Source organism: Kitasatospora sp. NPDC004669 (assembly GCF_040609455.1).
Lineage (GTDB): Bacteria > Actinomycetota > Actinomycetes > Streptomycetales > Streptomycetaceae > Kitasatospora.
This window is the reverse complement of record NZ_JBEXKB010000003.1, coordinates 59132-114996: the sequence shown is the minus strand read 5'-3', so window position 1 is coordinate 114996 and position 55865 is coordinate 59132. Positions and strand designations below refer to the sequence as shown.

At 72.4% G+C, this 55865-nt stretch carries 55 protein-coding genes (1 of these 55 cut by a window edge); 37 read left to right on the top strand and 18 right to left on the bottom strand.

The window, feature by feature from the left end; all coding sequences use genetic code 11:
* The 12 genes from ABZW30_RS04125 to era all read left to right on the top strand — a co-directional run.
* A protein-coding gene (locus ABZW30_RS04125; RefSeq protein WP_355669479.1) for a S41 family peptidase crosses the window boundary here: on the top strand, positions 1-2041 show its 3' portion. The gene continues 1226 nt to the left of window position 1, outside the view; 2041 of the gene's 3267 nt are visible here — the last part of the coding sequence; the start codon falls outside the window, past its left edge; the stop codon is at positions 2039-2041.
* A gap of 133 nt (positions 2042-2174) precedes the next feature.
* Complete coding sequence (locus ABZW30_RS04120; protein WP_355669478.1) at positions 2175-2843, top strand: RDD family protein; 669 nt, start codon at positions 2175-2177, stop codon at positions 2841-2843.
* A gap of 46 nt (positions 2844-2889) precedes the next feature.
* Entirely contained in the window at positions 2890-3243 is a 354-nt protein-coding gene (locus tag ABZW30_RS04115; protein ID WP_355669477.1) for a histidine triad nucleotide-binding protein, read from the top strand.
* Between the two features lie 5 nt (positions 3244-3248).
* Positions 3249-4172: a ribonuclease Z gene (locus ABZW30_RS04110; protein WP_355669476.1), complete on the top strand. Its 924-nt coding sequence runs from the start codon at positions 3249-3251 to the stop codon at positions 4170-4172.
* Positions 4173-4471: 299 nt separating this feature from the next.
* Complete coding sequence (locus ABZW30_RS04105) at positions 4472-5503, top strand: PhoH family protein (protein WP_355669589.1); 1032 nt, start codon at positions 4472-4474, stop codon at positions 5501-5503.
* A gap of 14 nt (positions 5504-5517) precedes the next feature.
* Positions 5518-6012 carry an rRNA maturation RNase YbeY gene (gene ybeY / locus ABZW30_RS04100; RefSeq protein WP_030061268.1) on the top strand — a complete coding sequence of 165 codons (495 nt, stop codon included), beginning with the start codon at positions 5518-5520 and terminating at the stop codon, positions 6010-6012.
* 19 nt (positions 6013-6031) lie between these two features.
* A complete protein-coding gene (locus ABZW30_RS04095) occupies positions 6032-7357 on the top strand; it encodes a hemolysin family protein (protein ID WP_355669475.1) in 1326 nt (441 codons plus the stop codon).
* Positions 7358-7390: 33 nt separating this feature from the next.
* Positions 7391-7627, top strand: coding sequence for a hypothetical protein (locus ABZW30_RS04090; protein ID WP_355669474.1), 237 nt, complete (start codon positions 7391-7393; stop codon positions 7625-7627).
* Positions 7628-7653: 26 nt separating this feature from the next.
* Entirely contained in the window at positions 7654-8199 is a 546-nt protein-coding gene (locus ABZW30_RS04085; protein ID WP_355669473.1) for a DUF4383 domain-containing protein, read from the top strand.
* Between the two features lie 28 nt (positions 8200-8227).
* Positions 8228-8581 (top strand): cytidine deaminase, encoded by a 354-nt coding sequence (locus tag ABZW30_RS04080; RefSeq protein ID WP_355669472.1) that lies wholly within the window; start codon positions 8228-8230, stop codon positions 8579-8581.
* Between the two features lie 117 nt (positions 8582-8698).
* A complete protein-coding gene (locus ABZW30_RS04075) occupies positions 8699-8857 on the top strand; it encodes a hypothetical protein (protein WP_355669471.1) in 159 nt (52 codons plus the stop codon).
* Positions 8858-8917: 60 nt separating this feature from the next.
* Positions 8918-9847 (top strand): GTPase Era, encoded by a 930-nt coding sequence (gene era / locus ABZW30_RS04070; RefSeq protein WP_355669470.1) that lies wholly within the window; start codon positions 8918-8920, stop codon positions 9845-9847.
* 51 nt (positions 9848-9898) lie between these two features.
* Here the strand turns inward: era and ABZW30_RS04065 are convergent, their stop codons facing one another.
* Both ABZW30_RS04065 and ABZW30_RS04060 read right to left on the bottom strand, forming a co-directional pair.
* Positions 9899-10165: a protealysin inhibitor emfourin gene (locus tag ABZW30_RS04065; RefSeq protein WP_355669469.1), complete on the bottom strand. Its 267-nt coding sequence runs from the start codon at positions 10163-10165 to the stop codon at positions 9899-9901.
* 139 nt (positions 10166-10304) lie between these two features.
* Entirely contained in the window at positions 10305-11327 is a 1023-nt protein-coding gene (locus tag ABZW30_RS04060) for a M4 family metallopeptidase (protein WP_355669588.1), read from the bottom strand.
* Between the two features lie 340 nt (positions 11328-11667).
* On the opposite strand from ABZW30_RS04060, the gene leuA reads away from it, so the two are divergent.
* The 4 genes from leuA to ABZW30_RS04040 all read left to right on the top strand — a co-directional run bounded on the left by leuA (position 11668) and on the right by ABZW30_RS04040 (position 16137).
* Positions 11668-13464, top strand: coding sequence for a 2-isopropylmalate synthase (gene leuA, locus ABZW30_RS04055; RefSeq protein WP_355669468.1), 1797 nt, complete (start codon positions 11668-11670; stop codon positions 13462-13464).
* A gap of 239 nt (positions 13465-13703) precedes the next feature.
* Positions 13704-14375 carry a TerB family tellurite resistance protein gene (locus tag ABZW30_RS04050; protein WP_355669467.1) on the top strand — a complete coding sequence of 224 codons (672 nt, stop codon included), beginning with the start codon at positions 13704-13706 and terminating at the stop codon, positions 14373-14375.
* A 171-nt stretch (positions 14376-14546) separates the two neighbouring features.
* On the top strand, positions 14547-15293 hold the full coding sequence (recO, locus tag ABZW30_RS04045; protein WP_355669466.1) for a DNA repair protein RecO: 747 nt from the start codon (positions 14547-14549) through the stop codon (positions 15291-15293).
* 4 nt (positions 15294-15297) lie between these two features.
* Positions 15298-16137: an isoprenyl transferase gene (locus ABZW30_RS04040; protein WP_355669465.1), complete on the top strand. Its 840-nt coding sequence runs from the start codon at positions 15298-15300 to the stop codon at positions 16135-16137.
* A gap of 110 nt (positions 16138-16247) precedes the next feature.
* Here the strand turns inward: ABZW30_RS04040 and ABZW30_RS04035 are convergent, their stop codons facing one another.
* Genes ABZW30_RS04035 through ABZW30_RS04020 form a run of 4 tightly spaced genes read right to left on the bottom strand, consistent with a single transcriptional unit; the run spans position 16248 to position 19364 of the window.
* Positions 16248-16658 carry a Fur family transcriptional regulator gene (locus ABZW30_RS04035; RefSeq protein WP_355669464.1) on the bottom strand — a complete coding sequence of 137 codons (411 nt, stop codon included), beginning with the start codon at positions 16656-16658 and terminating at the stop codon, positions 16248-16250.
* 35 nt (positions 16659-16693) lie between these two features.
* Entirely contained in the window at positions 16694-17632 is a 939-nt protein-coding gene (locus tag ABZW30_RS04030; protein ID WP_355669463.1) for a metal ABC transporter permease, read from the bottom strand.
* Positions 17629-18393, bottom strand: a complete 765-nt coding sequence (locus tag ABZW30_RS04025) for a metal ABC transporter ATP-binding protein (RefSeq protein ID WP_355669462.1) — start codon at positions 18391-18393, stop codon at positions 17629-17631. Before ABZW30_RS04025 ends, ABZW30_RS04030 begins: the two co-directional genes overlap by 4 nt.
* A gap of 14 nt (positions 18394-18407) precedes the next feature.
* Positions 18408-19364: a metal ABC transporter substrate-binding protein gene (locus ABZW30_RS04020; protein WP_355669461.1), complete on the bottom strand. Its 957-nt coding sequence runs from the start codon at positions 19362-19364 to the stop codon at positions 18408-18410.
* Between the two features lie 191 nt (positions 19365-19555).
* Between ABZW30_RS04020 and ABZW30_RS04015 the strand changes: the two genes are divergently transcribed.
* On the top strand, positions 19556-20938 hold the full coding sequence (locus ABZW30_RS04015) for a glycine--tRNA ligase (protein ID WP_355669460.1): 1383 nt from the start codon (positions 19556-19558) through the stop codon (positions 20936-20938).
* Between the two features lie 97 nt (positions 20939-21035).
* Here ABZW30_RS04015 and ABZW30_RS04010 read toward each other — a convergent pair whose 3' ends face one another.
* From ABZW30_RS04010 to ABZW30_RS03995, 4 genes are all read right to left on the bottom strand, one after another.
* Entirely contained in the window at positions 21036-22124 is a 1089-nt protein-coding gene (locus tag ABZW30_RS04010; RefSeq protein WP_355669459.1) for a hypothetical protein, read from the bottom strand.
* 68 nt (positions 22125-22192) lie between these two features.
* Positions 22193-23302 (bottom strand): hypothetical protein, encoded by a 1110-nt coding sequence (locus ABZW30_RS04005; RefSeq protein ID WP_355669458.1) that lies wholly within the window; start codon positions 23300-23302, stop codon positions 22193-22195.
* Entirely contained in the window at positions 23299-23877 is a 579-nt protein-coding gene (locus ABZW30_RS04000) for an NADAR family protein (RefSeq protein ID WP_355669457.1), read from the bottom strand. The genes ABZW30_RS04005 and ABZW30_RS04000 overlap by 4 nt, the downstream gene beginning before the upstream one ends.
* A gap of 4 nt (positions 23878-23881) precedes the next feature.
* Entirely contained in the window at positions 23882-24097 is a 216-nt protein-coding gene (locus ABZW30_RS03995; RefSeq protein WP_355669456.1) for a hypothetical protein, read from the bottom strand.
* Positions 24098-24366: 269 nt separating this feature from the next.
* On the opposite strand from ABZW30_RS03995, the gene ABZW30_RS03990 reads away from it, so the two are divergent.
* Entirely contained in the window at positions 24367-25542 is a 1176-nt protein-coding gene (locus ABZW30_RS03990; RefSeq protein WP_355669455.1) for an alpha/beta hydrolase-fold protein, read from the top strand.
* A gap of 62 nt (positions 25543-25604) precedes the next feature.
* Here ABZW30_RS03990 and ABZW30_RS03985 read toward each other — a convergent pair whose 3' ends face one another.
* A complete protein-coding gene (locus ABZW30_RS03985; protein WP_355669454.1) occupies positions 25605-26087 on the bottom strand; it encodes a hypothetical protein in 483 nt (160 codons plus the stop codon).
* Here ABZW30_RS03985 and ABZW30_RS03980 point away from each other — a divergent pair.
* Positions 26086-27018, top strand: coding sequence for an alpha/beta hydrolase (locus tag ABZW30_RS03980; RefSeq protein WP_355669453.1), 933 nt, complete (start codon positions 26086-26088; stop codon positions 27016-27018). The genes ABZW30_RS03985 and ABZW30_RS03980 overlap by 2 nt on opposite strands.
* 16 nt (positions 27019-27034) lie before the next feature.
* Entirely contained in the window at positions 27035-27748 is a 714-nt protein-coding gene (locus ABZW30_RS03975; RefSeq protein ID WP_355669452.1) for a YafY family protein, read from the top strand.
* Between the two features lie 34 nt (positions 27749-27782).
* Here ABZW30_RS03975 and ABZW30_RS03970 read toward each other — a convergent pair whose 3' ends face one another.
* On the bottom strand, positions 27783-28016 hold the full coding sequence (locus ABZW30_RS03970; protein ID WP_355669451.1) for a hypothetical protein: 234 nt from the start codon (positions 28014-28016) through the stop codon (positions 27783-27785).
* Between the two features lie 229 nt (positions 28017-28245).
* Between ABZW30_RS03970 and ABZW30_RS03965 the strand changes: the two genes are divergently transcribed.
* The 3 genes from ABZW30_RS03965 (at position 28246) to ABZW30_RS03955 (ending at position 30840) form a co-directional block, all read left to right on the top strand.
* The gene (locus ABZW30_RS03965; protein WP_355669450.1) at positions 28246-29454 is read left to right on the top strand and encodes an MFS transporter; all 1209 of its coding nucleotides are present in this window, start codon (positions 28246-28248) and stop codon (positions 29452-29454) included.
* Between the two features lie 113 nt (positions 29455-29567).
* Positions 29568-30515: a phosphatidylinositol-specific phospholipase C gene (locus tag ABZW30_RS03960; protein ID WP_355669449.1), complete on the top strand. Its 948-nt coding sequence runs from the start codon at positions 29568-29570 to the stop codon at positions 30513-30515.
* A 97-nt stretch (positions 30516-30612) separates the two neighbouring features.
* Positions 30613-30840, top strand: a complete 228-nt coding sequence (locus ABZW30_RS03955; protein WP_355669448.1) for a hypothetical protein — start codon at positions 30613-30615, stop codon at positions 30838-30840.
* Between the two features lie 501 nt (positions 30841-31341).
* Here the strand turns inward: ABZW30_RS03955 and ABZW30_RS03950 are convergent.
* A complete protein-coding gene (locus ABZW30_RS03950; RefSeq protein WP_355669587.1) occupies positions 31342-32700 on the bottom strand; it encodes an MFS transporter in 1359 nt (452 codons plus the stop codon).
* Positions 32701-32918: 218 nt separating this feature from the next.
* Between ABZW30_RS03950 and ABZW30_RS03945 the strand changes: the two genes are divergently transcribed.
* Entirely contained in the window at positions 32919-33797 is an 879-nt protein-coding gene (locus tag ABZW30_RS03945; RefSeq protein ID WP_355669586.1) for a helix-turn-helix transcriptional regulator, read from the top strand.
* 27 nt (positions 33798-33824) lie between these two features.
* Here the strand turns inward: ABZW30_RS03945 and ABZW30_RS03940 are convergent, their stop codons facing one another.
* Positions 33825-34205, bottom strand: coding sequence for a hypothetical protein (locus ABZW30_RS03940; protein ID WP_355669447.1), 381 nt, complete (start codon positions 34203-34205; stop codon positions 33825-33827).
* Complete coding sequence (locus ABZW30_RS03935) at positions 34202-34747, bottom strand: hypothetical protein (protein ID WP_355669446.1); 546 nt, start codon at positions 34745-34747, stop codon at positions 34202-34204. The genes ABZW30_RS03940 and ABZW30_RS03935 overlap by 4 nt, the downstream gene beginning before the upstream one ends.
* 135 nt (positions 34748-34882) lie before the next feature.
* Between ABZW30_RS03935 and ABZW30_RS03930 the strand changes: the two genes are divergently transcribed.
* From ABZW30_RS03930 to ABZW30_RS03900, 7 genes are all read left to right on the top strand, one after another.
* Positions 34883-36109 carry a sensor histidine kinase gene (locus tag ABZW30_RS03930; protein ID WP_355669445.1) on the top strand — a complete coding sequence of 409 codons (1227 nt, stop codon included), beginning with the start codon at positions 34883-34885 and terminating at the stop codon, positions 36107-36109.
* On the top strand, positions 36097-36741 hold the full coding sequence (locus tag ABZW30_RS03925) for a response regulator transcription factor (RefSeq protein WP_355669444.1): 645 nt from the start codon (positions 36097-36099) through the stop codon (positions 36739-36741). Before ABZW30_RS03930 ends, ABZW30_RS03925 begins: the two co-directional genes overlap by 13 nt.
* Positions 36742-36743: 2 nt before the next feature.
* Complete coding sequence (locus tag ABZW30_RS03920) at positions 36744-37517, top strand: DUF4097 family beta strand repeat-containing protein (protein ID WP_355669443.1); 774 nt, start codon at positions 36744-36746, stop codon at positions 37515-37517.
* 102 nt (positions 37518-37619) lie between these two features.
* Complete coding sequence (gene dusB, locus ABZW30_RS03915; protein WP_355669442.1) at positions 37620-38789, top strand: tRNA dihydrouridine synthase DusB; 1170 nt, start codon at positions 37620-37622, stop codon at positions 38787-38789.
* 564 nt (positions 38790-39353) lie between these two features.
* Positions 39354-42062, top strand: a complete 2709-nt coding sequence (gene ppdK, locus ABZW30_RS03910; RefSeq protein ID WP_355669441.1) for a pyruvate, phosphate dikinase — start codon at positions 39354-39356, stop codon at positions 42060-42062.
* A gap of 256 nt (positions 42063-42318) precedes the next feature.
* Positions 42319-42801 carry a ribonuclease gene (locus tag ABZW30_RS03905; RefSeq protein ID WP_355669440.1) on the top strand — a complete coding sequence of 161 codons (483 nt, stop codon included), beginning with the start codon at positions 42319-42321 and terminating at the stop codon, positions 42799-42801.
* 520 nt (positions 42802-43321) lie between these two features.
* Positions 43322-43585 (top strand): transcriptional regulator, encoded by a 264-nt coding sequence (locus ABZW30_RS03900; protein ID WP_355669439.1) that lies wholly within the window; start codon positions 43322-43324, stop codon positions 43583-43585.
* 104 nt (positions 43586-43689) lie between these two features.
* Here ABZW30_RS03900 and ABZW30_RS03895 read toward each other — a convergent pair whose 3' ends face one another.
* Positions 43690-44685 carry a hypothetical protein gene (locus ABZW30_RS03895; RefSeq protein WP_355669438.1) on the bottom strand — a complete coding sequence of 332 codons (996 nt, stop codon included), beginning with the start codon at positions 44683-44685 and terminating at the stop codon, positions 43690-43692.
* Between the two features lie 110 nt (positions 44686-44795).
* Here ABZW30_RS03895 and ABZW30_RS03890 point away from each other — a divergent pair, with 110 nt between their 5' ends.
* A complete protein-coding gene (locus ABZW30_RS03890; RefSeq protein ID WP_355669437.1) occupies positions 44796-46061 on the top strand; it encodes an ADP-ribosylglycohydrolase family protein in 1266 nt (421 codons plus the stop codon).
* On the opposite strand, the gene ABZW30_RS03885 is transcribed toward ABZW30_RS03890, so the two are convergent.
* Positions 46051-46785: a GNAT family protein gene (locus tag ABZW30_RS03885; protein ID WP_355669436.1), complete on the bottom strand. Its 735-nt coding sequence runs from the start codon at positions 46783-46785 to the stop codon at positions 46051-46053. The genes ABZW30_RS03890 and ABZW30_RS03885 overlap by 11 nt on opposite strands.
* A 688-nt stretch (positions 46786-47473) precedes the next feature.
* Here ABZW30_RS03885 and ABZW30_RS03880 point away from each other — a divergent pair.
* The 5 genes from ABZW30_RS03880 to ABZW30_RS03860 all read left to right on the top strand — a co-directional run bounded on the left by ABZW30_RS03880 (position 47474) and on the right by ABZW30_RS03860 (position 54323).
* A complete protein-coding gene (locus ABZW30_RS03880) occupies positions 47474-48418 on the top strand; it encodes a PAC2 family protein (RefSeq protein ID WP_355669435.1) in 945 nt (314 codons plus the stop codon).
* A 153-nt stretch (positions 48419-48571) separates the two neighbouring features.
* A complete protein-coding gene (locus ABZW30_RS03875) occupies positions 48572-49561 on the top strand; it encodes an SGNH/GDSL hydrolase family protein (RefSeq protein WP_355669434.1) in 990 nt (329 codons plus the stop codon).
* Between the two features lie 157 nt (positions 49562-49718).
* Positions 49719-51029, top strand: a complete 1311-nt coding sequence (locus tag ABZW30_RS03870; RefSeq protein ID WP_355669433.1) for a deoxyguanosinetriphosphate triphosphohydrolase — start codon at positions 49719-49721, stop codon at positions 51027-51029.
* A 65-nt stretch (positions 51030-51094) separates the two neighbouring features.
* A complete protein-coding gene (dnaG, locus tag ABZW30_RS03865) occupies positions 51095-52993 on the top strand; it encodes a DNA primase (RefSeq protein ID WP_355669432.1) in 1899 nt (632 codons plus the stop codon).
* A gap of 271 nt (positions 52994-53264) precedes the next feature.
* Positions 53265-54323 carry an RNA polymerase sigma factor gene (locus ABZW30_RS03860; RefSeq protein WP_355669585.1) on the top strand — a complete coding sequence of 353 codons (1059 nt, stop codon included), beginning with the start codon at positions 53265-53267 and terminating at the stop codon, positions 54321-54323.
* Here ABZW30_RS03860 and ABZW30_RS03855 read toward each other — a convergent pair.
* Positions 54320-55420 (bottom strand): DUF2690 domain-containing protein, encoded by a 1101-nt coding sequence (locus tag ABZW30_RS03855; protein WP_355669431.1) that lies wholly within the window; start codon positions 55418-55420, stop codon positions 54320-54322. The genes ABZW30_RS03860 and ABZW30_RS03855 overlap by 4 nt on opposite strands.
* Between the last annotated feature and the right edge of the window lie 445 nt (positions 55421-55865).

The following is a 55865-nucleotide window of genomic DNA, read 5'->3' as shown; positions in this document are numbered from 1 at the left end:
GCACGACGGCCGGGTGCTGCTGGTGGCGCTGGCCGACGGCGCGGTGCACGAGCTGGAGCGCAGCACCGACGGCGAGGTGAGCGGGCTGGCGTTCAGCCCGGACTCGGCCTGGCTGGCCTGGTCCCGCCCGGTGCACGGGGTGGGCCCGTACTCGTTGCGCCAGATCGTGCTGGCCAACCTGGCCACCCGCACCGTCAGCGAGGTCACCCAGCAGCGCTTCATCGACACCTCGCCCGCCTTCACCGCGGACGGCCGCTACCTGGCCTTCCTGTCGGTGCGCAACTTCGACCCGGTCTACGACGCGCACGTCTTCGACCTGTCCTTCCCGAACGGCTGCCGCCCGTACCTGATCACGCTGGCCGCCGACACGCCGTCCCCGTTCGGCCCGCAGCGGGCCGGGCGGCCGCTCGGCGGGGAGGAGGACGAGCCCAAGGCGCGGAAGGCGGACGGCGAGGAGGGCGCGGCCGAGGCCGCCCCGGCGACCAGGGTGGACCTGGACGGCATCGCCGACCGGATCGTCCCGTTCCCGGTCGAGGGCGGCCGGTTCCACACGCTGCGCGCCGCCAAGGACGGCGTGCTGTGGACCAGGGCGCCGCTGCTCGGCGAACTCGGCGACGAGGCGGCCTCGCTGGACGACGAGCGGCCGCGCCCGGTGCTGGAGCGCTTCGACCTCAGGAAGCGCCGCGCCGAGCAACTGGTGCACGGCGTCGACGGGTTCGCGGTCAGCGGGGACGGCACCCGGGTGGCCGTGCTGGACGAGGGCGAGCTGCGGATCGTCCCGGCCGACCACAAGGCGGGCGGCGAGGACGACGAGACCGCCGTCGACCTCGCCCGGCTGCGGGTGACCGTCGACCCGGCCGCCGAGTGGCGCCAGATGTACGCCGAGAACGGCCGGCTGATGCGGGACAACTTCTGGCGCCCGGACCTGGGCGGCGTGGACTGGGCCGGGGTGCTGGAGCGCTACCGGCCGCTGGTCGAGCGGGTCGGCTCGCACGACGAACTGGTCGACCTGCTCTGGGAGGTGCACGGCGAACTCGGCACCTCGCACGCCTACGTGATCCCCCACGGCCGGTACACCGAGCCGGCCCGGCGCCAGGGCCTGCTGGGCGCGGACCTGGTCAAGGACGGCGGGCAGTGGCGGATCGCCCGGATCCTGCCCGGCGAGTCCTCCGACCCCCGGGCCCGGTCGCCGCTGGCCGCGCCGGGCGCCGCGATCCGCCCGGGCGACGCGGTGCTGGCCGTCAACGGCCGCCTGGTGGACCCGGTCACCGGCCCGGCGCCGCTGCTGGCCGGCACCGCCGGGCAGCCGGTCGAACTGACGGTGACCGGCAAGGACGGCACCGACCAGCGCAACCCGGTGGTCGTCCCGCTCGCCGACGAGGAGGCGCTGCGCTACCACGACTGGGTGGCCGGGCGGCGGGCCGCGGTGCGCGAGCTGTCCGGCGGCCGGCTCGGCTACCTGCACATCCCGGACATGCAGACGGCCGGCTGGGCCCAACTGCACCGCGACCTGAGCACCGAGATGGCCAAGGAGGGCGTGATCGTCGACATCCGGGACAACCGGGGCGGCCACACCTCGCAGCTGGTGATCGAGAAGCTGGCCCGCCGGATCGTCGGCTGGGACGTCATCCGGGACACCGACCACCCCGTGCCCTACCCGATGGACGCCCCGCGCGGGCCGGTGGTCGCGCTCGCCAACGAGCTGTCCGGCTCGGACGGCGACGTCGTCAACGCCGCCATCCAGGCGCTCGGGATCGGCCCGGTGGTCGGCACCCGCACCTGGGGCGGGGTGATCGGCATCGACAGCCGCTACCGGCTGGTCGACGGCACCCTGGTCACCCAGCCCAAGTACTCGTTCTGGCTGGAGAACTACGGCTGGGGCGTGGAGAACCACGGCGTCGACCCGGACGTCGAGGTGCCGTTCGCCCCGCACCACTGGGCGGCCGGCCAGGACCCGCAGCTGGCCGAGGGCGTGCGGATCGCCCTGGCGGCCCTGGCGCAGACCCCGGCGCGGACGGCGCCGCCGCTGCCCTGGGCGTAGCCGTAGGCGAGATGGACGGGGGTCGAGGGTCCGGAGCGGGAAGTCGGTGGGGCCGATTTCCCGCTCCGGGGCCTGGGTAGGATGCGGGGCTGTCCTTGATCGGGATCTTGATCGACAGCTCACGGGGGAGCACATGGCGCAGGGCTATCCGCCACCGCAGTACCCGCAGAACGGCTACGGGCCGAACCCGTACGCGCAGGGGCCGTACGCCCAGCCGCCGCAGCCGTACGGCCGGAACCCGTACCCGCCGCACGGCCAGCCGGCCCCACAGCCCCAGGCGTACGGCCAGAGCCCCTACCCGCAGGCGCAGCCCGCGCTCCCGCCGTGCCCCAAGGAGGCGGGCGGCGGCCGGCGTTCCCTGGCGATCGTGCTCGACTTCGTCCTCGCGGTCGGCCTCGGCTTCGCCGCCGCCAACGCCGCTGACGCGGCGAGCCGCCCCAAGCCGGTCGCGCACGCGGCCGGCCACGCCGTCCACCACAGCAGCGGCCCGGCGGTGCCCTACTTCGTGACCCTGCTGGGGGTCGGCCTGCTCGCCTCGTTCCTCAACCAGGTGGTGCTCGCCCGGCTCACCGGCTTCAGCGTGGGCAAGGGGATCCTGGCCATGCGGGTGGTGCGCCGCAAGCGCGTCATGCGCCCCAACATGTGGCGGCTCACCCGGCGTTGGCTGCTCGGCTTCGTCTACCTGGCGGTCGTCTTCCTCTCCGAGGACTTCGAGGTGTCAGAGGGGGACATCGTCGGCATGCGCTCGGTGCGCTGGAAGCACCTGCAGGAGTATCAGCAAGCGGTCGGACGGCTCGGCTAGGCTGCGCCCGTACGGCCCACGAACCCACTGACGCGAGGAGAAGCCGATGGCCGGCGAGCCGCAGCCCGACTGCCTGTTCTGCAAGATCGTGGCGGGCGAGATCCCGGCGACCGTGGTGCGCAAGACCGAGCGCACCCTCGCCTTCCGCGACATCGCCCCCAAGGCCCCCGTGCACGTCCTGGTCATCCCGCACGTCCACTACCCGAACGCCGCCGCGCTGGCCGCGGCCGAGCCGGAGATCGCCGGCGAACTGCTCGCCGAGGCGGGCGCGGTGGCCAGGGACGAGGGCATCGAGGACTACCGGCTGATCTTCAACACCGGTGCGGGCGCCGGGCAGACCGTCTTCCACGCCCACGTCCACCTGCTCGGCGGCACGCACATGACCGAGAGCATGGTCTGACCTACGTGTCCCAGCGCGAACTCGTCGTCCTCGGCACCGCCAGCCAGGTGCCCACCCGGCACCGCAACCACAACGGCTACCTGCTCCGCTGGGACGGCGAGGGCCTGCTCTTCGACCCCGGCGAGGGCACCCAGCGACAGATGCTGCACGCCGGGGTCTCGGCCACCCAGATCACCCGGATCGCGGTGACCCACTTCCACGGCGACCACTGCCTGGGCCTCGCCGGGGTGATCCAGCGGATCAACCTTGACCGCGTCCCGCACCCGGTCGACGTCTACTTCCCGGCCTCCGGCGAGGTCTACTTCGAGCGGCTGCGGCACGCCACCGCCTACCACGAGACGGCCGTGCTGCGGCCCCGGCCGATCGACGAGCCGGGCCCGCTGCCCGCCCCCGGCGCCCGCTTCGCGCTGGACGCGATCCGGCTGGACCACCCCGTGGAGTCCTTCGGCTACCGGCTGTCCGAGCCGGACGGCCGCCGCCTGATGCCCGAGCGGCTCGCCGAGTTCGGCGTCTTCGGCCCGGCGGTGGGCCGGCTGCAGCACGAGGGCGCGATCGAGGTGGACGGCCGGACGGTCACCCTGGACCAGGTCAGCGAGCCCAGGCCCGGCCAGAAGTTCGCCTTCGTGATGGACACCCGGCTCTGCGAGGGCGTGCACCGGCTCGCCGAGGGCGCCGACCTGCTGGTGGTCGAGGCGACCTTCACCGACGCCGACGCCCACCTCGCCGAGGACCACGGCCACCTCACCGCGGGCCAGGCCGCCAAGGCCGCCGCCGAGGCGGGCGTGCGCACCCTGGTGCTGACCCACTTCTCCCAGCGCTACCCGGACCTCGGCCAGCACCTGGCCGACGCCCGCAAGCACTTCGACGGGGAGCTGGTGCTCGCCGCCGACCTCGCCCGGGTGCCGGTCCCCGCCCGCCGCCATCCGTGAACGGCACCGAAAACCCCGAGGCCGCATCCGTCAAGAACGAAAAGGGCTCGCGTCGTCCTCCGATCTGCCGCAGCATCGTCGGGTGCGGCCCCGCCGCCCGCCGCAGCGATCACGCTCGCGGCGTACCCTGGTGCCCCGGAGAGACCGAGCGGCACACGACACCACGGATGGGATGAGGCAGGCCCCAGCGCCGACCTATGAGTGACACATCGCAGACCCGTACCCACGGACAGTCGCGCCCCGAACCGGCCGACGACGGCCAGGTGAGCGCCCGGATCGTCATTCCCGAGAAGCACCCGATGGTCACCCTGCTCGGCACGGCGGACTCGCTGCTGCGCGTGATCGAGAAGGGCTTCCCCGCCGCCGACATCCACGTCCGCGGCAACGAGGTGACCGCCACCGGGGCCCGCGCCGAGGTCGCCCTCGTGCAGAAGCTCTTCAGCGAGATGATGCTGGTGCTGCGCACCGGCCAGCCCCTGACGGAGGACGCCGTGGAGCGTTCGATCGCCATGCTCCGCAGCCAGGAGGAGGACCCGGACTCCCCGGCCCCGTCGCAGGTGTTCACCGCGAACATCCTGTCCAACCGGGGTCGCACGATCCGCCCCAAGACCCTCAACCAGCAGCGCTACGTCGACGCGATCGACAAGCACACGATCACCTTCGGCCTCGGCCCGGCCGGCACCGGCAAGACCTACCTGGCGATGGCCAAGGCCGTCCAGGCCCTGCAGGCCAAGGAGGTCAACCGGATCATCCTGACCCGCCCGGCGGTCGAGGCGGGCGAGCGGCTGGGCTTCCTGCCCGGCACCCTCTACGAGAAGATCGACCCGTACCTGCGCCCGCTGTACGACGCGCTGCACGACATGATCGACCCGGACTCCATCCCGCGCCTGATGGCCAGCGGCACCATCGAGGTCGCCCCGCTCGCGTACATGCGCGGCCGCACCCTCAACGACGCCTTCATCATCCTCGACGAGGCCCAGAACACCTCGCCCGAGCAGATCAAGATGTTCCTCACCCGCCTCGGGTTCAACTCCCGGGTGGTGGTCACCGGCGACACCACCCAGATCGACCTCCCGAGCGGTACCAGGAGCGGCCTCAAGGTCGTCCAGGAGATCCTGGCCGACGTGCCGGACATCCACTTCTCCGTCCTCACCAGCACCGACGTGGTCCGCCACAAGCTGGTCGGCCGGATCGTGGACGCGTACGAGCGCTGGGACGCCCGGCAGGAGGTCGAGGACAACGCCCCGGCCGCTCGCAAGCCGGCCCAGCGGCGCCCCGGTAAGACGACCGCGGCGCGCGCACCCCGACAGTCCCATCGCACCGAAAGCTGAGCACACAGCCCGTCATGTCGATCGACATCGCCAACGAGTCCGGCTGGGACGCCGATGAGGAAGCCATCCTCGACGTCGCCCGCTTCGCCCTGGACAAGATGCGGATCCACCCGCAGTCCGAACTGTCCGTGATCCTGGTGGACGGTGCGGCGATGGAGGAGCTGCACATCCAGTGGATGGACCTGCCCGGCCCGACCGACGTGATGTCGTTCCCGATGGACGAGCTGCGTCCCGGCAAGGAGGGCGAGGAACTGCCGCAGGGCCTGCTCGGCGACATCGTGCTCTGCCCCGAGGTCGCCGAGCAGCAGGGCAAGGCGGCCCCCTCCAAGCACTCGATGGACGAGGAGCTGCAGCTGCTCACCGTCCACGGCGTGCTGCACGTCCTCGGCTACGACCACGAGGAGCCGGAGGAAGAGGAGGAGATGTTCGCCCTCCAGAAGCGCATCCTGGACGACTGGCGGGCGGGCCGCGGCCTCGGCGGCATCTCCCCGGCCCCCACCACCCACTGAGCGCGGAGCCCGAACCCCTGTGAGTGGTGAGAGTACGAGCTTCATCCTCGGCGCCGTGGCCCTGGTCGTGCTCGGCTGGTTGGCCGCGTGCGCCGAGGCGGGCATCTCCCGGGTCTCCCGGTTCCGGGCGGAGGAGGCCGTACGGAACGGGCGGCGCGGCTCCGCGCGGCTGCTGACCGTCGCCTCCGACCCGATCCGCTACCTCAACCTGGCGACCCTGATCCGGGTGGCCAGCGAGATGGCGGCGGCCGTCCTGGTCACCGCGGTGTGCGTGCGCAACATCCACCCGACCTGGCGGGCCGTACTGCTGGCCTTCGGCGTGATGGTGCTGGTGTCCTTCGTCGCGGTGGGCGTCTCGCCGCGCACGATCGGGCGTCAGCACCCGATCTCCACCACCACCGCGGCCTCCTTCGTGCTGCTGCCGCTGGCCGCGGTGCTCGGCCCGATCCCGCGGCTGCTGATCCTGCTCGGCAACGCGCTCACGCCGGGCAAGGGCTACCGGGAGGGGCCGTTCGCCTCCGAGGCGGAGCTGCGGGCCCTGGTCGACCTCGCCGAGAAGGACGACCTGATCGAGGACGAGGAGCGCCGGATGGTGCACTCGGTCTTCGAGCTGGGCGACACCATCGTGCGCGAGGTGATGGTGCCGCGCACCGACCTGGTGATGATCGAGCGGCACAAGACCGTCCGGCAGGCGCTCACCCTGGCGCTGCGCTCGGGCTTCTCGCGGATCCCGGTGGTCGGCGACAACGAGGACGACGTGGTCGGCATCGTCTACCTCAAGGACCTGGTGCGCCGCACCCACATCAACCGCGAGGCGGAGGCCGAGGAGGTCGGCGCGGTGATGCGCCCGGCCGTCTTCGTACCGGACTCCAAGCCGGCCGGTGACCTGCTGCGCGAGATGCAGCAGCGCCGCTCGCACGTCGCGATCGTGATCGACGAGTACGGCGGCACGGCCGGCCTGGTCACCATCGAGGACATCCTGGAGGAGATCGTCGGCGAGATCACCGACGAGTACGACCGGGAGATCGCGCCGATCGAGGACCTCGGCGACGGCTCGTACCGGGTCACCGCCCGCCTGCTGGTGGAGGACCTGGGCGAGCTGTTCGGCATCGAGCTGGAGGACGAGGACGTCGAGACCGTCGGCGGTCTGCTGGCCAAGCACCTCGGGCGGGTGCCGATCCCCGGTTCCTCCTGCGAGATCCCGCTGCCAGACTCCGACGACACCGGCCTGACCGGCATCCTGCTGACCGCCGAGTCCTCGGCCGGGCGGCGCAACCGGATCGGCTCGGTGGTCGCCTCGCCCGTGCGCTGGACGGCCGGTGCCGCGGAGGCGGCGGGCGAGTAGCGGGCCCGGGGCCGCCGCGCGACTATGGAGGGCATGACGCACAAACTTCGCGCGGAGTACGGCCCGCAGGGGACGGCCGGCGGGGTGAAGTCCTGGCACGTGGTGCGGGACGGCGACCTGTCGACGGCGCTCTGCGGACGGACCATGCCGGACGACGCGGAGACGCGGCCGGAGGAGGACTGGGGCACCGGGCTGCGCTGCTGCCAGCAGTGCGGCTCGCTCTACATGCACGAGGTACCCCACATGCAGGGGAGCCACCCGTACAGCTAGGCCGTGGTCGAGCCCAGGAGGTCGCCATGAAGCTGCAAGACGAACTGCCCGTCGACCACAAGCTCGTCATGGTCTGGCGGATCGGGGCGGGGCTCGGGGGGGTCTTCCTGATCGTGTTCGGGAGTCTGGGGCTTGCCGACCACCCGGGCATCCTGGACACGAGGGGTGACGAGATCGGCGGGCTGTCGACCAACGGCGCGCTGGCCATCCTGTCCGTCGTGGTGGGCGCGATCCTGGTGCTCGGGGCGGTCATCGGCGGGAACTTCGCGTCCAACCTCAACATGGTGGTCGGTGTGCTGTTCGTGCTGTCCGGCTTCTACGGGCTGGCGGTGCTCGGGCGGCCGGACGCGAACATCCTCAACTTCCGGATGTCGAACGTGCTGTTCGCGTTCCTGTTCGGGATCGTCATCACCACCTTCGGGATGTACGGCCGGGTGAGCAGTCACCTGCCGCACGACAACCCGTTCTGGCGCGCGCGGATCAAGCGCGAGGAGCCGTTGCCCTCCGGGCCGAAGACCTTCGTCAAGATCATGAACCCCAACCCCGGGCGGACCCACCCGGTCGGCCACTGATCTGTGACGGATGCCTATGCTCGGCGGCATGAGTGACATCGTCGAGCTCGACCCCGAAGACAAGAAGATCATCACCCTGGCCCGCTCGGCCCGCGCCCGCAACGGCGTGCCCGAGGGGGCCGCGGTGCGTGACGAGACCGGCCGCACCTACGTGGCCGGGACGGTCGCGCTGGAGTCGCTGAAGCTGAGCGCGCTGCAGACGGCGGTGGCGATGGCGGTGGCCAGCGGCGCGAAGTCGCTGGAGGCGGCCGCCGTGGTGAGCGAGGCCGAGCAGCCGGCCGAGGCCGACCTGGCCGCCGTACGGGACCTGGGCGGGGCCGGGACGCCGGTACTGCTGGCCGGTCCGGACGGGACGCTGCGGGTGTCGGCCGAGGCCCGCTGAGGGGTCTCGGCGGGTCGTACCGCGGGCACTGCCCCCATGGCCGTACCGCAGGCACTGCCCCCATGTGCTCAGCCGATAATCTCACCGGGGGAGTGGACTCGGTGAGGGGACTGGGGCATGGGGGCGTTGGCGTTCATCGCCGGGCTGCTGCTGTTCGTGATGGGGATGGGCAAGTGGCAGGAGACCGACTCGCCGGCCTGGCTCTGGGGCTCGATCGGCTTTCTGGTGCTGTTGGTGGTGTTCTCGCTGATCGGGCGGGGCGACGACAAGGGCTGAGCACCGCCTGAACCCGGGGCCCGGACGGCGGGGCTCCGGTGATCAGGGAGAATGGAGCCCATGAATGCCCCTTCCTCCTCGTACCGCTCCGGGTTCGCGTGCTTCGTCGGCCGCCCCAACGCGGGCAAGTCGACCCTGACCAACGCCCTGGTGGGGACGAAGGTCGCGATCACCTCCGACCGCCCGCAGACCACCCGGCACACCGTGCGCGGCATCGTGCACCGCCCGGACGCCCAGCTCGTGCTGGTCGACACCCCCGGTCTGCACAAGCCGCGCACCCTGCTCGGCGAACGCCTCAACGACCTGGTCCGCACCACCTGGGCCGAGGTCGACGTGATCGGCTTCTGCCTCCCCGCCGACCAGAAGATCGGCCCCGGCGACAAGTTCATCGCCAAGGAGATCGCCGGGATCAAGAAGACCCCCAAGGTCGCCATCGTCACCAAGACCGACCTGGTCGACTCCAAGCGCCTGGCCGAGCAGCTCATCGCCATCCACCAGCTCGGGATCGAGCTGGGCTTCGAGTGGGCCGAGATCATCCCGGTCTCCGCGGTCGGCGACAAGCAGGTCGAGCTGGTCGCCGACCTGCTCACCAAGCTCCTGCCGGAGGGCGACCAGCTCTACCCGGACGGCGACCTCACCGACGAGCCCGAGCAGATCATGGTCGCCGAGCTGATCCGCGAGGCCGCGCTGGAGGGCGTGCGCGACGAACTGCCGCACTCACTGGCCGTCGTGGTCGAGGAGATGCTGCCGCGCGAGGGTCGCCCCGCGGACCGCCCGCTGCTGGACATCCACGCCAACGTCTACATCGAGCGGCAGAGCCAGAAGGCCATCGTCATCGGCGCCAAGGGCTCCCGCCTCAAGCACGTCGGCAGCACCGCCCGCAAGCACATCGAGGCGCTGCTCGGCACCCCGGTCTACCTGGACCTGCACGTCAAGGTGGCCAAGGACTGGCAGCGCGACCCCAAGCAGCTGCGCAAGCTCGGCTTCTGACGGGGGATCCGGCAACGCCGCGATCGCACACCCGCGAGTGCCGCGCGGGGGTCACGCGCCCTCGCGCAGCACCAGCGACACCAGCTCGCGCTGCGAGTCGGTGAGCTTGGGGTCGGCGCAGTACACCGTCCGGCCGTCGACGGTGATCTCGTAGTGGAAGCCGTCCGGCACCCCGTACGAGGGCGCGCGCTGCCCGCCGGCGACGGCCTCGCGGGCGAGCGCGTGGACGTGCGGGGCGTCCACGCGCTCGGCGGTGTCGAGCTCCGCGTGGCGGACGATTCCGGCGAGGCCGCCGGTCCGGGTCACCTGGATACGCATGGTGTCCATGGTGCTACGCAGGGAGGGCCGGTGCGGCGCTTTTCCCGGACCGTGACCTTCGGGGCCCGCCCGGCGGGCCCTTGCCCGATCCGACGAGACCCACCGGACGGGCCCGGGGCCCGCCTCGGACAGGCATCGTTCAGCCCGGGCTGACCCCCACCTGCGCCCAGGCGGCCGTCACGGTGTCCGCGATCGAGGACTGGTCGGGGTAACGGGCCTTGGCGGCGGCCACGGTGGCCCGGGCGAAGGCGGTGAAGTCGGCGTCGGCGGGCAGCCGGCGGCCGGTCAGCGCGTCGTACCAGATCCGCCCGGCGTGGTCCCAGGCCTGGCCGCCGAGGGCGGTGGCCAGCAGGTAGAACGCGTGGTTGGGGATGCCGGAGTTGATGTGCACCCCGCCGTTGTCCTCCGAGGTCTGGACGTAGTCCCGCATGTGCGCGGGCTGCGGGTCCTTGCCGAGCTGCGGGTCGTCGTAGGCGGTGCCGGGGGCCTTCATCGAGCGCAGCGCCACGCCCTGGATGCCGGGGGCGAGCAGCCCGGCGCCGATCAACCAGTCGGCGTCGGCGGCGTTCTGGCGCAGTGCGTACTGCTTGACCAGCGAGCCGAAGACGTCGGAGACCGACTCGTTGAGCGCGCCGGGCTGGTCCTGGTACTCCAGTCCGGCGGTGAACTGGGTGACGCCGTGGGTGAGTTCGTGGCCGATGACGTCGACGCAGGCGGTGAAGTCGCCGAAGATCTCGCCGTCGCCGTCACCGAAGACCATCCGCTGGCCGTTCCAGAAGGCGTTGTCGTAGTCCCGGCCGTAGTGCACGCTGGCGTCCAGGCGCAGCCCTTGGCCGTCGATCGAGTCGCGGCCGAAGACGTCGGCGTACAGCGCGAAGGTGGCGCCGAGGCCGTCGTAGGCGTGGTTCACGGAGGCGTCGGCGGCCGGGGCCTGGCCCTCGGTGCGGACGGTGCGGCCGGGCAGCCGCTGGTTGTGACCGGCGTCGGCGATCACCCGGTCGAGGCCCGGGTTCGCGGGGACCGGAGGGGGAGGAGCGAGGCGGGCCGCGCGGTGGGCGGCGTCGAGGGCGAGGGAGCGGACGGCGGGCTCGTGACCGGCCTCGGCGAGGCGGTCCAGGACGTACGGCGGGACGATCGCGCAGAGCGGGACTCGTGCAGTCATGGTCATGTGGCCCAGGGTGAGGCCTTGATGACCGGTTGTCACCATCTTTGACATGACCGGTCGGCGTCTCAAGGAGTGGAACGGAAGCCCGGATCACTTCGGGGGCGCGCGGCCCTGGGTTACGCTGGGGCATCATGCGCAACGGGCTGCTTCTTCTTAGCTGCCGCGTCGAGGGCCTGTAGTCCCCAGGGGCCGGCTCCCTCGCCGCGGGGAACGAGCTGTGCGCGGAAACGGCGATCCGATGGCGAATCGCGAGCGGCAGCAGAGGCCGGCCAGTCGGTGTTGATCCATCCCGACCCGCCCCGCACCACGCATCCACAGGAAGCCGAGAGTCACCTCCATGACCGAGCAGACCTCCGCCGCGTCCGTCCCCGCCGCTCGCGCCTTCGTCGACCGGCCCACCCCGATCACCGCCGCCTCCGTGCGCCAGCAGCCCTCGGGCATGCGGTACGGGCGTTACCTGCCGTTCGGCACCGTCGACCTGCCGGACCGCACCTGGCCGGACAAGGTGATCACCAAGGCGCCGCGCTGGCTCTCCACGGACCTGCGGGACGGCAACCAGGCGCTGATCGACCCGATGTCCCCGGCCCGCAAGCGCAAGATGTTCGACCTGCTGGTGCGGATGGGCTACAAGGAGATCGAGGTCGGCTTCCCGTCGTCCGGGGCCACCGACCACGCCTTCGTGCGGTCGCTGATCGAGGAGGGGGCGATCCCGGAGGACGTCACCATCTCGGTGCTGACCCAGGCCCGCGAGGAGCTGATCGAGAAGACCGTGGAGTCGCTGATCGGCGCCCCGCGGGCGACCGTCCACCTGTACAACGCGACCGCGCCGCTGTTCCGCCGGGTGGTGTTCCGCAACGACAAGGCGGCCACCAAGGCGATCGCCGTCGACGGCACCCGGCTGGTGATGGAGTACGCCGAGAAGCTGCTGGGCGACGACACCGTCTTCGGCTACCAGTACTCGCCGGAGATCTTCGTGGACACCGAGCTGGACTTCGCCCTGGAGGTCTGCGAGGCGGTGATGGACGTCTGGCAGCCGGGCGAGGGCCGCGAGATCATCCTGAACCTGCCGGCCACCATCGAGCGGGCCACCCCGAACGTCCAGGCCGACCAGTTCGAGTGGATGTCGCGCAACCTGTCCCGCCGCGAGTTCGTCTGCCTGTCGGTGCACCCGCACAACGACCGCGGCACGGCCGTCGCCTCCGCCGAGCTGGCCTACACGGCGGGCGCGGACCGGATCGAGGGCTGCCTGTTCGGACAGGGCGAGCGCACCGGCAACGTCGACCTGGTGACGCTGGGGATGAACCTGTTCTCGCAGGGCATCGACCCGCAGATCGACTTCTCCGACATCGACGAGGTGCGCCGCACCGCCGAGTACTGCAGCCAGATGGAGGTGCACCCCCGCCACCCGTACGCCGGCGACCTGGTGTACACCTCCTTCTCCGGCTCGCACCAGGACGCCATCAAGAAGGGCTTCGACGTCCTGGAGGCGGACGCCAGGGCGGCCGGGGTGCCGGTGGACGAGCACACCTGGGGCGTGCCGTACCTGCCGATCGACCCGAAGGACGTCGGCCGCACCTACGAGGCGGTCATCCGGGTCAACAGCCAGTCCGGCAAGGGCGGTGTGGCGTACGTCCTGAAGAACGACCACAAGCTGGACCTGCCGCGCCGGATGCAGATCGAGTTCTCCCGGATCATCCAGGCCAAGACCGATGCCGAGGGCGGCGAGGTCACCCCGGCGGAGATCTGGCGGGTCTTCGAGGACGAGTACCTGCCGACCCCGGCCAACCCGTGGGGCCGACTGTCGCTGACCGGGTCGCGCACCCTGACCACCGAGGACGGCCGGGACGCGCTGAGCGCCGAGGCCGTGGTGGACGGCGCGACGGTGACCCTGAGCGGTGCCGGCAACGGCCCGGTCTCGGCCTTCGCGGACGCGCTGGCCCGGATCGGCGTGGACGTACGCGTGCTGGACTACGCCGAGCACGCGCTGAGCGAGGGCGGCGACGCCCAGGCGGCCGCGTACGTGGAGTGCGCGGTGGACGGCAAGGTGCTGTGGGGCGTGGGCATCGACGGCAACACCGTGCTGGCCTCGCTGAAGGCGATGATCAGCGCCGTCAACCGCTCGCAGCGCGGGTAATTCGTGCAGGTGGTACGCGAAGGGCCGTTCACAGGGGCGGCCCTTCGCCGCGTGCGGCACGCGCTGTGGTCTGCGCCACATTTTTTCGGGCCGGAAGCCGTTCGAGGTACTGACACGTGCCGGTAACCGTGGCAACATCGATCCACCGGAAAGCCGGGTCGGTGGGACGGCCTCGGTGTCCGGTCGCGTGACCTGCCCATAGTTGTGCAGGCCGCCTGCCATGTCTGGGGAGTGGCGCCGTGACCAGGTTGTGGGGTGTTCGCCCGCGGTGGCGGACCGACGTTCTCGGTGACTTCTTCTGCCCGGGCTGCGGCGGGGACCGCAACTATCGTCGGCAGCACGGCCGGCGGTGGCTGCGACTCCTGGGGTCCCCGGTGGTCCCGCTCGGGCCGGTGATCGGCAGCGTGCAGTGCACCAGCTGCCACGGCCGGTACGGCGTCGAGGCCCTGGAACAGCCCACCAGCGTACGCCTCGGCGGGATGCTGCGGGACGGTCAGTACACCGTCGCGCTGGCCCTGCTGGCGGCCGGCGGCACCGCCCACCGGGCGGCCCGTGAGGCGGCCTGTGCGGCGGTGCGCGAGGCCGGGTTCGAGGACTGCGGCGAGGCCCAGGTGCTGGCCGCGCTCGCCGCGCTGTCCGGGCTCGGCGGCGAACTGTACGACGCCCACGGGATGTCCGGCGGCCTCGCCGTGGAACTGCACGCGGTGCTCGAACCGCTCGCCCCGCACCTGGCCCGGCAGGGCCGTGAGCGCCTGCTGCTGCAGGGCGCCGCGATCGCCCTGGCGGACGGGCGCTACCTGCCCGAGGAGCGCGAGGCGCTGGCCGCGGTCGGGCGCTGCCTGGACCTGCCGCAGCCCGCGGTCACGGAGCTGCTGGAGGCGGCGACCCGGGCGCCGTACGAGAACCTCTAGACCCGTCCCGGCCGTAGACCTTTCGAATCCCCCACAAACGGGCCCGAACCCCCCTCCGGGCCCGCCGTGACCCGCATCGCAGTGGTCCTCCCCCACGGCCCCGGTGCGGGCACCACGGCTGCCCGACGGCGGGCGCCCCGGCCGCCCCGCGGCTGGGGGAGAATGGACCGCATGAGTCTTTTCCGGGACGACGGCGTCGTGTTGCGGGCGCAGAAGCTCGGCGAGGCCGATCGGATCATCACCCTGCTGACCCGCCAGCACGGCAAGGTGCGGGCGGTGGCGCGCGGGGTGCGCAAGACCAAGTCCAAGTTCGGCGCCCGCCTGGAGCCGTTCTCGCACGTGGACGTGCAGTTCTTCAGCCGGGGGAGCGAACTGGTCGGGCGCGGGCTGCCGCTGTGCACCCAGGTGGAGACCATCGCCCCGTACGGGGGTTCGATCGTGACCGACTACGGCCGCTACACCGCCGGCACGGCGATGCTGGAGACGGCCGAGCGCTTCGCCGAGAACGAGGGCGAGCCGGCCGTCCAGCAGTACCTGCTGCTGGTGGGCGGGCTGCGCACGCTGGCGGCCGGGCTGCACGAGTCGCACCTGGTGCTGGACGCCTTCCTGCTGCGCTCGCTCGCGGTGAACGGGTACGGCGCGAGCTTCACGGACTGCGCCAAGTGCGGTCTGGACGGGCCGAACCGTTTCTTCTCGCTCCCGGCGGGCGGGGTGCTCTGCGCGGACTGCCGGGTGCCCGGATGTGCCGTACCCTCCCCTGAGACACTGGTACTGCTCGGGGCGCTGCTGTCAGGGGACTGGCAGACGGCCGACGCCTGCGAGCCGCGGTACTGGCGGGAGGGCAGCGGCCTGGTCGCGGCCTATCTGCAGTGGCACCTGGAGCGGGGCATCCGCTCGATGAGATACGTGGAGAAGTGAGCACATGGCAGCGCGACGGCTCTTCGGCGGCGGCAAGCAACGGGCGTACGTTCCCCCGACCCCGCACCCCAGCGGCGCACAGCCGCCGAAGATCCCCGGCGAGCTGGTCCCCGAACACGTCGCCATCGTGATGGACGGCAACGGCCGCTGGGCCAAGGAGCGCGGGCTGCCCCGCACCGAGGGCCACAAGGTCGGCGAGTCCGTCGTGCTGGACGTCCTGGCGGGCGCCATCGAGCTCGGGGTCAAGAACATCTCGCTGTACGCGTTCTCCACCGAGAACTGGAAGCGCTCGCCCGACGAGGTGAAGTTCCTGATGAACTTCAACCGGGACGTCATCCGCCGCCGCCGCGACGAGATGGACGCGCTGGGCGTGCGGATCCGCTGGGCCGGCCGGATGCCCAAGCTGTGGAAGAGCGTCGTGCAGGAGCTGCAGGTCGCCGAGGAGCAGACCAAGGGCAATGACGCCGTGACGCTCTACATGTGCGTCAACTACGGTGGCCGGGCCGAGTTGGCCGACGCGGCGCAGGCGATCGCGCGGGAGGTCGCGGCCGGGCGGCTGGACCCGAAGAAGGTCAACGAGAAGACCCTCGCCAAGTACATGTACCACCCGGACATGCCGGACGTGGACCTCTTCCTGCGCCCCAGCGGCGAGCAGCGCACCTCCAACTTCCTGCTCTGGCAGTCCGCGTACGCCGAGTTCGTGTTCCAGGACGTGCTCTGGCCGGACTTCGACCGCCGTGACCTGTGGCGCGCCTGCGAGCAGTTCGCGATGCGCGACCGCCGCTTCGGCGGGGCGATCCCGAACGACGTCACCGGGCCGGTGGGGCTGCCCGGCCAGCGCTGACGTCCGTGTGCTGACGCCGGTGTGCTGACACCGGGTACGGCGAAGGGCCCGCGGGATCCCGCGGGCCCTTCGCCGTACGTCCGTACGGGCTGCCCCCGTACGGGCCGCCGTTAGGCCTTCTGCGCGCACTCCGCGCAGGTGCCGAAGATCTCCAGCGTGTGCGCGATGTCGCTGAACCCGTGCTCGGCGGCGACCGAGTTGGCCCAGCGCTCCACCGCGGGGCCCTCCACCTCGACGGTCGCGCCGCAGTGCCGGCAGACCAGGTGGTGGTGGTGCCCGCTGCTGCACCGGCGGTAGACGGCCTCGCCGTCGGCGGTGCGCAGCACGTCCACCTCGCCGGCGTCGGCGAGTGACTGGAGCGTTCGGTAGACCGTGGTCAAGCCGACGGAGTCCCCGCGGTGCTTGAGCAGGTCGTGGAGCTCCTGCGCGCTGCGGAAGTCCGCGATCTCGTCCAGGGCCGCCGAGACGGCGGCACGCTGCCGGGTCGATCGGGCGCGCGGCGACGGGCCTGCGGTGGTCACCGTGGGTCCTCCTGGGGTCGTGGGCGTCTCGCACCTCATTGTGCCAGCCCCGCGCGCCCCTCCGAGGTGGTCGTGCCGGAGGAAGTCTTTCCCGCGATTTGGTCGGGGATTTGGACGTCGCAGACCTTCGGTCCCTGATCGGCGTCGCCGCCCCGGCGGTGACGGCGCCGGGCGAGCGGCGCGGCGATCACGCTGAACACCGCGAAGACCGCGATGGCGAGCAGCACGATGGCCGGGCCGGAGGGCACGTCGAGGTGGTAGGAGCCGGTGACGCCGGCCAGCGAGACCACCACGCCGAGCGCGACGGCGGCGGCCTGGGTGGCGGCGAAGGAGCGGGTGAGCTGCTGGGCGGCGACCACCGGGACCACCATCAGGGCGCTGACCAGCAGCAGCCCGACCACCCGCATGGCGACCGTGACGGTGACCGCGGCCATCACCGCGAGCAGCAGGTTGAGGGTGCGCACCGGCACGCCGGTGACCCGGGCGAAGTCCTCGTCCTGGCAGATCGCGAAGAGCTGGCGGCGCAGGCCGACGGTGACCGCGATGACCACCGCGCCGAGCACCGCGATCGCGGCGAGGTCCTCGGGGGCGACGGTGAGGATCGAACCCCACAGGTAGCTCTCCAGCGAGCCGGCCCCGGCCTGGGCGGAGAGCGAGACGAGCAGCTTGCCGCAGGCCATGCCGCCGTAGAAGAGCATCGCGAGGGCGATGTCGCCGCGTTGGTTGCCGCGCGAGCGGACCAGCTCCATGGTGACCGCGCCGAGCACGCAGACCAGCACGGCCATCCAGACCGGGCTGGTCTGGAAGATGAAACCGAGGCCGACGCCGGTCATCGCGACGTGGCCCATGCCGTCGCCCATCAGGGCCTGGCGGCGCTGCACCAGGTAGATGCCGACGGCGGGGGCGGTGATCCCGACCAGCACGGCGGCGAGCAGGGCGCGCTGCATGAAGTCGTAGGAGAGCATCTCGGTCATGCGAGCAGCCTCGGCGGGGTGAGGTCGGCGTGCGGGTGGACGTGGTCGTGGCCGGGCAGCGCGTGCAGGCCGGTGTTGGGCACGGGCGGGCCGTCGTGGGCGACGCAGCCGTCCCGCAGCACCACGGCGCGGTCGATCAGCGGCTCCAGCGGCCCGAGTTCGTGCAGGACCAGGAGGACGGAGGCGCCGCGGCCGACCTCGGCGCGCAGGGTGTCGGCGAGCACCTGCTGGCTGGCGGCGTCCACGCCGGCCATCGGCTCGTCCATGATCAGCAGGTCGGGGGTGGCGACCAGGGCGCGGGCGATCAGCACCCGCTGCTGCTGGCCGCCGGACAGGTCGGCCACGCCGTCCCCGGCCCGGTCCAGCATGCCGACGGCGGCCAGCGCGCGGTCCACCGCCTCGCGGTCCTTGCGGCGGAAGGGCAGCAGCCCGTGCTGCGCCAGCCGTCCGGTGGAGACCACCTCGCGCACCGTCGCCGGGACGCCGGAGGCGGCGGTGGTGCGCTGGGGGACGTACCCGATCCGGTGCCAGGCGCGGAAGGAGCCGTACGGGTTGCCGAACAGCTCCAGGGTGCCCCGCTCCAGCGGCACCGAGCCGATCACGGCCTTGACGGTGGTCGACTTGCCGGAGCCGTTGGCGCCGAGCAGGGCGACGACCTCGCCGGGTTCCACGGTGAGGTCGACGCCGCGCAGCACCGGCCGGCCGCCGCGCGAGGCGACGGCGTCACGGAGGCGGACGGCCGGGGGTATCGGGTGGGTCATGGCGCTGCGTCCTGTCAGCTGGTGGCGTTCGCGTTGAGGGCGGCCCGGAGGTTGGCCAGGTTCTGCTTCATGACGGAGAGGTAGTCGTCCTTGGAGGGGTCCTTGACGCCCTCCAGCGGGTCCAGGACGGCGGTCTTGAGGCCGAGGTCCTTGGCGACGGTGTCGGCGAGCTTGGGGCTGACCAGGGTCTCGAAGAAGATCGTGGTGACACCGTTGTCCTTGGCGGCCTTCTGCACCTCGGCGAGACGGGCCGGGGTGGGCTCGGACTCCGGGTCGACGCCGTTGATGGCGACCTGGGTGAGGCCGTAGTGGTCGGCGAGGTAGCCGAAGGCGGCGTGGCTGGTGACGAAGGTCTTGGTCTTGGTGTCCTTCAGCCCGTCGCGGAAGTCCTGGTCCAGGGCGGTGAGCTTGGTGACCAGCTCGTCGGTGTTCTTCTTGTAGTCGTCGGCGTGCGCCGGGTCGGCCTTGGCGAACTCGTCGCCGACGCTCTTGGCGATCGCGGCGTAGCGGGACGGGTCGAGCCAGATGTGCGGGTCGCCGGCCGGGCCCTCGTGCTTGTGGCCGTCGGCTTCCTTGGTGTCCTCGTCGAGGTGGTGGTCGACCAGCGGGCTGGCGGCGGTGGCGTCGATCTTGTGCTTGCTGCCGGACTGGTCGACGGCCTGGTCGACGGTGGGCTGCAGGCCCTTGAGGTAGACGATCGCGTCGGCCTTCTGGACGCCGGCGACCTGCTTGGCGGTGAGCTCCAGGTCGTGCGGCTCGACGCCGGGGGCGGTGAGGTCGGTGACCGAGACGTGGTCCTTGCCGATCTGCTGGGCCAGGAACTCCATCGGGTAGAAGGACGCGACGACGTTCAGCTTGCCGTCCGTGCCCTTGGCGCTGCTGCTGCCGCCGCAGGCCGTGAGGGCCAGGGAGGCGGTGAGGGCGGTGGCGGCCAGGGCTATGGAGGTGCGGGCAGGTCGTCGGATCATCATGACAATCATTCTCATCTCAAGTGGAAATGATTGTCAACTCACTCGGATGGGTGAACGGCAGGTGGCGGTGGATGGGGGAGGACGGACGATACCGATTTGAACCCCGTACCCATCTGGCCGGTAACCTGAGGTATTCGGGTACGCGCAACCAGCCGTGCCCTGACCGTGCCGTACGTACTGAAGAGAGCACTGTGGCCGCCGACAAGATCGACACGATCGTCAGCCTGAGCAAGCGCCGTGGCTTCGTCTACCCCTGCAGCGAGATCTACGGCGGCACGCGTGCCGCCTGGGACTACGGACCGCTGGGTGTCGAGCTCAAGGAGAACATCAAGCGCCAGTGGTGGCGTGCGATGGTCCAGGCCCGTGAGGACGTCGTCGGACTGGACTCGTCGGTGATCCTGGCCCGCGAGGTCTGGGAGGCCTCCGGCCACGTCGCCACCTTCAACGACCCGCTGACCGAGTGCATGTCCTGCCACAAGCGCCACCGGGCCGACCACCTGGAGGAGAAGTACGAGGCCAAGCACGGCTTCCCGCCGCCGAACGGCCTCAAGGACGTCAACTGCCCCGACTGCGGCACCAAGGGCCAGTTCACCGAGCCCAAGGACTTCTCGGGCATGCTGAAGACCCACCTCGGCGTCACCGAGGAGGCCGCCGGCCTGGCGTACCTGCGCCCGGAGACCGCGCAGGGCATCTTCACCAACTTCGCGGCCGTCCAGACCACTTCGCGCAAGAAGCCGCCGTTCGGCATCGCCCAGACCGGCAAGAGCTTCCGCAACGAGATCACCCCCGGCAACTTCATCTTCCGCACCCGCGAGTTCGAGCAGATGGAGATGGAGTTCTTCGTCAAGCCGGGCGAGGACGAGCAGTGGCACGAGTACTGGCTCCAGCAGCGCTGGGACTGGTACGTCGACCTCGGCCTGCGCACCGAGAACATGCGCTTCTTCGAGCACCCGAAGGAGAAGCTGTCCCACTACGCCAAGCGCACCGTGGACATCGAGTACCGCTTCAACTTCGGCGGCTCCGAGTTCTCCGAGCTGGAGGGTGTGGCCAACCGCACCGACTATGACCTGCGGGTGCACAGCGAGGCGTCCGGCCGGGACCTCAAGTACTTCGACCAGGAGAGCGGCGAGCGGTACTTCCCGTACGTCATCGAGCCGGCGGCCGGCCTCAACCGTGCCATGCTGGCCTTCCTGATCGACGCCTACTTCGAGGACGAGGCGCCGAACGCCAAGGGCGTCATGGAGAAGCGCGTCGGCATGCGGCTCGACCCGCGCCTGGCCCCGGTCAAGGTCGCCGTCCTGCCGCTGTCCCGCAACGCCGACCTCTCCCCGAAGGCCCGCGGCCTGGCCGCCGACCTGCGCACCGCCTGGAACGTCGAGTTCGACGACGCCGGCGCGATCGGCAAGCGCTACCGCCGCCAGGACGAGATCGGCACGCCGTTCTGCGTGACGGTCGACTTCGACACCCTTGAGGACAACGCGGTGACCGTCCGCGACCGCGACAGCATGTCGCAGGAGCGCGTGTCGCTCGACCAGGTGAAGGCGTACCTGGGCGCGCGCCTCATCGGCTGCTAGGCCGGTTCCTCCGGCTCCGGGAGCCCCCGTCCGCCCTGATCGCAGGGGCGGCGGGGGCTCCTTGCCGTTTCGGCGCCCGTCGGCCGGGAGGCGCCCCTTATCGCCGGCCCCAGCGGGAGCGCGGGGCGGCGGGCGGGGCGGTCGGCAGACCGGCGGTGCGGAGGGCGGCGAGGGTGGTGCGGTGGCGGGGCCCGTCGGCGAGGAGGGCCGCCAGTAACTGGCCGTAGAGGTCCGGGGTGCCGTCCAGGGCGGCGGCCAGGCGGACCAGTTCGACGGGTGGCCGCAGGGCGGCCAGCTCGTTCAGCAGGAGGCTGACGAGCGCGGGCGGGAGCTCGGCGGCGAGGTCGGCGAGGTCGGCGGTGGGGCGGCCGGCGGCCTGGCGGAGCAGGGTGCGGACGTCGGCGGGGCGGCCGTGCTGCTGGAGGCAGGCGGCGAGGGAGGTCAGCTCGGGCGTCGGGGCGGAGCCCCACTCCCAGAGCAGGGTCGCGCCGTCGGCGTGCTGACCGGCCCGCTCCAGGGCCCCGAGGAGATCGGGGATCGCGGCCGCCGGGTAGGCCCAGAAGGCGTGGAACAGCTCCGCCGCCTCCTCCGCCAGCCCCAGTTCGCGTAGCTCGGCCAGCACCGCGACGGCGTGGTCGGGGGCGCCCCGGGCGGCCGTCCGGGCGAGGCGGAGTGAGACGCCGGTCGGGCCGCGCTGGGAGAGCATGCCGACCAGGAGGGCGGTGTCGGCGGGCGCGAGGAGGGCGGCGGCCTGGTTCAGCAGCTCTTCGGCCTCGGGGAGGGCGCCGGTGCGGTGGAGGGTGGTGATCCGCTCGGTGAGGCCGCCGAGGTCGGGCCGGGTGGGGGGCGGCGGTGGGGTCTGCCTCGGCTGGGGTTCCGGTTCCTCGTGGGGATGCTGCCGGTGTCTGAGCTTGAGCTCCAACTCCTCCAGCTGGTCACTCAGTTGGAGGCAGCGGGCGCCCAGGCCCTCGCGGAGGGTGCGGGCCTGGGCGAGCTGTCGCAGCAGGTCCCCGTCCGGGCGGTGGCGGCCCGGGGTCGCGCGTATCGCCTCGTTCAACCGCTGTTCGCGTTGGCTCGCGTAGCGGCTCGCGCGGAGTAACTCGTCCAGTTCCGCCCGGAGTTCGGCGGCACGGTGCTCGCCCTCCGGCTGCTGGCCTGCGGATTGTGCCGTCGGCCGCATGCGCATGATCGCCCCAACCTGTCCATCCAGACCCTGACTGTGGGACATCCTGGCGTCGTTATGTGGCTGGGGAGTTAAGAGCGCACGACCAGCCGTGTGCGAGTGGTGTCAAGGAGCGCGCAGAGGGCGGTCGTTGCGAGAAGTGCGCCGGTCGCGCTCCGCAGCAGGGTCGCCTCGTAGTACGGGCCGGGGGCGATCCGTGCCACGGCGTAGCCGGCGACCGCACCCGCCAGGGCCGCCGGGAGCAGCCGCGGGGTGTCGCGCCGAACCGCCGCTCCGAGCGCGACCAGGCCTGCGAGAGCGGCGAGTTGGGGCGTGCCGAAGGTGCCGGCGTAGCGGATCGCCAGGGCCGGGACGAGGAAGAGCGCGAGCGCCCGTCCGATCGCCCCGGTGAGCGCGGTGACCCGGGGGCCGGTCGGCGACGGCGTCCGGTGCTCGACGAGTCGGGTGGCCGTGAGAACGGCCAACGCCGCTACGGCGGACGGCAGATGCCCGCCGATCCGGGCGAGGTCGTAGAGCAGCACGGTGTCGTACAGCATCAGCATCAACTGCCCGTACGCCCACAGGTCGAGAACGAACAGCAGCGGGTTGCGCGGGGGCCGGTGCTCGGCGGGTTCGCGCCTCGCCAGCCAGGAGATCAGCACCGGTGTGACGGCTCCGGAGAGCACCCGCAGGAGGATGTCGTCCACCGTGTACGGATTCCGCAGGTCCCATTCCACCGCGCAGAACGCCACCGTGTACGAGGCGGCCGCGAGTGGGATCAGCGGCGAGCGGGCCACCCGGACGTACAGCCGCCGGTCCAGCCGCCGCAGTACGGCGACGAACGTCAGCAGCACGAGCGGGAGTTCGAGGAACGCCTGCACCCGGAGCACGGACGGAGCCAGCAGCTCCGGTGCTGGGAAGTGCGCGGCGAGGCGGTCCAGGCGCGGTACGTCGAACCACCCGGGCGGCAGGTAGCGGGTGATGAACGCCGTGCTCCCGCCCTTCACCCGCTGGACGTAGACCGCGACCAGCGCCTGGTTCAGGAAGATGAGCGCCACGACGAGCGCGAGCGCCCCCTCGGGCCCGAAGCGCCCTTCGCGTCCGGGGCGTGGCTCCCGGCGCAGCACGCCGGGCGCCGACAGCAGGGCGGCGACGGCCGAGACCGCCACCGTCCCGTCCAGCAGGGGGATGACCGGCCTCACTGCGCCAGCCGCGCCCGCGCCTCCATCAGCGCGAAGCCGAGCAGGTTCAACCCCCGCCACTCCAGCGGGCGTTCGGCGCGGATGTCGTCCGAGGCGAGCCCGATGCCCCAGACCCGGTCCAGCGGGCTGGCCTCGACCAGCACCCGTCCGCCCGTGCCCAGCAGGTACGCGCGAAGTGCCTCGTCCTGGCCGAACTTGGCGACATTGCCCTCGACGACCAGCTCGAACCGGCCGGCCGTCCAGGTCCGCTCGTCGAAGTCCTTGACCAGTCGGCCGAGCTTCTTGGCCTCGGCGGGCGTGCGGGCCTCCAGGACGCGCTGCTCGATGGCCTCGTCCCCGAACATCCGGGCCTTGCCGGCCATCATCCAGTGCTCGGCGGACGCGTACGTCACCCCGTCGACGGTGAACCGCCCGGGCCACCACTGGCTCAGGCACTCCTGCCGGGTTTCGCCGGCCTTGCGCTGGGTGTGGCCCCAGAACATCACCCACTTCGGCCGGGCCCCGGTGGCCATCAGGGCGGCCAGGTCCTCGCGGTTGCGGACGTCGGCAAGGTCCCCCACACGCTGCTTGCTCATATCGTCATTCTGACACAAAGTCCCTGGGGTGGCCCACCGGATTTCCGGATCGGGCCGTCGATGGGCTGGTGCGATGATTCGGGTCAGCGACCTGGAGGCCATCGACGGCGAGGGCGGTGAGACGCTCCTGGACGGTGGCGGGGCGGCTGCCGGAGAAGAAGCGCTTGCTGCCTCGACGGGCCGCGCGCAGACGCCCCCAGTCGATCTGATCATCGGTCATCCGGCGATTGTCGGACTTGGTGTGGAGGTCGGACCAGCGGATTTCAGAAGCAGCGGACCCCCCTTCACCTGGCAGATGACGTTCCGGAACTGTCGGGTCGCGGCCGCGTCCGGCCGCCTGGCAGTGGCGGCAGCGGCCGCATCCCCGTCGTTCGTCAAGGGCGCTCCCAGGAAATTCCCAGGAGGAGGCAACCGAACGACAGTTCCCGGGAGTCTCCCCTGTGACCGGGCACGCGGGCCCGGCTGGCACAGAAACCGGCTCCGAGCACGATGAACCTGACGGGCACCCCCTTCCTCATCCTCACGATCGTTCTGTTCGTGGGCTCCATCGCGCTGGCCATGGCGCAATGGCTGGGCCAAGGAAGGTTCTTCGGGCGGGCGCGAACCCCGGAACAGCGGCGCACGCCGCTGCGCGCGCTCTCCTACCTCGGCACGGTGCTGCTCTGCCAGTTCACCGCCGTGGCCATGGTCTTCGTGATCGTCAACAACGAGAACCAGCTCTACGACAACTGGGGGGACCTGCTGGGCAACTCCAGCCACGTCCGGGCCGTGCCCGTGCCCCCGAAGGACGAGGGCCTGGCCGGCGACCGGGGTGCCGCCTCCGCTGGCCCATCCGGCACCCCCGCGCCGAAGGTGCCGCAGGCCTTCCACGCGCCTGACTCGGACGCCGTGCCCAGGAGCGTGAAGCAGGCCGACCTCAAGGGCCGGCTCTCCGGAGTCGACGGCGAGGTCCTGGTCTGGACCCCGCCGCAGTACGACGACCCCGCGTACAAGGACAAGACCTTCCCGGTGGTCGAACTGCTCGTCGGGTTCCCCGGCTCCTCCAGCGCCTGGTTCGGCGATGCCATGGAAGCGACCAAACAGCTGGAACCGCTGATGAAGTCCGGTCAGGTGACCCCGTTCATCCTGGTCACACCGCGCGTCACCCTCCTCGGCAACACCGACACCGGGTGCGCCGACATCCCGGGCAAGGTCAACGCCGACACCTGGCTCTCGCGGGACGTCCCGCAGATGATCGTGGACAACTTCCGGGCCGACACCACGCCGGACCGCTGGGCCCTGTCCGGCTACTCGGCCGGCGCCCACTGCGCCCTGCGCCTCGCGCTCTCCCACCCGAACCGGTACCGCGCCGCGATCAGCATGTCCGGCTACAACGACCCGGCCGGCGAACCGGGCTCACTGACCGCCAAGGACCCGAAGCTGCGCGAGACCTCCAACCCGCTCTACATCCTCACCCACGCCCAGACGCCGCCGAACGTCGCGCTCTACGTGACCGGCAGGCGGGGCGACGGGCTGGAGGACGCGACCGCCCTCCAACAGGCGGCGAAGAGCCCGACCGCCGTCACGCCGTTCGAGACCACCGGTCCACACCTGACATCGACCTGGAAGCCGCTGGTCGTCCCGACCTTCAAGTGGCTGACCGGGATCATCCCGCCGCCCCGCTGACCCCGGCGTCCCACCTCGCGGCCGTCCCCGTCCGGCTCCGCAGACGACCAAGGAGACAGGCCTCAGGCCGACGGCGCCTCGGGGATGTCGCAGGCACGGAACAGCGACGGGTCCGGCGCCTGCCTCCGCATCGCCGTCCACCGCTCCTGGAACTCGCGCCGGAGCTGCGACGGCCGCCACGGGGCGGGCCTCAACTCCGGTGGCAGCAGCGGGTCGTTCTCCGTCGCCTCCGAGGTCTCGCCGACCAGCTCCGCCAGGAGGTCGTGCGGGCTGACATAGGCGCCGGGCGCGAGCGCGACGGCGCCGAATCGGGTCAACGCCGTACGAAGGGCGTCGCGTTCCGGTCGGCGCCGCTCGGGGACGGAGAAGGTGTAGAGCCGCCAGAGTCCGTCCCAGGGGGGGCGAGGCCGGCGTCCTGCGCATAGGCGAGCGCGATGAGTCGGACGTCCATGTCGGCCCGGAGTCCGCCCGCCCGATTCCGTGACGCAGGTCACCGAAGAAGGGTGACAGACTGTTGTCGCGAACGGTCGCGATGATCGACTCATGACGATCACAGACGAGGACTGCCTCGCCGAGACCCTGGCCTTCAACGAGCAGTTCGAGGCCGCCGCCGCCCTCCGTCCCACGCGCGGGCAAGCGCCCGACGCGGCCCTGATAGCGCACCTGCGACGCAACCGGCTCGGCGGCGACACGCCCCCGGTGCGACTGCCCCAGGGCCAGGACCGCGTCCTCCCGTCCGGGGTGAAGGTCCGGGTGTTCCGGCCGGAGCACGTCGACGGCGTGTACCTGCACATCCACGGCGGCGGCTGGGCGTTCGGCTCGGCCGACGGGCAGGACGAGAAGCTCTGGAGCCTGGCCGCCGAAGCCCGACTGGCCGTGCTGAGCGTGGACTACCGCCTGGCCCCGGAGCACCCCTTCCCCGCCGGGCCCGACGACTGCGAGGCCGCCGCCCGCTGGCTGGTGGAGCACGCCGAGGCCGAGTTCGGCACCCGGCGGCTGCTGATCGGCGGTGAGTCGGCGGGCGCCCACCTGAGCGTCCTGACCCTGCTGCGGCTGCGTGACCGGCACGGCATCGCCGACGCGTTCCGGGCGGCCCACCTGGCCTTCGGCCCGTACGACCTGTCGATGACGCCGAGCCAGCGGCTGTTCGGTTCCCGGCCGCTGCTGAGCAACTCCGACTCGGTGCGGGGGAGTTACCAGCTCTTCACGCCGGGCATGAGCCCGGACGAGCGCCGCGACCCGGAGATCTCGCCGCTGTACGCCGACCTGGCCGGACTGCCGCCCGCCCGGATCGTCGTCGGCACCGAGGACCCGTTGCTGGACGACTCCCTGTTCCTGGCCCAGCGCTGGCAGGCGGCCGGGGCGCCCGTCCGACTCGGCGTCGTCGCCGGGGCGATGCACGGCTTCATCCTGTTCCCGCTGACCGTCACCGCGCGGGAACAGCAGCGGGAGCGGGACTTCCTGGCCGTCGCGTAGCGGTAGCGTCGGCCGCATGAACCGCACCCCTCGGCTCTACGCACTGGTGGAAGAGCTGCGCGCGGCGGCGCCGCGATCGTTGACGGTCGGCGCGCTCGCCGCGCGGTTCGAGGTGAGCGCGCGCACCGTCCAGCGCGACCTCCAGGCGCTGATGGAGTCGGGCGTTCCGGTGCGCGCCACCACCGGGCGGGGCGGGGGCTGGTCGATCGACCCGGCGATGACCCTCCCGCCGATCCGCTTCACCCCCGACGAGGCCTCGGCCCTGGTCGCCGCGCTCGCCGCCGCCGACGCCTCGGCCCCGTACGCAGGTGCGGCCCGGACGGCCGCTCAGAAGATCGCCGCCTCGATGAGCGGCCCCGCCGTGACGGCGGCCCAAGGACTCGCCGCCCGGATCGTCGCGCTGCCGACCCGGACCGCGGAATCGGTCCGCACCGCGGTGGAGCGGGCCCTCACCGACGGCACGGTGCTGCGGTTGTCCTACGCCGACGCGGCCGGGCGGGAGAGCGACCGCGCCGTGGAACCGGCCGGACTGCTCACCGCCGACGGCAAGTGGTACCTCATCGCCTGGTGCCGCACCCGCCAGGCCGGCCGGGGCTTCCGGCTGGACCGCATCACCGCGGCGACCCCGACCGGTGAGCCGGCTCCGCCCCACGACCTGGCCGCCCTGCTGCACGGATCGGCCGCCGCCGGCGCGGTACGGCCCACCGCACTGGCCTCGCTCACGCCCTGAGGAGCGTCGGCGTCGCTCGTGCCCTGGGCATCGCTCAGCTGTAGTGCTTGTGCAGGTCGTCGGTGACCAGCCCGTTGCCGTGGTGCATGGACACGCTGGAGTAGGTGGCGCGGATCCGGGCGGCCTGGGCGGTGCGCTGCTGCTCGATCAGCTGGCCCTCCGCCTCGTCCGTCCAGTGTCGGCGAGCTCGTTCCCGGTGGATCAGGAACGTGGTGATGCCGACGACGACAGAAACGAGCGCGACCAGGAATGCGATGACAAGGCCCATGGCTCCCCCTCCCCTGACCTGGATCATCGCACGCGAACCGGTATCCCGGAAGGGGAGCCGTACGGGCCCGCTGCGCGAGAAGTCGGTTCGGCCGACTTCTCGCGTGCGAACAGGGCTGTCCGGCACGGGCTTCTGCGCCTCGATGTGGTGAAGTAGCTTGAGGGGCATGACAGATGAGGGCGTGGGAACCGTCCCTGTGGCCGCTCCTCCTTCCCCCTCCCGGAGAGCCGTGCCCGCCCTGATGTTCTCCCAGGGCGTCAGCGTGGCGGGTACGCAGGTCACGGCGCTGGCACTGCCGACGCTGGCGATCCTCCTCCTGGACGCCGGGCCGCTGGCCGCCTCCCTGCTCTTCGCCCTGGAGTACGGGGTGCAGGGCCTGACCGGGCCGTTCGCGGGGGTGCTGGTCGACCGGGTCGCCTCCCGTCGGCGACTGCTGGTCACCGTGGACGTCATCCAGCTCCTGCTGATCGCCACCGTGCCACTGGCGCACGCCGCCGGCACGCTGACGTTGGTCCACCTCTACGGGGTGGCGGCTGTCTCCGGTGCGCTCGGCGGGCTCTCCTCCATCGCGGTGCCGACCGCGGTGTCCGACTTCGCGCCCGAGGACGGCCTGGTCGCCGCCAACGCCAAGCTGGCCGGGGCCCGCTCGGTCGGCCAGATCGCCGGGCCCGGGCTGGCCGCCGGGCTGGTCCAGGCCGTCGGGGCGGCCACCGCGATGGTCGCGGACGCGGTCAGCTACGGGCTGTCCGCCCTGGCCCTGAGCCTGCCCGGGCTCCAGCGGGATGCCGTACCGGAGGCCGTGACCGGGCGGCCGGGGATCGCCGAGTCCCTGCGGGAGGGCCTCGGGGTGCTCCGTGGCCAACCGGTGCTGGCCCGGCTCGCGGTCGCCGCCGCCGCCCTCAACTTCGGCGGGGCCGGGCTGGGCGGCCTCTTCGCCTACTTCGCCTATCAGGTCGCCGACCTGGGCCCCGGCGAGGTCGGTCTCACCACGGCCGCCTTCAGCGTGGCGGCCGTGACCGCCGTCTTCACCGCCGAGAAGGTCATCGCCCGGGTCGGCCTGACCAGGGTGATCCCGGTCTTCGGCCCGCTCGCCGCGGCCGCCCTGTTCCTGATCCCGGCGGCCTCGCTGGGCTACGCCTTGCCGGTGCTGATCACCTATCAGCTGGTGTTCGGCTTCTGCGCGACCGTCTGGGCGGTCAGCTCGGTGACCCTGCAGCAACTCCTCTCCCCGCCGGACCGGCTCGGCCGGGTGCTCGGGCTTTCGCGCTCGATGGGCCAGCTCGTCATCCCGGTCGGCGCGCTGCTGGGCGGCACCCTGGCCGGGGTGGTCGGCACCACCGGGGCGCTGACCGTCTTCGCCGCGATCGCACTGACCGGCACCCTCGTGGTCGTGACGGCCCGCCCCCGGACCGTGCTGCCCGAGGCGATCCGGACGTGACCGCGAGCATGGTCCGACCCCGGTGGTACCGCGGGGGTTTCGCATGCCCCGCGGTAGAGCAAACCCGCTGGGGGAGACGGCAGTTCGAGCGAGGCCGAGACGAAGGAGCGCCCATGAGCAGCCCCACCCGTCGTGACGTCCTGCGCTGGGGAGCCGCCGCCCTCCCGGCCGTCGGCGGACTCCTCCCGCCCGTAACAGCCGGGGCCACCACCGCCGTTGACCCGTCCTCCTGGATGGCCGCCCTGGCCGACGCCACCCCGCTGACCGCCCTGACCATCCCGGGCACCCACGACTCCTGCTGCACCGACCCCTGGCACGGCACCGAGTGGTCGCACACCCAGAACTGGGGCCTGCCCGAACAACTCCGGCGCGGCATCCGCTTCCTGGACATCCGCTGCAACGGCCTGGCCGGCACCGCCGACGAACTCGGCATCTACCACAGCGACGCCTACCAGTACCTGCGCCTTCAGGACGTCCTCGACCAGTGCCGCGCCTTCCTCGCCGCGGGCCCGAGCGAGGCCGTGGTCATGCGGATCAGGAACGAGTACGCGGGCGGGAACCGGCTCGAAGCCCCCGAGTTCCAGCGCCGGATCAACCACTACCTGGACGGCCTCGGCTACCGCCCGCTGTTCTGGACCGACCCCCGGTGGCCCACCCTCGGCCAGGCCCGCGGCCGCATCGTCCTCGCCGCCGACTTCGCCAACCCCTGGTCGGTCATCCAGTGGTCCAGCGGAACCAACCCCTGGTTCGCCACCCAGGACACCTTCCAGGGCGTCAGCCTCGCCGCCAAGTCCCGGGCCGTCATCGACTGGTTCGACCGCGCCTACGACGACCAGGGCTCCCCGCGGATGTACGTCGACTTCACCAGCTACGCCAACGGCGGCTGGCCCAAGGTCAACGCCGACGCCATCCTCCCGCCCGTACGCGACTACCTCGACGCCCGCCGCCGGCAGCCCGCCCACTTCGGCATCGTCCCGATGGACTTCCCGGACTTCCACACCGACGTGCTGCAACTGCTCATCGACAGGAACTTCATCGACAGGAACTTCATCGCCCACTGACCGCCCGGGCAAGTCCCTCGGCTGCTTCGCCGGCGGCCTCGCCGCCGACCGCCGGCTCGCGGCGGCCTGGCTGACACCCGTCCTCACCCTCGACCACGTGGCCCGCGCGCTCGGACGGGCCCAGGCGCCGACCCTGCTGGTCGGCGGGAGCGCCGACCGGCGGTGGGACCGCCGGATCGCCGACTCGACCGGGCACGAGGTGCTGGAACTGCCGGGCGCCGACCACGGCTTGGAACTCGACGGCGACCCGCTCGGCTCGGTCGACGTCCTGCGGCAGGTCGTCGAGCGGCTGGACCGCTTCGTGGGCTCGCTCGCCGCCCGCTGACCCCCAGGCCTCCTGGAGGAGCCCGGCGCACATGGACGGACGGGATTCCGTATGTGGTGGACGTGACCATTCGCGTGTTCGGCCGTGCGCGGAGGAACGGGTGAGTACGGTGGCCCCGACGCAACCGACACTCCTGGGGGAGGGCGAGTGGGCGAGGTCGAGGTCAGTCCCGTCGAGCTGACGGCATCGGCGGGTGTGGCACGCGCCATCGGTGAGGAACTGGCGAAGCCGTGCGAGGCCGCGATCACCGGCAGCCGCACGTCAGCCGGCCGGCAGCGCCAGGGCCTGAGCCGCTCATCGCCTCCGCCATCGCCCGCCCGCGTTGCTCGGGCGCGACGATGCTCCGGGCGTACCCGGCCGGCAGCGCCCGGAGCGGCCCGGCGACCGTTGGAGGGCTCGACGCCCTCGGCCGGTGGCAGCACGCAGAACGGCCTCGCGACCGGAAGGTACCGATCGCGAGGCCGTGAGCCGTCGCCCGGGGCCCCTCGGGGCCCGCCGGGCTCAGCCGATGGTGCGGGGCAGGCGGGTGGTCAGGTACAGGATGGTGAAGGACCCCAGCAGCTGGATGCCCAGGCACAGGGCGAGCGCCCGGTCCATGCCGAGGGTGGGGGAGAGGGACAGGTAGAGGGTGCCGAGGGTGGCGACGCCGAGGGCGAGGCTGGACTGCTGACTGGTGGCGAGGACGCCGCTACCGACGCCGGCCCGGGCGGCGGGCACCTTGGAGAGGACGACCCGGAACAGCGGGGTGCCGATCAGGCCCTGTCCGATGCCCGCGAGGGCGACGCCGGGGGCCATCCGCAGCGGCGAGAAGTGCGACCAGTCGGCGAGGATGGTCAGCGCGAGGGTGGCGAGGCCGGCGGCCTGGATGACGGCGCCGGCGCTGAGCACCCGGCTGCCCCAGCGGCCGATCAGGCGCGGGCCGGCCAGCGAGGCGGAGAAGTAGCCGACGGCCATCGGGACGAGCGCCCAGCCGGCCGCGATCACGCCGAGGTGGAGGCCCTGCTGGATGGCGACGGCGATGTTGAACATGAAGCCGCCGAAGCCCGCGAAGTAGGGGAGCGCGATGCCGAGGCCGCGCCGCATCTCGGGGATGCGCAGCAGGCTCGGCGGCACCAGCGGGGTGGCCCCGCGCTGTTCGGCCCGGTGCTCGACCAGGGCGAAGGTGACGGCCAGCACCGGGAACAGGGCGAGCATCAGCCAGGACCAGAGCGGCCAGCCGGCCGCGCGGCCCTCCATCAGCGGGATGAGCAGGGCCAGCAGGGTGGCGGTGAGCAGGACGGTGCCCGGCACGTCCACCCGGGCGGCCTGGGCGGCCTTGCTCTCCGGCACGTACCTGACGGCCAGCACCACGGCGAGCAGGGCGAACGGCACGTTCAGCAGGAATACCGAGCGCCAGCCGGTGCCGAACAGGTCGGCGGCGACCAGCATCCCGCCGAGCACCTGGCCGATCACCACGGAGATCCCGCCGACCGCGCCGTAGACGCTGAGCGCGCGGCCGCGCCGGGCGCCGTCGGTGGCGGCGGTGATGGTGCCGAGCACCTGGGGGATCAGCAGCGCCGACGAGGCGCCCTGGGCGGCCCGGGCGGCGACCAGCGACCACGCGTCGGGCGCGAGGCCGCAGGCCAGCGAGGTGAGCGCGAAGGCGGCGGCGCCGGCGACGAAGAGCCTGCGGCGGCCGAAGATGTCGCCCAGCCGCCCGCCGAGGACGAGCAGGACGGCGAAGGCGATGCCGTAGCCGGCCGCGACCAGCTCCAGGACGGCGGGTCCGGCGGCCAGGTCCTTGTCGATGGTGGGCAGGGCGACGTTGACGATGAAGAAGTCGAGCATCGGCAGGAAGGCCCCGAGCAGGACGGTGACCAGCCCTGCGGTGCCGAGGGAGGGCCCTGCGGTGCCTGAGGAGGGGGTGTGGGGAGCGGCTGCGGTGGTGCTCCGGGTCGGGGCCGGGGCGACGGCGAGTTGTTGAGTCACGGGTCATACGATCCGCCTCGCCATACCCTGGTACCAGAGTGTGGTTATCCAGGTATAAGAAGTACCTGGCAACAGGCTGCGGACTGCCGCATGCTGGGACCATGAGTCTGATGACCCCGGTTGCGCAAGCCCGCCCCGGCTCGGCCGCGCCGCACCGCAGCAACCCCGACGACGCCCGCCGACACGACCTGGCGGCATTCCTGCGCAGCCGCCGGGAGCGCATCGCGCCCGAGCAGGTGGGCCTGCCGATGACCGGCCGCCGCCGCACTCCTGGGCTGCGCCGCGAGGAGGTCGCGCAGCTCGCCGCCGTGGGGGTGACCTGGTACACGTGGCTGGAGCAGGGCCGGGACATCCAGGTGTCCACCCAGGTGCTGGACGCGGTGGCCCGGGCGCTGCTGCTGGACCCGAGCGAGCGGGCGCACCTGTTCACCCTGGCGGGCGCGGAGGACCCGGCGCCGATCCAGGACTGCCCCTCGGTGACCCCGAGCGTTCGGCTGGTGCTGGACCAGCTGGCGCCGTACCCGGCCGTGGTGCTCAACGCCCGCTACGACGTGCTGGCGTACAACGCGCAGTACACCGGCATCGTCGGCACGTTGGACGAGCTGCCGCCCGAGGACCGCAACCTGATGTGGCTGGCGTTCACCGACTCGCACTTCCGTGACGTGCTGATCGACTACCGGACCGAGCGCCTCGGCATGGTGGCCCGGTTCCGCGCCGCGATGGCCGACCACTCCGCCGAACCGGCCTGGAAGGCGCTGCTGGCCCGGGTGCGCAAGGCGTCACCGGACTTCGAGGAGGAGTGGCAGCGGCACGAGGTGATGCGGCCGAGCAACGGGATCAAACGCTTCCAGGTGCCGGGCGTGGGCCTGCTGCGCTGCGAGTACACCAACTTCTGGCTCAGCCCCCGGCTCGGGACCCGTATCGTCAGCTACACCCCGCTGGACGAGGAGACCCGGGCGCTGATGGACAAGCTGCCGACGAGCCTCTAGACCTCTGGACCTCTGGGCCGTCGCCCGCTAGCCGCGTATCGCCTCCCGCCCGAGCAGCAGGCACATCACCGCCAGCGGCAGTTCGACGCAGAACGCCATCACCAGCGCGGCCAGCACCGCGTGCCCCGGCCCGGCGAAGGCGATGTCGGCCAGCGCGTCCCCGGCGAGCAGCAGGGCCACCGCCGCACCCGCCCACAGCGCGGCGGCGCTGCGCCGGAGCAGCAGCGCGTCCAGCGAGAGCAGGCCGGCGAACTCCAGCAGGTCGAGCACCACCCACGAGGTCTCGTGGTTGACGGCCAGGATCATCAGCCAGGGCAGCAGCGCCACGGCCGCCATCCGGGGCACCCGCCGGAAGCGCTCCGGCAGGACGTACGCCGGAGCGCCGGCGGAGAGGACCGCGATGCTCATGCCGCACCCCCGACCGGAACGACCTGCCGCTCCCGCACCCGCTGCAGCGGCAGCCGCTCGGCCGGCCCGCCCGCCGGGTGCTCGACCAGCACCGCGTCGAACGACCCCTCGGCCCAGGCGAGCCAGAAGCTCCCGGCCACCGTGACCACCTCGGCCGCCGCAGACGCGCGGACCGTACGGAACAGCCGCCGCCCGCCGGTGAACACCACCGAGGGCGCCGCGCCGTCCGCCGGCAGCCGACCCCAGGCGAACACGTGCGAGCGGTTCCCGGCGGCCGGGCTGCGCCGGGCACCGCGCACCAGCTGCGGCGTGAGCCGGGCGGCGACCAGGACGTCGGCCAACTCGCCGTGCTGGTACACCTCCAGCGCGGCCCGGCCGCGGCCGGACCCGACGCTGCGGACGGACCAGGGCCCGGCCCCGGCCGGCAGCGCCCCTTCCGGCCCCGACGCCGGGCGGAGCGCGCCCCCGGGAACACCCCCGTGGTTCCCGGGGACGGGCCGCCCGTGCGGCGGGGTGGTGGAGTGCGATGCGGTGCTCGTCATGCCTCCAAGCCTTTCGTGCGGAGAGGCCTCCTGTCGGTGGTGCCCCACACCGAATCGGGGGTGTAGCTAGCTACACCCCCATCGGGCACCCCCCTTCATGGCGGTCCTTGATCACCGGGCCCTACGCTGTCGGCCATGCCCTCCACCACGTTGCGCCGAGCGCTCGTCAGGAGCCTTCGCCGCCCGCCGTGGTCGGCCGAGGTCTGGCGGGACACCCGCTTCATAGCGGCCGGAATACCCATGGCCCTGCCGGTCTGGCTGGCCGTCACCGAGTCCAAGCTGCTCTTCCCGGTCCTCTCGGTCGTGCTGCTGTGCGCCCGTCCGCTGACCGCCGCCCAGCGCGGCCGGCTGCGCGCCCTGTACGGGGTGGAGGTGCCGCCGCCACGCCCCGGCGACGCGCCGACCTGGCTGCTGGGCCGGCTGCGCCTGGTGCTGACCTGGCGCCAGACCGTCTACCACCTGGCGGTCGGCCCGGTGCTCGCGCTGGGTTCGGTCGCGGTGCTGTACGCCTGGGGCGCCGGCCTGGTGCTGGCCACCGTGTACGCCTGGATCTGGCTGATGCCGGTCGGCACCTCGCTGCGCCTGGACCTGACCGGGTACGACGTCCTGCTCACCCTCGCCGGGGTGCTGCTGCTGGCCGCGGCCCCCTGGCTGGCGGCGCTGACGGCCTGGCTGGAGGTCCGCGCGGCGCAGCTGCTGCTCGGCCCCAACCGGGCGGAGCAGCTGGAGCAGCGGGTCGAGGAGATCGCCGAGAGCCGGGCCGGGCTGGTCGACGCGGTGGACGCCGAGCGCCGCCGGATCGAGCGCGACCTGCATGACGGCGCCCAGCAGCGCCTCACCTCCCTGGCGATGAACCTGGGCCTGGCCCGGCGCACCCTCAAGGACGTCCCGCCCGAGGTGATGCAGGTGATCGTGGACGCGCACGAGGAGGCCCAGGCCGCCATCGACGAGCTGCGCGACCTGGTCCGCGGCCTGCACCCGGCCGTCCTGGAGGACCGCGGCCTGGACGCGGCGCTGTCCGGCATCGCCGCCCGCGCCCCGCTGCCGGTGCGCCTGGACGTCGACCTGTCCGCCCCGATCGCCCCGACCGTCGAGGCGGTCGCCTACTTCACCGTCTCCGAGGCGCTCACCAATGTGGCCAAGCACGCCCGCGCCAAGCAGGTCGAGGTGTCGGTGCGGACGGCCGGCGGCCGGCTGCGCCTGATCATCAGCGACGACGGCGTCGGCGGCGCGGACCCCTCGCGCGGCACCGGGCTCACCGGTCTGCGCAAGCGCGCCGCCTCGGTCGACGGCACGCTGTCCGTTCTCAGCCCCCTCGGGGGCCCCACCACCATCACCGTGGAGTTGCCGTGCGCGCTGTGATCGCCGAGGACTCGGTCCTGCTCAGGGTCGGCCTGGTCAAGGTCCTGGAGGCGGTGGGTTTCGAGGTCGTGGCCGCCGTCGGGGACGCCGTCGAACTGCTGGCCGCCGTCGAGGAGCACCGCCCCGGGGTGGTGGTCGCGGACGTCCGGATGCCCCCGGGCTTCACCGACGAGGGCGTCAAGGCCGCGATGGTGATCCGGCAGCAGTGGCCGGAGGTCGCCGTGCTGCTGCTCTCCCAGTACGTGGAGGAGCGCTACGCCGCCGACCTGCTGGCGACCAACACCAGCGGTGTCGGCTACCTGCTCAAGCAGCGGGTGGCCAATGTGGACGACTTCGTGGACGCGCTGCAGCGGGTCGCCGAGGGCGGTACCGCGCTGGACCCGGAGGTGGTGGCCCAGCTGCTGGTGCGCCGCCACCGGGACCCGCTGGAGAAGCTGACCCCGCGTGAGCGGGACGTGCTCTCCCTGATGGCGGAGGGCCGCTCCAACGCGGCCATCGCGGCCTCCCTGGTGGTCAGCGACAGCGCGGTGGCCAAGCACATCAACTCGATCTTCACCAAGCTCGAACTCCCGCCGGCCGACGACAGCCACCGCCGGGTGATGGCGGTGCTGCGGTTCCTGGAGGTCGGGTAGCAGTGGGCGGGGGAAAGCCCTGGCGGGTCACCGGGACGCTCGCGATCGTCCTGGTCATGCTCGGCGCGGGGCTGCAGACCTGGTCGGTGGTGGCGCAGCAGCGGACCAGCACGACCCGGGCGTACGACGTCGCGGTCCACCAGGTCCGGCTGGAGACCGGCAGCGCCCAGGTCCGGGTGCACCCGGGCCGGGAGGGCCATGTGGTGGTCCACCAGCGGCTGGACTGGATGGTGCGCAAGCCGGTGGTGTCCACCACCATCGTCGACGGCGTGCTCACCGTGGGGATGCACTGCCGACTGGTGCTGCCGTTCGCCGACTTCGGCTGCGGCGCCGAGATCGAGCTGGAGGTGCCGGCCGCGACCGAGGTGACGGGGTCGGTCAGCTCCGGCTCGGTCTATGTGGAGGGCCTGAGCGGGAGCGTGCGGATGGAGCTGACCTCGGGCGAGCTGCTGATGGTGGACACCTCCGGCGAGGTGTGGGCGCGTGCCACGTCCGGGGTGGTGCAGGGCACCAACCTGAGCGCGCAGAAGGTGGACGCGCGGACCACCTCGGGTTCGGTGGAGCTGACCTTCGCCAAGGCACCGCACGAGGTGGACGCCCGGGCCGTCTCCGGCTCGGTGAACATGGTCCTGCCGAAGGACAGCGGCTACACCTTCTCCACCGACATCGGCAGCGGCAGCGGTCAGATCGATCCGGCCCTCGCGGACTCCAACAGCCGGAACAGCGTCCACACCCAGGTGGCCTCCGGCTCGGTCACGATCAGTTCGGCGCAGTGAGCGGGCGCCTTCCACAGGCGCCCCCTCAGTAGGGGGAAGAGGCGGCTCACCCGGGTGGGGGACAATGGAGAGTCCCGTCCCCCTACCCGAGGTCAGCCGCGCATGACAGCCACGCCCGCACCCACCGCGTCCGAGACCGACTTCGCGCCGCTGGACATCGGCCCGATCCAGGTGTGGCCGCCCGTCGTGCTGGCGCCGATGGCCGGCATCACCAACGCGCCGTTCCGCACCCTCTGCCGCGAGCAGAGCGGGGGCAAGGGCCTGTACGTCTCGGAGATGATCACCACCCGGGCACTGGTCGAGCGCAACGCCAAGACCATGCAGCTGATCAAGTTCGACCCGAGCGAGAAGCCGCGCTCGATCCAGCTGTACGGGGTGGACCCGGTGACCGTCGGCAAGGCCGCCCGGATGATCTCGGACGAGGGCCTGGCCGACCACATCGACCTCAACTTCGGCTGCCCCGTCCCCAAGGTCACCCGCAAGGGCGGGGGCTCGGCGCTGCCGTACAAGCGCAACCTGCTGCGCGAGATCCTGCGCGAGGCGGTGGCCAACGCGGGCGACCTGCCGGTGACCATGAAGATGCGCAAGGGCATCGACGACGACCACCTCACCTACCTGGACGCCGGCCGGATCGGCGCCGAGGAGGGCGTGGCCGCGATCGCCCTGCACGGGCGCACCGCCGCCCAGCACTACGGCGGGACGGCCGACTGGTCGGCGATCGCCCGGCTGCGCGAGTCCGTCCCGGCGCACATCCCGGTGCTGGGCAACGGGGACATCTGGTCGGCCGACGACGCGCTGCGGATGATGCGCGAGACCGGCTGCGACGGCGTCGTGGTCGGCCGCGGCTGCCTGGGCAGGCCGTGGCTGTTCAGGGACCTGGTCTCGATCTTCGAGGGCGACGTGGACTACGCCCGCCCCGACTTCGGCTACGTCGCCCGGGCGATGGTGCGCCACGCGCAGCTGCTCGGCGAGTGGCTGGGGGACGAGGCGCGCGGTGTGATCGACTTCCGTAAGCACGTCGCCTGGTACACCAAGGGCTTCTCGGTCGGCTCGGAGCTGCGGGTGAAGCTCGCGGGCGCCTCCTCGTTGGCCGATCTGGCCGAGACCCTGGCCCAGGTGGAGCAGACCCAGTCCTGGCCGATCGGCGCGGACGGCCCGCGCGGGCGCACCAGCGGCAACAACCGGGTGGTCCTGCCGGAGGGCTGGTTGGACGATCCGTACGACTGCGCCCGGCCGGGCGCGGACGCCGAATCGGACACCTCTGGCGGATGATCTGTCCGTAGTGGCGAAATCGGCCTTCTCGGCCCGGTCGCCAGTCGGTCCCGGCCCTCTTGTCCATTCTGGACAGGAGGGCTCCTTTTCGGCGTCCGAATGTCACGGAGCGAGCACATTTCTGGACGGAGTGCGACGATCGGCGGAGGCGTTCTACGTTCGGCCCGTGGGATGTGCTGGTGACGCTTGCCACACGCGGTGGCGACTGACGGTAGGTCAGTGGACGAAATGGACAGGTCTACTGTGAATCGCTTCCCGAAGCCGGTCGAGCGTCGATCGGGCGATCCGGGTGCAGGAAATCAAGCCGGGGCAACGCGACGGACGCACGACCGCTACCCAGCGTCCGAATCGGGCGATCTTCGGGTGTCATTGCGTTCAAGACTTGAAGGCTTGCTAGCGTCAGGCGGACGATTTCACCAACAGAGGTGAACGCCTTTATGTGCATTCGATCTAGCGGGTTACCCCTGGGTACCGGCCTCGTGTGGCCTATTCAGGGCAGAGAAGTGCCTTCGAAATGGGTATGTTCTCCGGCGTCAGGGCAACCGCGTACGAGGAGACCGACCCGTGCCGTCCCAGCAGAAGTTTGTTTACTCCTTCACTGAAGGAAACAAGGACCTCAAGGATCTTCTTGGCGGTAAGGGCGCGAACCTGGCCGAGATGACCAATCTGGGCCTCCCCGTCCCTCCGGGGTTCACCATCACCACCGAGGCCTGCAAGGTCTTCCTGGAGACCGGTAGCGAGCCGGCCTCGCTGCACGAGGAGATCAGCGCCCACCTGGACGCCCTCGAGCAGGAGATGGGCAAGAAGCTCGGCCAGGCCGACAACCCGCTCCTCGTCTCGGTGCGCTCCGGTGCGAAGTTCTCCATGCCCGGCATGATGGACACCGTCCTGAACATCGGCCTCTCGGACGCCTCGGTGGTCGGCCTCGTCGCCCAGTCCGGCAACGAGCGCTTCGCCTGGGACTCCTACCGCCGCCTGGTCCAGATGTTCGGCAAGACCGTGCTGGGCGTCGACGGCGAGCTGTTCGAGGAGGCCCTGGACGGGGCCAAGCACGCCAAGGGCACCGTCAACGACCTGGACCTGGACGCTTCCGACCTCCGGGAACTGGTCGAGGTGTTCAAGGGCATCGTCGAGCGCGAGACCGGCCGGGCCTTCCCGCAGGACCCGCGCGAGCAGATGGACCTCGCCGTCCACGCCGTCTTCCACTCCTGGAACGGCGACCGCGCCCGGCTGTACCGCCGCCAGGAGCGCATCCCGAACGACCTCGGCACCGCGGTCAACGTCTGCACCATGGTCTTCGGCAACCTCGGCGAGGACTCCGGCACCGGCGTCGCCTTCACCCGCGACCCCTCCACCGGTGCCCAGGGCGTCTACGGCGACTACCTGTCCAACGCCCAGGGCGAGGACGTCGTCGCCGGCATCCGCAACACGCTGCAGCTGTCCGAGCTGGAGAAGCTCGACAAGAAGTCGTACGACGAGCTGATGGCGATCATGCAGAAGCTCGAGAACCACTACCGCGACCTCTGCGACATCGAGTTCACCATCGAGCGCGGCAAGCTCTGGATGCTGCAGACCCGCGTCGGCAAGCGCACCGCCGCGGCCGCCTTCCGGATCGCCGTCCAACTGGTCGACCAGGGCCTGATCGACCTGGACGAGGCCCTGATGCGGGTCACCGGCGGCCAGCTGGCCCAGCTGATGTTCCCGCGCTTCGCCCCGACCGCCGAGTCCAAGCAGATCGCCTGGGGCCTCGCCGCCTCGCCGGGCGCCGCGATCGGCAAGGTCGTCTTCGACTCCTACACCGCCGTCAAGTGGTCCCGCTCCGGCGAGAAGGTCATCCTGGTCCGCCGTGAGACCAACCCGGACGACCTGGACGGCATGATCGCCGCCGAGGGCATCCTCACCTCGCGCGGCGGTAAGACCTCGCACGCGGCCGTCGTCGCCCGCGGCATGGGCAAGACCTGTGTCTGCGGTGCCGAGGAGCTCGAGGTCGACACCAAGGCCCGCAAGTTCACCACCTCCGACGGCCTGGTGGTCCACGAGGGCGACGTCGTCTCGATCGACGGCGCCACCGGCAAGGTCTACATCGGCGAGGTGCCGGTCCTGCCGTCCCCCGTGGTCGAGTACTTCGAGGGCACCCTGCACGCCGGCGCCGACGTCCAGGGCGGGCTGGTCCAGGCCGTCCACCGGTTGATGTCGCACGCCGACGGCCGCCGCCGTCTGGCCGTGCGCGCCAACGCCGACAACGCCGAGGACGGCTCGCGCGCCCGCCGCTACGGCGCCCAGGGCATCGGCCTGTGCCGCACCGAGCACATGTTCCTCGGTGAGGAGCGCCGCAAGGAGGTCGAGCACCTGATCCTCGCGGACAACGACAAGGACCGCGAGCTCGCCCTCTCGACCCTGCTGCCGCTGCAGAAGGGCGACTTCCTGGAGCTCTTCCAGGCGATGGACGGCCTGCCGGTCACCGTCCGCCTGCTCGACCCGCCGCTGCACGAGTTCCTGCCCGACATCACCGAGCTGTCGGTGCGCGTCGCCCTCGCCGAGGCCCGCAAGGACCCGAACGAGAACGACCTGCGCCTGCTCCAGGCAGTGCACAAGCTGCACGAGCAGAACCCGATGCTCGGCCTGCGCGGCGTGCGCCTCGGCCTGGTCATCCCCGGCCTGTTCGGCATGCAGGTCCGCGCCATCGCCGAGGCCGCCGCCGAGCGCAAGCTGGCCGGCGGGGACCCGCGTCCCGAGGTGATGATCCCGCTGGTCGGCACCGTCCAGGAGCTGGAGCTGGTCCGCGACGAGTGCGAGCGGGTGCTCGCCGAGGTCGCCCAGTCCACCGGCGTCCACCTGGACATCAAGCTCGGCACCATGATCGAGCTGCCGCGCGCCGCGGTGACCGCCGGTCAGATCGCCGAGGCCGCCGAGTTCTTCTCCTTCGGCACCAACGACCTGACCCAGACCGTCTGGGGCTTCTCCCGGGACGACGTGGAGGCCTCGTTCTTCACCGCTTACCTGGAGAAGGGCATCTTCGGGGTCTCCCCGTTCGAGACCATCGACCGCGACGGCGTCGGCTCGCTGGTCAAGCACGCCGTCGAGGCCGGCCGGGCCACCCGCCCCGACCTCAAGCTCGGCGTCTGCGGCGAGCACGGAGGCGACCCGGACTCGGTCCACTTCTTCCACGAGGTGGGGCTGGACTACGTCTCCTGCTCCCCCTTCCGGATCCCGGTGGCGCGCCTGGAGGCCGGTCGCGCCGCCATCGAGTCGGCGGGCAGCGACTCGCGCTGAGAGGGTAGGCATCCCCTACTCAAGCGCGGGTACGACTGACCGCTCACCCTCCCGTCGGGAGGGCGTACACCGGAGCTCGGCGCAGGAGAACCGGCGTACGTAACACGGCCGGGCGGGGACGGACAATGGCGTCCGTCCCCGCCCGGCCGTACGTCTGTGCACGGCCGCGCGTGGCACCCGGCGTGGCACCCGGTGTGGTCTCGGCCACGTGTGTAGCGGACCGGGCCGGCCACCGTCGCCTGCCAAGCTGGACCGCATGACCAGAAGCAAGAGCCCGCTCGTCGTCGTGGCCGTCCTGATCCTGGCGGTCCTCGCCGGAGCCGGCTACCTGCTCGCCGGCAAGGGTGGCAGCAGCCACCCCAAGGCCGCCGCGAGCGCCGCCACCACCGCGGCGAAGCCCTCGGCCCCCAAGCCCTCCCCGCCGTCCGGCGGCAGCTGGGTCCCCGCCGACCCGGCGCTGGCCGACGTCTGCCGCACCAAGCTCCCCAGCCAGGCCCAGGACACCCTCACCCTGATCGCCAAGAACGGCCCCTACCCGTACAACCGCGACGGCATCGTCTTCGAGAACCGCGAGAGCCGCCTGCCGAAGAAGGCCGACGGCTACTACCACGAGTTCACCGTGCTCACCCCGGGCTCCAACGACCGCGGCACCCGTCGGGTCGTCACCGGCGGTGCGGGCGAGCAGTACTGGTCCCCGGACCACTACGCCACCTTCCAGGAGATCGACCCGCGCTGCTGAAAGTACTTCCGATTCGGAAAGTAGACGCCGTAATGGAATTACTTCCGCTGCCTGTCGACTGGTACGTTGGGCGCGCCCGACCGGCGAAAGCCAAGCCGAACCGGGTGACGAATCCTGCGACGGCAGGTTAAACACGTTTCCCACACCGGGCCTCGGCCCGGCGTCGCCGGGAGTGGCTCGGAGACGGAAAACGCACGTGGAGCCGGTGTCAGACCAGGCGCAAGCCAGGCAGTCGGCGACGAAACGTGAACCGTAGTCGTGTCCGAAAGGCCGCGAACGGACCTTCCGGGCAGAAACGTCCGGATTGCTGAGGCTCCCTGGGGGCCGACGCAACGGGATTCCATGAGCGACTCCATGTCTGCCAACTGGATCGCCGTCGAGGCGCTGCGCCTGGCCAATCGTGCCAGGGCAGCCGTCTGGTGGCGGGCCGGGCTTCCCCACTGGAAGCGGGCCGCCTGATAATTGAGGTCGACTTAGCTCCGTCCTCGACCCGCTGCTCCAGCACCCCACCCGGCTGACCGTGCTCGCCTTCCTCGGTGCCTGCAGGGAAGCCGAGTTCGGTGCCGTCCGGGACCACTGCGAGGTCTCCGACTCCGTCCTCAGCAAGGCCGCCGCCGCCCTCGAAGAGGTCGGCTACCTGGCCGTCAAGAAGGGCTACGTCGGCAAGCGCCCGCGCACCTGGCTCGCCGCCACCCGCGAGGGCCGCGCGGCCCTCGCCGCCCACCTCGCCGAACTCCAGCGGATCGTCGCCGCAGCCGAGGCGGCCGGGGCCCGACACGCCTGAACTGCCGACGAGTTCATCGCATCGGCCACCGGCGGATCGGGCCCGGGCGGCCCCGGTGAGGGTCTACGACCGCACCTCCGTCGACAGCCGGGTCCGCGTCGAGGTCACCGCGCCCGCCGCCAGGTGATCCGGCCGTGCGGGCCGTGCGGACCGGTGGTGACCAGGGCGGTCAGCTCGTGCAGCACCGGGGCCGGGTCGCGACGCAGCTGGACCGGGGTGGTGCGGACCACCGGCAGGCCGGCGGCGGTGAGGCGGTTGGCGCGGGCGAGGCCGCGTTCGTGGTCGGCCGGGCGCAGGTGGTAGGCGCGGGAGTCGATCTCCAGGGCCGCGCAGGCGTGCGGCCAGTAGGCGTCCGGGACGGCGAGGAAGCGGCCGTCCAGGAAGAGCACCGGGTTCCACAGCGGCTCGGGCAGGCCCGCGTGCGCGAGCACGTCGCGGGCCTCGCCCTCCACCACCGAGCGCACCCCGGCGGTCAGGTCCTCCACCACCCGGGCCACCTGCGGCATCGCCAGCGCACCCGGCCGGGCCAGCAACTGGTCCAGCAGCTCCCCGAGTTCGCAGTGCCGCCGCTGGACGGCCTCGGCACACAGCGCCCGGAACCGGCGCGGTCCGGTCCCCTCCGGCGCGAGGTCCGCCAGCGCCCGCGCGACCGTGGCGCTCCACAGCCCGTCGTCCCGCTCGTAGCCGCCCGGCATCATCCCCGACGCCCGGTGGACCCGGACGAACTCCCGGTCATTCACCCGACGTTGACCCGGAATCAGGACATCGACCTCGGCCAGGTCGGCCGGGTGCCCGGCGCTCGGCAGCCCGGCGTCCGCCAGCACCGCGAACCCGGTCAGCAACACCTCCCCGGGCTGCGGTTGCCGCCCCTTCGGGCTCGCGTACGCCAGGGCCGCCCGCAGCTTCTGATGTGTCGTCAACCTTCCGCTCTGCAAACAGATCACCCGCGGCAGCACCTGTTGCCAGGGTCCGCCCGGCCGCAGCCGGTGGGCGATGGTGCCGGAGGGCACGCCGAGCCGGCGCAGCTGCGCCCGGGTGGCGATGTGCTGCTGGTCGGCGCCGAGCAGGACGACGGGGTCGAGGGGGTTCGCGCGGGTCATGCCCCGGGTGCTGCCCGCCCTGATCGGAGGTATGCGAAGAGTCCCTCGTCGGGGGAGTCCGGGCACGGAGGTTGACGAAAGGGCGGTTGAGCGGCTGTGCTTGGCGGCACATGATGACCGAACCCGACGGCCCGGCGCTCGACGCGCTCAACGGGCTCTCCGTAGGCGACGCCCTCGGCGCGCAGTTCTTCGTCCCGGAAACCGCCCGGGCCCACTTCGTCTCCCGCACCGAACCGCCCGGCCCCTGGCCGTGGACCGACGACACCGAGATGGCCTGCTCGGTGTACGCCGCCCACCGCGAACGCGGCGCGATCGACACCTTCGACCTCACCCACGCCTTCGCCCGCCGCCACGACTTCGACCGCGGCTACGGCCCGGCCGCCAACCGGATGCTCCGGCTGATCCGCGAGGGCGGCGACGCCGAGACGCTGGCCGCCGAACTCTTCGACGGCCAGGGCTCGTACGGCAACGGCGCCGCGATGCGGGTCGCCCCGCTGGGGGCGGCGTACGCCGATGACCTGGACGAGGTCATCAGGCTGGCCGCCCGGACGGCGGTGATCACGCACACGCACCCGCAGGCGGTGGACGGGGCCATCGCCGTCGCGGTCGCGGCGGCCCTGGCGGTCGGGACCCGGACCGAGGGGATGGCGCCGAAGACCTTCCTGGGTGAGGTCGCCCACCGCACGCCGCTGGGCGCCGTCCACGAGGGCCTGGTCGAGGCAACCCACCTGCTCGCCGAGCCGGACCCGCTGGTCGCCGCCAAGGTGCTCGGCAACGGCAGCCGGACCTCCGCCGCCGACACCGTCCCGTACGCCCTGTGGTGCGCCGCCCGACGGCTGACCGACTACCGGGCGGCCGTGTGGGAAGCGATCGCGGCGGGCGGCGACATGGACACCGTGGCTGCGATCACCGGGGGAGTGGTCGCCGCGCACACCGGCACGCGCGGCATCCCGGCAGCCTGGATGGCTGCCCGCGAACCGCTCCCGGCCTGGGCGTTCCCGGAACCGGGTGGCGTCACCGGTGGCCGGGGCCGCGCGGACATGCTGGTTCCGCGCCGGCATCCCGTCCCCGACGTGGAGTGGACCGACGAGCAGTGGCAGCGAATCCGGGCCGGGAGGCACACGGACGCGCTGGACCACCGCTGGGCGGTGCACACCCACGATGGTTCGGTCAGGATCTGCCGCCCGAAGGACGGCCATCCGGTCTGGGAGGTTGCGGTCACCCGGGTCCGCGGCGGCTGGCGGCCGGTCTCGGCGATCGCCGAGACGAGCCACAACCGTTGGTCGGTACTGCCTGAGGACCCCCACGGCGCGGCGGTCCTCACCTGGATCCTGAAGACCGCCGCCACCGGCGGACGGTGGCCGCTCAGGCCGTGATCATCAGCTGCCCGGCGCCGCTGCCGCCCTGTCTAAGGCACTCCTGGTTGATCGCCGGATCCGGGGCGCTCGGCGAGGTGGCGGCGGCGATCCGCAGCTCGATGATGTCCCGGACGGCCGGCCACTCGGAGTCCAGGATCGAGTAGAACGCGGTGGAGCGCACCACCCCGTCCAGCCCGCGCGAGTGCGCCCGGCGGACACCCTCGGAGGTCGCACCGAGCCGCTCGATCGCGGCCCGCGAGCGCAGGTTGCGGGCGTCCGCGCGCAGCGAGATCCGCTGCACGCCCCAGGTCTCGAAGGCGTGCCGCAGCATCAGCAGCTTGGCCTCGGTGTTGATGCCGGTGCCCTGGGCGCGCGGCGAGAGCCAGGTGTTGCCGATCTCGGCCGCGTCCGGGACGGCCGTCTCCGGATCGCCGAACGGCACGCCGGGCACCGGCGGCCACACCATCGGGCCCTGCCAGTAGTCGAGTTCCAGGAACCGGGTGGAGCCGACCACCCGGCCGTCGGCGACGTTCACCGTCGCGAACGGCAGCGACCGGCCCGCTGCCTGGTCGGCGAGCGCCCGCGCGATGTAGTCGCGGGCGGCTTCCAGGCCGTGCGGGACGGGGGTGAAGGCGTAGGTCGTACGGTCCTCGGCGCCGGCCGTGGCGATGGCCTCGGCATGGTGCGCGGCGAGGGGCTCCAGCCGCACGGTGCGGCCGGTGAGGATGACAGGTACGGGCACGGAACCTTCGGTCCTTCATCGGTCGTAGGGTGCCTCCCGCACCGGGTGCGGTGCGGGGTGCGGTGGACTGACTTCGCCCCGCTCCGGTCACCGCCCTCCGGGTACCCGTGTACGCCGGAGGATTCCGGTCGGGCGGGGCGGGGGGCGGCGGCCCGGAACGGGCGGCGCAGGGTGCCGGAACGGACACGGGTCCTCGGACCGGTCCGGCGGGAAGTGCGAGGGGACAGTGTGCGTCCGCGAATGGCCGAGAAGGAAACGAGTGCGCGAAGGGAAGCAGGCGGCCAGATGAAGGCAAGATGCGTCGTGGGTGGCTGCCCGAGCACCGATCCGGGTCGTGATCGACGGCGTTACGGACGACGTGACGACGACGCGACGATTCGAGGCAGCGAGAGGACGATACCCGCCAGAAGGCAATGCGTCACTTCGCGGCACGCGAATGGCGGTGCGGGCCGATCCGACGCGCCCCGGAACGGCCCTCTGCACACCCGTGACCAGGGGCTTTTCCTTCGGGTGCGATCATGGTCCGGAGCGGTCGGCGGCGGCCCCCGGGCGAGCCGCCCGCCGGGCGGTCCGCCCGTTCGTCCGACGGGCCGTTCGCCGCAGCGGGAATTCCGACGCGGCCCGGCACGCTGGAGAGGACGAGAAGCCGGACGGACCGGGACGAGCAGAGAACGGGGATGGGTGCGCGGTGCGTGACTTCCAGGGGCTGTACGAGCTGGATCAGCAGGGCGTGGCCGCGGTGGCCGCGGCCACCACGGAGCTGCGCGACACCGGAGCCGGCCTGGTGCTGCTCCACCACTTCGAGGGCTTCATGGACGCCGGGGAGGCCGGCGGCCAGGTGGTGGCCCACCTGCTGGAGACGGGATCGCCGCAGGTGGTGGCCCGCTTCGACCACGACCGCCTGGTCGACTACCGGGCCCGCCGCCCCGCGATGGTCTTCGACCGCGACCAGTGGACGTCCTACGACCCGCCGGAGATCCTGCTCCAGCTGGTCCGCGACGCCGCCGGCGCGCCGTTCCTGCTGCTCAGCGGCCCCGAGCCGGACGTCGAGTGGGAGCGTTTCGCGCGCGCCGTCCGTGAGCTGGTCGACCGCTTCGAGGTCCGTCTCGCCCTGGACTTCCACGGCATCCCGATGGGCGTGCCGCACACCCGCCCGGTCGGCCTGACGCCGCACGGCAACCGGCTCGACCTCGCCCCGGGCTACCCGCAGTGGTTCGAGCAGGCGCAGGTCCCCGGCAGCGCCCAGGCGCTGCTGGAGTACCGCCTCGCCGAGGCCGGGCACGACGTGCTGGGCTTCGCCGTGCACGTCCCGCACTACGTGGCCCGCTCGGCCTACCCGGCCGCCGCCGTGCTGATCCTGGAGGCGGTGCAGTCCGCCACCGGCCTGGTGCTGCCCGGCCAGCAGCTGCGCGAGCGGGTCGGCGAGGTCTACGCCGACATCGAGGAGCAGCTGGCCCAGGGTGACGGCGAGTTGCGCTCGGCGATCCGCGGCATGGAGGGCCAGTACGACGCGGTCGCGGGCGCGGAGGGCCGGGAGAGCCTGCTCGCCGAGCCGGTCGACCTGCCCTCGGCGGACGAGCTGGGGCGGCGCTTCGAGGAGTTCCTCGCCGAGCACGAGCGCGGCGCGGAGTAACGGCGGCGCGGAGTGCCGGCGCGGAGAAACGGCGCGGAGTAGGTCCTCCCGGCCGGGAGTCATCGGCGCCGCCGGTACGTTGGACCCTGAGGTGCCCGGGGGCCGGGCCGCCGTACGGAGCTGCCTGTGACTCGTACGTCCGGGGGGGAAGCCATGCCGAGGACCACACGTCCGACCATCGCCGTGACGGCCGGGCTGGCCGCCCTGATGCTGGCCGGATGCAGCGGTGGGGGCGGTTCGGACGGTTCGGGGTCGGGCTTCGCGGGCGCGCCGCCCGGCCGGGCGGCCGCCGAGGCGACCCCGACACCCACGCTGACGCCCACCGGCCCGTACGTGGCGCTCGGCGACTCGTACACAGCCGGGATGAAGATCGCCCCGCAGGTCGGCGAGCCGAGCGGCTGCTTCCGCTCCGGAGTCAACTACCCCGCCCTGGTGGCGAAGGCGCTCGACCTGGCGCCCGCGCAGTTCCGCGACGTCAGCTGCAGCGGCGCCCGCACCGGGGACCTGCGGGCCCCGCAGAAGACCGACGGCGGGCCCAACCCGGCCCAGCTGGACGCGCTGACCCCGGCCACCCGGCTGGTCACCGTCGGGATCGGCGGCAACGACGCGGGCTTCATGCAGGTCGTCACCGAGTGCGCCAAGGACAACCTGGTGGACGCGGTGAAGGGCCTGGTCGGCGACGACCGCGCGGACGCGCCCTGCCGGAAGCACTACTCCTCCGGCGGCAACGACCAGCTCCAGGCCCGGGTGGACGCGACCGGGGAGCAGGTCTCCCAGGTCCTCCAGGAGATCAAGCGGCGCTCCCCGCAGGCCCGGGTCTACGTGGTCGGCTACCCGGCGCTGCTCCCGGCCGACCCGACGCGCTGCGCGCCGGTGCTCGGCCAGGCGGTCGCGCCGTCGGACCTCGGCTTCCTGGTGGAGAAGGAGCAGCAGCTCAACGGGATGCTCAAGAAGCGGGCGGAGGCCGCCGGGGCGGTGTTCGTGGACACCGCGGGCCCCTCGGCCGGGCACGACATGTGCGCGGGGGAGGACGCCCGATGGGTCGAGCCGCCCTTCCCGACCCGGGGGCTGGCGCCGGTGCACCCCAATGCCAGGGGGCAGGAGGCGCTGGCCGCCGCGGTGCTGAAGGCCGTCCGGGGCTGAGCGCGCCCGTGGGCGCCCCCGGAACCGGACCGTCCGGGTACGAGCGATTCGTGGGGGCGGACACCGGCGCGCCACCCACCATTCACGCCCCGGCCCGCGCCCCTTCGCGCGCGGCACACCCCGCGTGTCGGAGGCGCGGCGTACCGTGAGGCCTCATATGGACGACACCACGCACCGCCTCGCCGCCCCGCTCCCGTACGACCACGCCGCCGAGGCCCGCTGGGTCCCCGAACCGGACAAGCGCCCCGGCCGTACGGCGTTCCAGCGCGACCGCGCCCGGGTGCTGCACTCGGCGGCGCTGCGCCGGCTGGCCGGTACCACCCAGGTGGTCGCCCCGATGCGCAGCGACTTTCCGCGCACCCGGCTCACCCACTCGCTCGAATGCGCCCAGGTCGGGCGGGAGTTGGGCGCCGCCCTGGGCTGCGACCCGGACTTGGTGGAGACCGGCTGCCTGGCCCACGACATCGGCCACCCGCCCTTCGGCCACACCGGCGAGGAGGCCCTCGACCAGGCCGCCGAGGCCTGTGGCGGCTTCGAGGGCAACGCCCAGTCGCTGCGCATCCTCACCCGGCTCGAACCCAAGCGCTTCGCGCCGCCGGAGGACCAGCCCGCCGCCCGGCTCGCCCCCTGGCCCGGCCGCAGCGTGGGCCTCAACCTGACCAGGGCGGCCTTGGACGCCGCCACCAAGTACCCGTGGACCAAGGGCGCCCACCCCACCGACCCGGCCTCGCCCAAGTACGGCGTCTACGCCGACGACCTGCCGGTCTTCCGCTGGCTGCGGGCCGGCTCCCCGGCCGGGCGCAAGTGCTTCGAGGCCACCGTGATGGACTGGTCCGACGACGTGGCCTACTCCACCCACGACGTCGAGGACGGCCTCCAGGCCGGCCACATCGACCCGGCCGCGTTGCGCGCCCCGAGCGAGCGCGCCGAGCTGTTCAAGGTCGCCGAGCGCTACGCCCCGGACGCCGAGCCGGAGGAGCTGGCCGCCGCCCTCGACCGGCTGCTCGCCCAGGACTGGTGGCCGAACGGCTACGACGGCACGGCGCGCGCCCGGGCCGGGCTCAAGGACCTCACCAGCCAGCTGATCGGCCGCTTCTGCCTGGCCGCCGAGCAGGCCACCCGCGCCCGCTACGGACCGGGCCGGCTCACCCGCTACACCGCCGAGCTGGTGGTGCCGAGGGGCGTCCGGCTGGAGTGTGCGGTGCTCAAGGCGGTCGCCGTGCGCTTCGTCATGCAGCGTGACGAGCAGACCCAGCTGCGGGCCCGCCAGCGGATCGTGATCGCCGAGCTGGCGTACGTGCTGACCCAGCGCGCCCCCGAGGGGCTGGACCCGGTGTTCGCGGCGATGTACCGCGAGGCCGAGGACGACCGCGCCGCCCTGCGCACGGTCATCGACCAGATCGCCACCCTGACGGACGCCTCGGCCTTGGCCCTGCACGCCAAACTCGTCGGCGCCGCCTGGGCGTGAGCGCGGAAGTGGCACCGGCCGCGCACCACGGCTCGAAAGCCCGGCCGCCCCAGTAGACTTCCGGGGTGGCCGGGCGGATCAGGGACGAAGACGTACAGGCGGTGCGCAGCGCACTGCCGATCGACGCGGTGGTCGGCGACTACGTACAGCTGACCAACGGTGGCGGCGGCGAGTACAAGGGCGTCTGCCCCTTCCACGACGAGAAGTCCGCCTCCTTCTACGTGAACCCCGCCAAGGGCGTCTTCCACTGCTTCGGCTGCCAGGAGAACGGCGACACCATCGCCTTCCTGATGAAGATCGAGCACTTCACCTTCGCCGAGGCCGTCGAGCGGATGGCCGCCCAGGCCGGCATCACCCTGCGCTACGAGGAGGGCGGCTACAGCCCCCGCCACCAGCAGGGCGAGCGGACCCGCCTGGTCGAGGCGCACAAGGTGGCCGCCGCCTACTACCAGGAGCAGCTGGCCTCGCCGGAGGCGGAGATCGGCCGCCGCTTCCTGGCCGAGCGCGGTTTCGACGAGGAGGCCGCGAAGACCTTCGGCGTCGGCTACGCCCCCGCGGGGTGGGAGCACCTGGTCCGCTTCCTGCGCGGCAAGGGCTTCACCGACAAGGAGATCCTGCTCGGCGGCCTGGCCTCACAGGGCCAGCGCGGCGGTCTGATCGACCGCTTCCGGGGCCGGCTGGTCTGGCCGATCCGGGACATCGCGGGCGAGGTGGTCGGCTTCGGCGCCCGTCGCCTGCGCGAGGACGACAACGGTCCGAAGTACCTGAACACCCCCGAGACGCCGATCTACAAGAAGTCCCACGTGCTGTACGGCATCGACCTGGCGAAGAAGGAGATCGCCAAGTCGGGCCGCGCGGTGGTGGTCGAGGGCTACACCGACGTGATGGCCTGCCACCTGGCCGGGGTGACCTCGGCGGTGGCCACCTGCGGTACCGCCTTCGCCGAGGACCACATCAAGATCATTCGCCGGCTGCTGATGGACACCTCGCAGTACCGGGGCGAGACGGTCTTCACCTTCGACGGCGACGCGGCCGGCCAGAAGGCCGCCCTGCGCGCCTTCGAGGACGATCAGAAGTTCGCCGCCAAGACCTCCATCGCGGTCAGCCCGGGCGGCATGGACCCGTGTGAGCTGCGCCTGGCCCACGGCGACGAGGCGGTCAAGCAGCTGATCGACAACCCGGTCCCGCTGTTCGAGTTCGCGCTGAACTCCGTGGTGGCCCGGCACCGGGTGGACACCCCGGAGGGGCGTTCGGCGGCCCTGGAGGAGGCGGCCCCGATCGTCGCCAAGATCAAGGACCGCTCGATCCAGCACGAGTACGCCGTCCGCCTGGCCGGCATGCTCGGCATCCTGGACGAGCCCTTCGTGGTCCGCCGGGTCGGCCAGCTGGCCCGCTGGGACCGCGAGCGCCAGCAGAACCCGCGCGGCTCGGCCGCCCAGCGCCGCCCCGAGCCGGTCCAGCCCCAGCGCCCCACCTTCCGGCTCAACCCGCGCGACCCGGCCCAGTTCGTCGAGCGCGAGCTGCTCAAGCTGGCGCTCCAGCACCCGGACCTGGTCAGCCCGGCCTTCGACCACTACGGCGACGACGAGTTCCCGACCCCGCCGTACACCGCCGTCCGGCAGGCCATCGCCAAGGCCGGCGGCGCCGCGTACGGGGCGACCGTGCCCGACTTCACCGGCGCGGTGCGCGAGGCCTCCCCGGACGACCAGGTGCGTTCGCTGGTGACCGAGCTGACCGTCGAGCCGGTGCGCTCGCGCCGCAAGGCGGACGCGGTCTACGCGGGGGAGTTCCTGGTCAAGCTGCGCCTGCTGGCCGTGGACCGGCGGGTCAACGAGGTCCGCGCCTACCTCCAGCGGCTCGGCCACCGGGCCGACGCCGAGCAGCTGCACGCGGTGCAGACCGAGCTGTGGCAGCTCCAGCAGTACGGGCAGCAGCTCCGCAGCCGGGGCGCCGCGGCGCTGTAGAACCTTCCGGGCCTGCTGCGCAGAAAGTCGGCGCACGAGTCTCGGCCACGGAGCGTGGCGTACCGCACACTGGAGGGCGTCCCACCTCCGTACAGCGCGGGTCCGCCAGAGTCGCGCCCGCCCCGAGGGGATGCCCGTGGACCAAGGCCTTGCCGCAGCGACCACCGCCAGTAGACGAACCGGACCCGCCGAACCGGCCGGGGAGCAGGAGACGGACCACAGTCGGGCCGGGGCGGCGCCCCCGGACGGCGCCCGGGTCCCCGCCCAGGGCCTGCCGGAGGGCCACCCCGACAGCCCGGACCCGGACCCGGCCCCGGAGCCGGAAGCCGGGTCCAACGATGAGTCCGAGTCCGAGTCCGAGTCCGAGTCCGACGACGAGGACGAGTCGCCCGAACCGGCCGAATCCGCCGAAGGCGGCGGCCCGGCCGCCGACCTGCTGCGCCAGTACCTGCGCGAAATCGGCCGGATCCGACTCCTCACCGCCGCCGAGGAAGTCGACTTGGCCCGCCGGATCGAGGCCGGCCTGTTCGCCGAGGAGCGGCTGAACGGCGACCCGCCGCCGCCCGATCCGCTGGCCCGCGAGCTGGACACCCTGGTGGTCCTCGGCCGGATCGCCAAGCGCCGCCTGACCGAGGCCAATCTGCGCCTGGTGGTGTCCGTCGCCAAACGCTACGTCGGCCGCGGGCTGACCCTGCTGGACCTGATCCAGGAGGGCAACCTCGGCCTGATCCGGGCGGTGGAGAAGTTCGACTACGCCCGCGGCTACAAGTTCTCCACCTACGCGACCTGGTGGATCCGGCAGGCGATGAGCCGGGCGCTGGCCGACCAGGCCCGGACGATCCGGGTGCCGGTGCACGTGGTCGAGCTGATCAACCGCGTGGTCCGGGTCCAGCGCACGCTGCTGCAGGAACGCGGCGTGGAGCCGACCGCGGCCGACATCGCCACCGCCCTGGAACTCACCGAGCAGCGGGTGCGCGAGCTGCTCCGGCTGGCCCAGGAGCCGATCTCGCTGCACACCCCGGTCGGCGAGGAGGAGGACGTCGCGCTCGGCGACCTGATCGAGGACGCCGACGCCGCCTCGCCCGCCGAGTCCGCGACCTTCCTGCTGCTGCGCCAGCACCTGGACGCGGTGCTGGCCACCCTCGGCGAGCGGGAGCGCCAGGTCGTCCAGCTCCGCTACGGGCTGGACGACGGGCGCCCGCGCACGCTGGAGGAGATCGGCGCGGTGTTCGGTGTGACGCGCGAGCGGATCCGCCAGATCGAGTCCAAGACCCTGGTCAAGCTCCGCGACCACGCCTACGCCGGGCAGCTGCGCGGATACCTGGACTAGCCCGCGGACGCGGACGGGGACAGGGAAGCAGACGGGGACGGGCTCGGCGAGGCCTGGGCCGGATCGGTGGCCGAGGGCCGGACCGGGCTCGCCGAGCCGCCCGGCGTCTCCGAGGCCCCGGTGCCCGGGGGCGGCGAGGCGGTACCGACCGGGACCGGGGTGGAAGCCAGCACCGAGGCCAGGTCGACGACGGTCGCGGTGCAGTCGTGCCCGGCCGGCTGGTAGCCGCAGACCTGGAAGCCGACCCCGGGGAGCGCCGCGTTCAGCATCTTCGAGTAGTTGTCGTAGCCCCAGTGGATCAGGGCCGTCTCGCTGTCCCCGTTGCTGTCGGTGATCACCGCGTAGTCCTTGGGCTCGCCCTCGGTGATCGCCGCCCAGGCGGCCTGGCACTTCTGGCTGTAGCGGAGGTAGACGACGACCTTGCCGATGACCTGAGTCCGCAGCGTCCGGGCGTCCGCGCCGCAGCCGGTCTCCTGGGGGTTCTTGTGGGCGCAGCCGACGGCCTGACAGACGGGCTCGGACGGGACGGGGTGGGCGGTGGAGACGGCGGGCGGGGTCGGGGCGTCGGCCGCCGAGGCCTGGTCGTCGTGCCGGGTGACTTGCAGGCCGATCAGTACCAGCAGCAGCCCCAGCACCGCCGCACCCGAGACCAGCGCGGCCGGCCGACGCCACCAGGGGACGGCGGGCTCGTCGGCCGGCTCGGCCGCCGGCTCGTCGCTCATCGGCTCGTCGGCCGTGGGCTCCCCGGCCGGATCGGCCGCCGCGGGCTCGTCGACGGAAGGCGTGGCGACGGAAGGCGCGTCAGCGGCCAGGACCCCGGCCGTCGGCTCCGCGGCGGGCTCCATCGCCAGCCGCCACAGCCGTCGCAGCTCCGCGGCGTCGCACTCCACCGCCCCGACCAACGCCTCCAGCGCCTGCTCGGTCACCACCCGCTTGCCGTTCAGCCAGCGCTCCCAGGAGGCGCGGCTGTAGTGGGTCCGGGTGGCCAGCTCGGACAGCGAGAGGCCGGCGCTGTCCTTGATGGCCCGGAGTTCCTCCACCAGCCGTCGGGCGGGTCGGGGCAGCTCCTCGGGCAGTTCTTTCCAGGCGAAAGCCAATGCGGCCCTCCAAGGTCGCGAGACGGGACGGGGGTCAGGACGGGAGGTGCGCGCCCGGCCCGGGCCGTTCGGTATCCCGCCTTCTCCAACCTCAGCGGCCTGGTGTCTCAAACCCCAGGTCACGGCGTTGAGACGGACGGAAGTGTCTCACAACCCCCCGGAACGCTCGAACAGTCATGTGTTCGTCGTGCAGAGTTCTCTGGCCGGTGCGTTTTCGCCGCCCCGGCCGCTTCGTTCGGGCCCCGGCCGGTCGGCCGCGGTGGCCCGACACCGGGTCCCGGATACCCCCACCGGTCGGGGCAGCCTCGCGGGGGGAGGCTGCCCCGACCGCCGGGACCCCCGGTGGGGGGGGGGGGGGGCCCCCCCGCCCCCCCCCGCCCCCCCCCAGGAGGTCGGCAAGAAAAGTGTGGGATCACCGGCCCCACCCCAAACCCCAAAACAAAAA

Excerpts from the sequence above, each read along its gene's own strand:
- ABZW30_RS04120 (WP_355669478.1), top strand. The coding sequence starts at position 2,175 with ATGGCGCAGGGCTATCCGCCACCGCAGTACCCGCAGAACGGCTACGGG.
- ABZW30_RS04115 (WP_355669477.1), top strand. The coding sequence starts at position 2,890 with ATGGCCGGCGAGCCGCAGCCCGACTGCCTGTTCTGCAAGATCGTGGCG.
- ABZW30_RS04105 (WP_355669589.1), top strand. The coding sequence starts at position 4,472 with ATGGTCACCCTGCTCGGCACGGCGGACTCGCTGCTGCGCGTGATCGAG.
- ybeY (WP_030061268.1), top strand. The coding sequence starts at position 5,518 with ATGTCGATCGACATCGCCAACGAGTCCGGCTGGGACGCCGATGAGGAA.
- ABZW30_RS04090 (WP_355669474.1), top strand. The coding sequence starts at position 7,391 with ATGACGCACAAACTTCGCGCGGAGTACGGCCCGCAGGGGACGGCCGGC.
- ABZW30_RS04085 (WP_355669473.1), top strand. The coding sequence starts at position 7,654 with ATGAAGCTGCAAGACGAACTGCCCGTCGACCACAAGCTCGTCATGGTC.
- ABZW30_RS04080 (WP_355669472.1), top strand. The coding sequence starts at position 8,228 with ATGAGTGACATCGTCGAGCTCGACCCCGAAGACAAGAAGATCATCACC.
- ABZW30_RS04075 (WP_355669471.1), top strand. The coding sequence starts at position 8,699 with ATGGGGGCGTTGGCGTTCATCGCCGGGCTGCTGCTGTTCGTGATGGGG.
- era (WP_355669470.1), top strand. The coding sequence starts at position 8,918 with ATGAATGCCCCTTCCTCCTCGTACCGCTCCGGGTTCGCGTGCTTCGTC.
- ABZW30_RS04065 (WP_355669469.1), bottom strand. The coding sequence starts at position 10,165 with ATGCGTATCCAGGTGACCCGGACCGGCGGCCTCGCCGGAATCGTCCGC.
- ABZW30_RS04060 (WP_355669588.1), bottom strand. The coding sequence starts at position 11,327 with ATGACTGCACGAGTCCCGCTCTGCGCGATCGTCCCGCCGTACGTCCTG.
- leuA (WP_355669468.1), top strand. The coding sequence starts at position 11,668 with ATGACCGAGCAGACCTCCGCCGCGTCCGTCCCCGCCGCTCGCGCCTTC.
- recO (WP_355669466.1), top strand. The coding sequence starts at position 14,547 with ATGAGTCTTTTCCGGGACGACGGCGTCGTGTTGCGGGCGCAGAAGCTC.
- ABZW30_RS04040 (WP_355669465.1), top strand. The coding sequence starts at position 15,298 with ATGGCAGCGCGACGGCTCTTCGGCGGCGGCAAGCAACGGGCGTACGTT.
- ABZW30_RS04030 (WP_355669463.1), bottom strand. The coding sequence starts at position 17,632 with ATGACCGAGATGCTCTCCTACGACTTCATGCAGCGCGCCCTGCTCGCC.
- ABZW30_RS04025 (WP_355669462.1), bottom strand. The coding sequence starts at position 18,393 with ATGACCCACCCGATACCCCCGGCCGTCCGCCTCCGTGACGCCGTCGCC.
- ABZW30_RS04020 (WP_355669461.1), bottom strand. The coding sequence starts at position 19,364 with ATGATGATCCGACGACCTGCCCGCACCTCCATAGCCCTGGCCGCCACC.
- ABZW30_RS04010 (WP_355669459.1), bottom strand. The coding sequence starts at position 22,124 with ATGCGCATGCGGCCGACGGCACAATCCGCAGGCCAGCAGCCGGAGGGC.
- ABZW30_RS04000 (WP_355669457.1), bottom strand. The coding sequence starts at position 23,877 with ATGAGCAAGCAGCGTGTGGGGGACCTTGCCGACGTCCGCAACCGCGAG.
- ABZW30_RS03995 (WP_355669456.1), bottom strand. The coding sequence starts at position 24,097 with ATGACCGATGATCAGATCGACTGGGGGCGTCTGCGCGCGGCCCGTCGA.
- ABZW30_RS03990 (WP_355669455.1), top strand. The coding sequence starts at position 24,367 with ATGAACCTGACGGGCACCCCCTTCCTCATCCTCACGATCGTTCTGTTC.
- ABZW30_RS03980 (WP_355669453.1), top strand. The coding sequence starts at position 26,086 with ATGACGATCACAGACGAGGACTGCCTCGCCGAGACCCTGGCCTTCAAC.
- ABZW30_RS03985 (WP_355669454.1), bottom strand. The coding sequence starts at position 26,087 with ATGAGTCGATCATCGCGACCGTTCGCGACAACAGTCTGTCACCCTTCT.
- ABZW30_RS03975 (WP_355669452.1), top strand. The coding sequence starts at position 27,035 with ATGAACCGCACCCCTCGGCTCTACGCACTGGTGGAAGAGCTGCGCGCG.
- ABZW30_RS03970 (WP_355669451.1), bottom strand. The coding sequence starts at position 28,016 with ATGGGCCTTGTCATCGCATTCCTGGTCGCGCTCGTTTCTGTCGTCGTC.
- ABZW30_RS03960 (WP_355669449.1), top strand. The coding sequence starts at position 29,568 with ATGAGCAGCCCCACCCGTCGTGACGTCCTGCGCTGGGGAGCCGCCGCC.
- ABZW30_RS03945 (WP_355669586.1), top strand. The coding sequence starts at position 32,919 with ATGACCCCGGTTGCGCAAGCCCGCCCCGGCTCGGCCGCGCCGCACCGC.
- ABZW30_RS03940 (WP_355669447.1), bottom strand. The coding sequence starts at position 34,205 with ATGAGCATCGCGGTCCTCTCCGCCGGCGCTCCGGCGTACGTCCTGCCG.
- ABZW30_RS03935 (WP_355669446.1), bottom strand. The coding sequence starts at position 34,747 with ATGACGAGCACCGCATCGCACTCCACCACCCCGCCGCACGGGCGGCCC.
- ABZW30_RS03930 (WP_355669445.1), top strand. The coding sequence starts at position 34,883 with ATGCCCTCCACCACGTTGCGCCGAGCGCTCGTCAGGAGCCTTCGCCGC.
- dusB (WP_355669442.1), top strand. The coding sequence starts at position 37,620 with ATGACAGCCACGCCCGCACCCACCGCGTCCGAGACCGACTTCGCGCCG.
- ABZW30_RS03905 (WP_355669440.1), top strand. The coding sequence starts at position 42,319 with ATGACCAGAAGCAAGAGCCCGCTCGTCGTCGTGGCCGTCCTGATCCTG.
- ABZW30_RS03895 (WP_355669438.1), bottom strand. The coding sequence starts at position 44,685 with ATGACCCGCGCGAACCCCCTCGACCCCGTCGTCCTGCTCGGCGCCGAC.
- ABZW30_RS03890 (WP_355669437.1), top strand. The coding sequence starts at position 44,796 with ATGATGACCGAACCCGACGGCCCGGCGCTCGACGCGCTCAACGGGCTC.
- ABZW30_RS03875 (WP_355669434.1), top strand. The coding sequence starts at position 48,572 with ATGCCGAGGACCACACGTCCGACCATCGCCGTGACGGCCGGGCTGGCC.
- ABZW30_RS03870 (WP_355669433.1), top strand. The coding sequence starts at position 49,719 with ATGGACGACACCACGCACCGCCTCGCCGCCCCGCTCCCGTACGACCAC.